At 67.0% G+C, this 57,671-nt stretch carries 41 protein-coding genes and 2 pseudogenes (1 of these 43 running past the window's edge); 16 read left to right on the plus strand and 27 right to left on the minus strand.

Annotated elements, in window-relative coordinates:
- Positions 1–54 precede the first annotated feature (54 nt).
- From ABE522_RS10400 to ABE522_RS10415, 4 genes and pseudogenes are all read right to left on the minus strand, one after another.
- A pseudogene (locus ABE522_RS10400) lies at positions 55–348 on the minus strand (hypothetical protein); the annotation flags it as partial.
- A 246-nt stretch (positions 349–594) separates the two neighbouring features.
- Entirely contained in the window at positions 595–2,370 is a 1,776-nt protein-coding gene (locus tag ABE522_RS10405; RefSeq protein ID WP_346591628.1) for a DUF7844 domain-containing protein, read from the minus strand.
- Positions 2,370–2,684, minus strand: coding sequence for a DUF2388 domain-containing protein (locus ABE522_RS10410; RefSeq protein ID WP_406846336.1), 315 nt, complete (start codon positions 2,682–2,684; stop codon positions 2,370–2,372). The genes ABE522_RS10405 and ABE522_RS10410 overlap by 1 nt, the downstream gene beginning before the upstream one ends.
- Before the next feature lie 61 nt (positions 2,685–2,745).
- On the minus strand, positions 2,746–4,134 hold the full coding sequence (locus ABE522_RS10415; RefSeq protein WP_346591629.1) for an FAD-binding oxidoreductase: 1,389 nt from the start codon (positions 4,132–4,134) through the stop codon (positions 2,746–2,748).
- Positions 4,135–4,306: 172 nt separating this feature from the next.
- Here ABE522_RS10415 and serA point away from each other — a divergent pair, with 172 nt between their 5' ends.
- A complete protein-coding gene (serA, locus tag ABE522_RS10420) occupies positions 4,307–5,551 on the plus strand; it encodes a phosphoglycerate dehydrogenase (protein ID WP_346591630.1) in 1,245 nt (414 codons plus the stop codon).
- An 82-nt stretch (positions 5,552–5,633) separates the two neighbouring features.
- On the opposite strand, the gene ABE522_RS10425 is transcribed toward serA, so the two are convergent.
- Complete coding sequence (locus ABE522_RS10425; RefSeq protein ID WP_346591665.1) at positions 5,634–6,206, minus strand: NUDIX hydrolase; 573 nt, start codon at positions 6,204–6,206, stop codon at positions 5,634–5,636.
- Positions 6,207–6,387: 181 nt separating this feature from the next.
- Here ABE522_RS10425 and ABE522_RS10430 point away from each other — a divergent pair, with 181 nt between their 5' ends.
- The 5 genes from ABE522_RS10430 to mtnC all read left to right on the plus strand — a co-directional run bounded on the left by ABE522_RS10430 (position 6,388) and on the right by mtnC (position 11,606).
- Complete coding sequence (locus ABE522_RS10430; RefSeq protein ID WP_346591631.1) at positions 6,388–7,863, plus strand: amino acid permease; 1,476 nt, start codon at positions 6,388–6,390, stop codon at positions 7,861–7,863.
- 96 nt (positions 7,864–7,959) lie between these two features.
- Positions 7,960–9,384: an amino acid permease gene (locus tag ABE522_RS10435; RefSeq protein WP_346591632.1), complete on the plus strand. Its 1,425-nt coding sequence runs from the start codon at positions 7,960–7,962 to the stop codon at positions 9,382–9,384.
- A 234-nt stretch (positions 9,385–9,618) separates the two neighbouring features.
- The gene (locus ABE522_RS10440) at positions 9,619–10,260 is read left to right on the plus strand and encodes a methylthioribulose 1-phosphate dehydratase (protein ID WP_346591633.1); all 642 of its coding nucleotides are present in this window, start codon (positions 9,619–9,621) and stop codon (positions 10,258–10,260) included.
- A gap of 89 nt (positions 10,261–10,349) precedes the next feature.
- On the plus strand, positions 10,350–10,904 hold the full coding sequence (locus tag ABE522_RS10445; RefSeq protein ID WP_346591634.1) for a 1,2-dihydroxy-3-keto-5-methylthiopentene dioxygenase: 555 nt from the start codon (positions 10,350–10,352) through the stop codon (positions 10,902–10,904).
- Positions 10,905–10,910: 6 nt separating this feature from the next.
- Positions 10,911–11,606: an acireductone synthase gene (gene mtnC, locus ABE522_RS10450; protein WP_346591635.1), complete on the plus strand. Its 696-nt coding sequence runs from the start codon at positions 10,911–10,913 to the stop codon at positions 11,604–11,606.
- A 167-nt stretch (positions 11,607–11,773) separates the two neighbouring features.
- On the opposite strand, the gene ABE522_RS10455 is transcribed toward mtnC, so the two are convergent.
- From ABE522_RS10455 to ABE522_RS10480, 6 genes are all read right to left on the minus strand, one after another.
- Positions 11,774–14,413 (minus strand): beta-mannosidase, encoded by a 2,640-nt coding sequence (locus tag ABE522_RS10455; RefSeq protein WP_346591636.1) that lies wholly within the window; start codon positions 14,411–14,413, stop codon positions 11,774–11,776.
- Between the two features lie 210 nt (positions 14,414–14,623).
- Positions 14,624–15,832, minus strand: a complete 1,209-nt coding sequence (locus tag ABE522_RS10460) for an AGE family epimerase/isomerase (RefSeq protein WP_346591637.1) — start codon at positions 15,830–15,832, stop codon at positions 14,624–14,626.
- Positions 15,832–16,827, minus strand: coding sequence for a carbohydrate kinase family protein (locus ABE522_RS10465; protein WP_346591666.1), 996 nt, complete (start codon positions 16,825–16,827; stop codon positions 15,832–15,834). Before ABE522_RS10465 ends, ABE522_RS10460 begins: the two co-directional genes overlap by 1 nt.
- Positions 16,828–16,832: 5 nt before the next feature.
- The gene (locus ABE522_RS10470; RefSeq protein ID WP_346591638.1) at positions 16,833–18,149 is read right to left on the minus strand and encodes a sugar MFS transporter; all 1,317 of its coding nucleotides are present in this window, start codon (positions 18,147–18,149) and stop codon (positions 16,833–16,835) included.
- A gap of 43 nt (positions 18,150–18,192) precedes the next feature.
- Positions 18,193–19,248: a LacI family DNA-binding transcriptional regulator gene (locus ABE522_RS10475; protein ID WP_346591639.1), complete on the minus strand. Its 1,056-nt coding sequence runs from the start codon at positions 19,246–19,248 to the stop codon at positions 18,193–18,195.
- Between the two features lie 94 nt (positions 19,249–19,342).
- The gene (locus tag ABE522_RS10480) at positions 19,343–21,739 is read right to left on the minus strand and encodes a GH92 family glycosyl hydrolase (RefSeq protein ID WP_346591667.1); all 2,397 of its coding nucleotides are present in this window, start codon (positions 21,737–21,739) and stop codon (positions 19,343–19,345) included.
- Between the two features lie 478 nt (positions 21,740–22,217).
- On the opposite strand from ABE522_RS10480, the gene ABE522_RS10485 reads away from it, so the two are divergent.
- A complete protein-coding gene (locus ABE522_RS10485; protein ID WP_346591640.1) occupies positions 22,218–25,283 on the plus strand; it encodes a TonB-dependent receptor in 3,066 nt (1,021 codons plus the stop codon).
- Between the two features lie 131 nt (positions 25,284–25,414).
- On the opposite strand, the gene ABE522_RS10490 is transcribed toward ABE522_RS10485, so the two are convergent.
- A complete protein-coding gene (locus ABE522_RS10490) occupies positions 25,415–27,007 on the minus strand; it encodes a calcineurin-like phosphoesterase family protein (RefSeq protein WP_346591641.1) in 1,593 nt (530 codons plus the stop codon).
- 106 nt (positions 27,008–27,113) lie between these two features.
- On the minus strand, positions 27,114–29,954 hold the full coding sequence (locus tag ABE522_RS10495; protein WP_346591642.1) for a TonB-dependent receptor: 2,841 nt from the start codon (positions 29,952–29,954) through the stop codon (positions 27,114–27,116).
- 158 nt (positions 29,955–30,112) lie between these two features.
- Between ABE522_RS10495 and ABE522_RS10500 the strand changes: the two genes are divergently transcribed.
- On the plus strand, positions 30,113–30,895 hold the full coding sequence (locus tag ABE522_RS10500) for a DeoR/GlpR family DNA-binding transcription regulator (RefSeq protein WP_346591643.1): 783 nt from the start codon (positions 30,113–30,115) through the stop codon (positions 30,893–30,895).
- Between the two features lie 231 nt (positions 30,896–31,126).
- On the opposite strand, the gene ABE522_RS10505 is transcribed toward ABE522_RS10500, so the two are convergent.
- A complete protein-coding gene (locus tag ABE522_RS10505; RefSeq protein ID WP_346591644.1) occupies positions 31,127–32,101 on the minus strand; it encodes an amidohydrolase family protein in 975 nt (324 codons plus the stop codon).
- Between the two features lie 272 nt (positions 32,102–32,373).
- Between ABE522_RS10505 and ABE522_RS10510 the strand changes: the two genes are divergently transcribed.
- The 5 genes from ABE522_RS10510 to ABE522_RS10530 are packed head-to-tail and all read left to right on the plus strand — an operon-like array spanning position 32,374 to position 38,776.
- Entirely contained in the window at positions 32,374–34,473 is a 2,100-nt protein-coding gene (locus tag ABE522_RS10510) for a glycoside hydrolase family 36 protein (RefSeq protein WP_346591645.1), read from the plus strand.
- Entirely contained in the window at positions 34,470–35,396 is a 927-nt protein-coding gene (locus tag ABE522_RS10515) for a DMT family transporter (protein ID WP_346591646.1), read from the plus strand. The genes ABE522_RS10510 and ABE522_RS10515 overlap by 4 nt, the downstream gene beginning before the upstream one ends.
- Before the next feature lie 11 nt (positions 35,397–35,407).
- Positions 35,408–36,697 carry a D-tagatose-bisphosphate aldolase, class II, non-catalytic subunit gene (locus ABE522_RS10520; RefSeq protein WP_346591647.1) on the plus strand — a complete coding sequence of 430 codons (1,290 nt, stop codon included), beginning with the start codon at positions 35,408–35,410 and terminating at the stop codon, positions 36,695–36,697.
- On the plus strand, positions 36,684–37,844 hold the full coding sequence (locus ABE522_RS10525; RefSeq protein ID WP_346591648.1) for an SIS domain-containing protein: 1,161 nt from the start codon (positions 36,684–36,686) through the stop codon (positions 37,842–37,844). The genes ABE522_RS10520 and ABE522_RS10525 overlap by 14 nt, the downstream gene beginning before the upstream one ends.
- Entirely contained in the window at positions 37,841–38,776 is a 936-nt protein-coding gene (locus ABE522_RS10530; RefSeq protein ID WP_346591649.1) for an N-acetylglucosamine kinase, read from the plus strand. Before ABE522_RS10525 ends, ABE522_RS10530 begins: the two co-directional genes overlap by 4 nt.
- Before the next feature lie 221 nt (positions 38,777–38,997).
- Here ABE522_RS10530 and ABE522_RS10535 read toward each other — a convergent pair whose 3' ends face one another.
- Entirely contained in the window at positions 38,998–39,732 is a 735-nt protein-coding gene (locus tag ABE522_RS10535; RefSeq protein WP_346591650.1) for an SDR family oxidoreductase, read from the minus strand.
- A gap of 107 nt (positions 39,733–39,839) precedes the next feature.
- Between ABE522_RS10535 and ABE522_RS10540 the strand changes: the two genes are divergently transcribed.
- A complete protein-coding gene (locus ABE522_RS10540; protein ID WP_346591651.1) occupies positions 39,840–40,730 on the plus strand; it encodes a LysR family transcriptional regulator in 891 nt (296 codons plus the stop codon).
- Here ABE522_RS10540 and ABE522_RS10545 read toward each other — a convergent pair whose 3' ends face one another.
- Entirely contained in the window at positions 40,731–41,528 is a 798-nt protein-coding gene (locus ABE522_RS10545; RefSeq protein WP_406846337.1) for an AraC family transcriptional regulator, read from the minus strand. It lies immediately after the preceding gene.
- 76 nt (positions 41,529–41,604) lie between these two features.
- Here ABE522_RS10545 and ABE522_RS10550 point away from each other — a divergent pair, with 76 nt between their 5' ends.
- Positions 41,605–42,834: an MFS transporter gene (locus tag ABE522_RS10550; protein ID WP_346591653.1), complete on the plus strand. Its 1,230-nt coding sequence runs from the start codon at positions 41,605–41,607 to the stop codon at positions 42,832–42,834.
- A gap of 306 nt (positions 42,835–43,140) precedes the next feature.
- Here the strand turns inward: ABE522_RS10550 and ABE522_RS10555 are convergent, their stop codons facing one another.
- The 9 genes and pseudogenes from ABE522_RS10555 to ligA form a co-directional block, all read right to left on the minus strand.
- On the minus strand, positions 43,141–43,536 hold the full coding sequence (locus ABE522_RS10555) for a DUF3037 domain-containing protein (protein WP_346591654.1): 396 nt from the start codon (positions 43,534–43,536) through the stop codon (positions 43,141–43,143).
- Entirely contained in the window at positions 43,514–44,290 is a 777-nt protein-coding gene (locus ABE522_RS10560) for a HipA family kinase (RefSeq protein ID WP_346591655.1), read from the minus strand. Before ABE522_RS10560 ends, ABE522_RS10555 begins: the two co-directional genes overlap by 23 nt.
- Positions 44,291–44,423: 133 nt before the next feature.
- Positions 44,424–44,767 (minus strand): annotated as a pseudogene (locus tag ABE522_RS17505) (transposase).
- 161 nt (positions 44,768–44,928) lie between these two features.
- The gene (gene gyrA / locus ABE522_RS10565; RefSeq protein ID WP_346591656.1) at positions 44,929–47,652 is read right to left on the minus strand and encodes a DNA gyrase subunit A; all 2,724 of its coding nucleotides are present in this window, start codon (positions 47,650–47,652) and stop codon (positions 44,929–44,931) included.
- A gap of 225 nt (positions 47,653–47,877) precedes the next feature.
- Positions 47,878–48,939: an S-methyl-5-thioribose-1-phosphate isomerase gene (gene mtnA, locus ABE522_RS10570; RefSeq protein WP_346591657.1), complete on the minus strand. Its 1,062-nt coding sequence runs from the start codon at positions 48,937–48,939 to the stop codon at positions 47,878–47,880.
- A 20-nt stretch (positions 48,940–48,959) separates the two neighbouring features.
- On the minus strand, positions 48,960–49,697 hold the full coding sequence (locus ABE522_RS10575) for a DUF3011 domain-containing protein (RefSeq protein ID WP_406846338.1): 738 nt from the start codon (positions 49,695–49,697) through the stop codon (positions 48,960–48,962).
- Positions 49,698–49,795: 98 nt separating this feature from the next.
- Positions 49,796–50,749 (minus strand): EF-P lysine aminoacylase EpmA, encoded by a 954-nt coding sequence (gene epmA, locus ABE522_RS10580; RefSeq protein WP_346591658.1) that lies wholly within the window; start codon positions 50,747–50,749, stop codon positions 49,796–49,798.
- Positions 50,746–51,228, minus strand: a complete 483-nt coding sequence (locus ABE522_RS10585) for a GNAT family N-acetyltransferase (protein ID WP_346591659.1) — start codon at positions 51,226–51,228, stop codon at positions 50,746–50,748. The genes epmA and ABE522_RS10585 overlap by 4 nt, the downstream gene beginning before the upstream one ends.
- A 52-nt stretch (positions 51,229–51,280) precedes the next feature.
- Positions 51,281–53,773: an NAD-dependent DNA ligase LigA gene (gene ligA, locus ABE522_RS10590; protein WP_346591660.1), complete on the minus strand. Its 2,493-nt coding sequence runs from the start codon at positions 53,771–53,773 to the stop codon at positions 51,281–51,283.
- A gap of 140 nt (positions 53,774–53,913) precedes the next feature.
- On the opposite strand from ligA, the gene ABE522_RS10595 reads away from it, so the two are divergent.
- Positions 53,914–55,035 carry a pyridoxal phosphate-dependent aminotransferase gene (locus tag ABE522_RS10595; RefSeq protein ID WP_346591661.1) on the plus strand — a complete coding sequence of 374 codons (1,122 nt, stop codon included), beginning with the start codon at positions 53,914–53,916 and terminating at the stop codon, positions 55,033–55,035.
- A gap of 51 nt (positions 55,036–55,086) precedes the next feature.
- Here ABE522_RS10595 and zipA read toward each other — a convergent pair whose 3' ends face one another.
- Together zipA and smc are read right to left on the minus strand one after the other, a co-directional pair.
- On the minus strand, positions 55,087–55,824 hold the full coding sequence (zipA, locus tag ABE522_RS10600; RefSeq protein WP_346591662.1) for a cell division protein ZipA: 738 nt from the start codon (positions 55,822–55,824) through the stop codon (positions 55,087–55,089).
- Positions 55,825–55,932: 108 nt separating this feature from the next.
- On the minus strand, positions 55,933–57,671 hold the 3' end of the coding sequence (gene smc, locus ABE522_RS10605) for a chromosome segregation protein SMC (protein ID WP_346591663.1). 1,765 nt of this gene lie beyond the right edge of the window; the window shows 1,739 of its 3,504 coding nt (coding positions 1,766–3,504); the start codon falls outside the window, past its right edge — the gene reads right to left on this strand; the stop codon is at positions 55,933–55,935.

A 57,671-nucleotide genomic window follows, 5' to 3' on the forward strand; every position in this document is an offset into this window, starting at 1 on the left:
ACCCGCAGCCGTGCAGCTTTCGCTCTGGCTGTAGCTCTTGCTGTAGCTCTCAGCTCACTGCGCCGCGCTGAAACTCCCGCAGCCGTGCAGCTGGCGCGTGCCCACGGTCAGCATCGCCTTCGCATCGAAGGCCTTGCCGCTCATGTCGTCCTGGCACGGCACCCGCTGCACGCTCAGCTTGATCGGGGTGCCATCGGCGGCCGCGCCGGCCCAGCCATCCGGGCCCTGCGTGGGGGCAGCCACCTCATACCGTGTCTGGCCGTAATCCACTTCCACGCGCAGCGCCGAAGTCCCCCCTGCGCCGACCTCGGCCACCCACCCCGGCTCGTTGCCGGTCGCGCGGAAGGCGTCGGAGGGACGCTCCGCGGCAGCCGGGCCATCATCCGCAACCGGCGCGGCAGCCGGCCCAGCGGCGGCGCCCTTGCCGCCCGGTACCGGATCCGCCGCAGGCTGGCAGGCGACGGCCAGGGCAATCACCAGCATGGTGGGCAACAGGAAAAAAGATGGACGCATGTGCGCTCCTCTCCGTCATTCAACAGCACACGACGCTAACATCCGCACCGTCAACGCGACGGGAAACGCCGGGCGTGGCGTTCAGGTTCCTGCCGCAGCAGGCGCCGCGGCCTGCACGCGCAGATGCGTGCGGAGGGCCAGCAGGTTGGCATCCAAGGTGTCCAGCTCCTGCCGCTGCTGCGCTGGCAGTTGCGCGCGCATCTGCTGTCGCAACTGCTTCCAGGCCTGCGGTGCCTGCGTCGACGCCACCAGCAGGCGCGGCTGCAACGTGGCGAGTTCATCGGCCTGCGGCAGTCCATACCCCGGGCCACCCAGCAGCGCGCCGGGCTGCAGCCATTGCCCCGCCTGCTCCAGCAACGTCTGCAACTGCCGCGCCCCATCGCTGTCGCGCTCTGCCAGCAGGGCACGCTTCAACGTGTCGCGCGCACGCAGCTCGGCACGTGCGAAGGCGGCCTGCTCCAGCAGCAGCAGCCCGGCGGTGGCACGCAGCCCGCCGCGTTGCAGCCACGGTGCACGTGTCGTGGCATCCAGCTTCAGCCATGCCTTCGCATCACGCGTCGGCAGCAACAGCTCATCGCGCGCCGCAGCGAACAGCAGGTCGTAATGCTGGTCGCTGGATTCGAAGTAGTAGCCCTCGCGGATCGCCGCAGCGCGGTCATCCAGCACGCTTTCATCCAGCCTGCCCAGCCGCGCCAGCCTGCGCCGCAGCCCGCGCGGGCTGATGCGTTCGATGCCGGCCTCCTGCAGCGCAGGCACGCCCGCCTGCAGCAGCTTGGCCGTTTCCACCGCGCAGTTGTTGCCGATGAAGTAGTAGCGACCGTCGTAGCTCCAGTGGACCTGCGCGCTGCGCTCGAGCAGGCCGGCGATCTCCTGCGCGGAAAGCTGCAACGGCAGCGAGGCAAGGCCGCGCAGCTCTACCTTGGTGTACTCATCCACCACCTGCTGCAGTGGCAGCACGAACAGCCGCGACGGATAGCCGCCGGTCAGCCCACGCCAGCTGGACAGTTCGACATCACCCACGAACGCGCGGAAGGACAGCACCCGGTGCTGGTCCAGGTCCAGCCGGCAGGCCGGTCCGGGCACCCTGCCCTCGCGGCAGATCACCAGCCGCAGCATGCTGTGGCCCCAGCGGCTCATCGGTACGTCGCCGCTCTCGGCGAACAGGTAATCCACTGCGTAAACACGCGCCGGATCCAACCGCATCAGTTCAACCAGGCCTTCTTCCGCACCCGCCTGGAGCAGCGGCACGCCGGCATCGCAGTCCGCCTGCCGCGGCGTCGGGCCCAGGGTCGCGGAAAACCAGGCCGCCAGCGCGGGCCGGCGGCAGGCGAAATCCGCGTCAAGCAGCCAGTGTTCCGCATTGACCGCCAGGTATTCGGCGGCACTATGGCGCTCGTAATCGTCGGGGCTGCGGTCGTTGAAACGATTCGGGCTGCGCCCGAGTTTCCAGGGGCGGCGCTGCCATCCGGCAAGTTCGCGGAAGCGCGGCCGGCTTGACCACCCACCCGCTGCTCCGCGATCAGCCACATGCATCAGCTCATGGATCAACGCGAGCTGGAGGGCACGCGCGGTCGCGTCGCCGTCCAGCAGGGAACGCTGCAGCTGGATCTCGCCGGCAAATGCGCGACCGGCAACATGCGCCGGCAACGCATCTGCCCAGCGCACCGGCACCCGCGGCGGAAGCGCCGCGCGCAGCGTGGCGGGCAGGCGCTGGGCCACGCCATCCACGGCCAGTTGGGCGCGGGCGCGTTGGCCGGCGTCCAGCCCGTGCAGGTCAGGTACCAGTTCGAACGCTTGCGTGGCAGGCGCCAGGCACAGCAGCCACCACGCCAACCACGCGCGGCGGCGCATCCGCATCAGCGCGCGAGCAACGCCTGGGCCAGCGCGAGGTCGCTGGCTGCGCGGGCCGCCGCATCCTGCTCACGCAGATGGACCAGCGCCGCCTGCAGGCGGGCGCCACGGATCTGGCCATCGCTGGCAACGAAGGCGGCCGCATCATCGCGCGCAGCCAGGACCACCTTGTCATCGCCGGAGCTGCTGCCCGACGAATTGGACGACGCACCGGAGGCCGAGCCCGCCGAAGTTCCGGCGAAACTGGATGCGCCTGCGGCCAGCGGCAGCACCAGCAGGGACAGCGCGAAAGGAACCAGCAGCGAAGGCAATCGGGTCATCGTCGGTCTACTCGTGAAGGGGTCGTGCAGAGCGTACCCGACCCATCACGCAAACGGCAGCTCAGAGGTCAAAGACCTTGCCGGGATTCAGCCGCGCTTGCGGATCGAACGCGCGCTTGACCGCCTTCATCAAGCCGATTTCGGCCGGTCCGCGGGTGCTGTCCAGGTAGGCCTTCTTGACCAGGCCGATGCCATGTTCGGCGGAAATGCTGCCATCGAAACGTGCCAGCACCCGCGCCAGCAGCCTGGTCACCTGCTCACACTGTTGCAGGAACGCCGCATCGTCGGTGTCATCCGGCTTGAGCACGTTGATGTGCAGGTTGCCATCGCCGATGTGGCCGAACCAGACCACCTCGAACTGCGGGTAGGCCTCGGTGATCAGCGCCTGGGTTTCGGCCAGGAACGCGGGCATCGCCGAGATCCGCACCGACACGTCGTTCTTGTACGGCTTGTAACGCGCGACCGCCTCGGTTATCCCCTCGCGCAGGCGCCACAACTGCGCGGCCTGGGCGTCACTGGCACTGATCACGCCGTCGCTGACCCAGCCGTTGCCCATGCAGTCTTCGAAGGCCGCCATCGCCGCGGCCTCCTGCGCTTCATCACCGACGGCGAATTCGGTCACCACGTAATACGGATGCAGCTCGTCGAACGGTGCCTGCGCACCATGGGCCAGCACGTGCCTGAGCGCCTGTGCGGTGAAGAACTCGAAGGCCTGCAGTTGCAGCCGTGCACGGAACGCGGCGAATACCTGCATCAGCACCTCGAAGCTCGGCACCGCGAGCAGCATCACGTTGCTGGCCGGTGGCGGATCGGTCAGCTTCACCGTGGCTTCCACGATCACCCCCAGCGTGCCCTCCGAGCCGATCAACAGCTGGCGGAAGTCGTAGCCGCTGGAGTTCTTGATCAGTCCCTTGTTGAGTTCCAGCAGCTCGCCGTCGGCGGTGACGACTTTCAGCCCGGCGATCCATTCGCGGGTATTGCCGTAGCGGATCACCCGGATGCCGCCGGCATTGGTGGCGATGTTGCCGCCGATCGAGCAGGACCCGCGCGCAGCGAAATCCACCGGGTAGATCAGCCCGTGCTCCAGCGCCGCGTTGTGCAGCGACTCCAGCGGCATGCCCGCCTGCACCGCCAGGGTCCGGTCCACCGGGTCGTAGGCCAGCGCCTTGTTCATGCGCTCAAGGCTCAGCACCAGTTCCCCGTTGGCCGCCACCGCACCGCCGGACAGCCCGGTTCGTCCGCCCGACGGCACCACCGCCACGCCCTCGGCAGCGCTCCAGCGCATCACCGCCTGCACCTCCTCCACGCTGGACGGCAGCGCGATGGCCAACGGGGCCGGGGCCCAGCGCCGGGTCCAGTCGCGCCCGTAATGCTCCAGGTCGGCCGCATCGGTCTTCAGGCGCAGGTCGGGAACGGCCTGCTGGAGGGAGGCAACGCGGGGATCGGTCATGGCAGTCCAGGCAGACACAGGCAGAACGGGAAAGCGTGCCAGTGGCGCCGCCCAGCGTCCAGCCCCCGGCGGGCGATGGGAATGGCTACGTCTGCAACCAATTCCGCAGTGCACCATGGGTGGCCGCATCTGGCATAGTGATCAGCCCTCGTCCCACTGGCCGTGCCGTCCCATGTCGCCGAAGAAGACCTCCTACCCCAAGCAGGATATCCGCGTGTTGTTGCTGGAAGGGGTCAGCCAGACCGCCGTGGACGTGTTCACCGCGGCGGGGTACAGCCAGATCGAACTGCATTCCAAAGCGCTGCCCGAAGACGAGCTGAAGGCGCGCATCGCCGAAGCCCACATCGTCGGCATCCGCTCGCGCAGCCAGCTGTCGGCCGAGGTACTGGCCGAGGCCAAGCGCGTGATCGCGGTGGGTTGCTTCTGCATCGGCACCAACCAGGTCGACCTGGACGCGGCCGAACTGGCCGGCATCCCGGTGTTCAACGCGCCCTACTCCAACACGCGCAGCGTGGCCGAACTGGTGATCGCCGAAGCCATCATGCTGACCCGCGGCATCCCGCAGAAGAACGCCGAATGCCATCGCGGCGGCTGGTCGAAGTCGGCTGCCGGCAGCCACGAAGTGCGCGGCAAGACGCTGGGCATCATTGGTTACGGACATATCGGCACGCAGGTCGGCGTGCTGGCGGAATCGCTGGGCCTGCAGGTGATCTTCCATGACGTGGAGGCCAAGCTGGCGCTGGGCAACGCGCGCGCCGCGGTCAGCCTGGACGACCTGCTGGAACGCTCGGACATCATCACCCTGCACGTGCCGGAAACGCCCGCCACGCAGTGGATGATCGGTGCGCCGGAGCTGGCGAAGATGCGCCGCGGCGCGCATGTGATCAACGCCGCGCGCGGCACCATCGTCGATATCGCGGCACTGGATGCGGCGTTGACCTCCGGCCACATCGGCGGTGCGGCGCTGGACGTGTTCCCGGTGGAACCCAAGGGCAACGGCGACCTCTTCGAATCCCCGCTGACCGCGCACGACAACGTGATCCTGACCCCGCACGTGGGGGGCAGCACGCTGGAGGCGCAGGACAACATCGGCATCGAAGTGGCGGCCAAGCTGGTCCGCTACAGCGACAACGGCAGCACGCTGACCGCGGTCAACTTCCCGGAAGTCACCCTGCCCGAGCACGACGGCAGCCTGCGCCTGCTGCACATCCACCGCAACGTGCCCGGCGTACTGTCCAAGGTCAACGAGATCTTCTCGCGCCACAACGTCAACATCGACGGCCAGTTCCTGCGCACCGACGCGAAGGTGGGCTACGTGGTGATCGACATCACCGCCAGCGTGGAACAGGCCGCCGCGGTCCGCGATGAACTGGCCGCCATCCCGGGTACCCTGCGCACCCGCGTTCTCTACAGCTGACCAGCGGATCGGTAGCGCCGAGCCATGCTTGGCGGCTCTTTGCAGGCGCAACCGGATAGCGTTCGCCGAGCATGGCTGGGCGCTACCCGCGGCCCAGCCAGCGGCGGGCCATCCGCCGCAGCGATGCATCAGCGTGCGGGTCAGCGGCAATCCCCTCGATGTCGCGCCAGGCCAAGGCCAGCGACTCTTCGCTGATCGCGAACGCTTCCGAGGCGCCCGCGCGGATCACGAAACGCACGTCGTAGTGCCAATGCCCCGGCACGTCGTGACGCGCGGGAATCCAGTGCTTGTCCAGGTCGAAGATCGCCGGATCGTCCAGTGACAGCCCGGACAACCCGGATTCTTCCTCGGCTTCATTGAGGGCCACCCGCCCCAGGTCGCGATCGCCATCAGCGTGGCCCCCGAGCTGCAGCCATCGGTCCAGTTTCCGATGGTGGGTCAGCAGGACGCGCCTGCCATCGGCGCTGACCAGCCACGCGCTACCGGTGAAATGGCCTTCCAGCCGTTCGCGAAGAAACGGATCCAGCGGATCATCGAGAAGTGTGCTGAATTCGTCAGACAAGTCGCCCTGCACAGGCACTTCAAGCGCGTATCGGCGAAGCAGTTGACGCAACGGATCGTCAAGCAGGGCAAGGGTTGCGACAGTTTCCGACATGTCCGCCACGCGTTCAGCAAAAGTATCGGCCATTATCGCCAGAAAATGTTGCACATGCGGCTTGTGCATCACCTTCAGCTTTGGCTAAGGTACAGCGAGCCATTCGCATGGCCTTCATCAACCATACGCGCCGGCGGCAACGCATCGCCGGCCACCCAACGACCACTTAGGGAAGTACCGCATGCTGAAAGCTCTGTTGAGGGTCAAACCGGTTGAGCCAGCCGGACACGTCGACGCTGGCGAACCCATAGAAGGCCGCCTGGACGGCGAAGCCACCCTGAAACGGACGCTCACGGCAAAACACCTGATCCTGCTCGGCATCGGCGCGGTGATCGGCGCGGGCATCTTCGTGATGACCGGCCAGGCAGCAGCGTTCCACGCCGGCCCCGCCGTCACCCTGTCCTTCGTGGCCGCCGGCCTGGCCTGCGCACTGGCCGGCCTGTGCTATGCCGAGTTCGCAGCGATGATGCCGGTCTCCGGCAGTGCCTATTCCTATTCCTATGCCACGCTGGGCGAAGGCATGGCCTGGTTCATCGGCTGGTGCCTGGTGCTGGAGTACCTGTTTGCCTCCGCATCGGTGGCCGTCGCCTGGTCGGCCTATCTGCTGAGCTTCGTCACCACCACGCTGGACATGCCCTTCCCGGCGGCCCTCAGTTCGGCGCCCATCGCCTGGGAAGGCGGCCAGTTCGTCGCCTCGGGGCAGCTGTTCAACCTGCCGGCGGTGTTGATCGTGGCGGTGCTGACCGGCCTGCTGTACGTGGGCATTTCCCAGTCATCCTTCGTCAACGGCATCATCGTCGCGATCAAGGTCAGCGTGATCTGCCTGTTCATCGGCTTTGGCGCCTCGCACATCGACACCGCCAACTGGCAACCCTTCATCCCGGAGAACACCGGCACCTTCGGTGAGTTCGGCTGGAGCGGCGTACTGCGTGCCGGCTCGATCGTGTTCTTCGCCTTCATCGGCTTCGACGCGGTGTCCACCGCCGCCGGCGAAACCAAGGATCCCCAACGCAACATGCCGATCGGCCTGCTCGGCTCGCTGGCCGTCTGCACCATCATCTACGTGATCGTATGCCTGGTGCTGACCGGCCTGCTGCCTTACCAGCAGCTGGGAACCGCCAAGCCGGTCGCCACCGCGCTGGAAGCCTATCCACAGCTGGCATGGCTGAAAACCGCCGTGGAGATCGGCGCCATCGCCGGCCTGTCCTCGGTGATCCTGGTGATGATGATGGGCCAGACCCGCATCGCGTACACGATCTCCCGCGACGGCCTGCTGCCGGGCTTCCTGGGCAAGGTCCATGCACGCTTCAAGACACCGTACGTGGCCACCATCATCGTCGGCGTCATCGCCGCGGCGCTGGCCGGCATGGTGCCGCTGAACGTGCTCGGTGAACTGGTGTCGATGGGGACCCTGCTGGCCTTCGCCACGGTCTGCGTGGGCGTGCTGGTGCTGCGCTACACCCGTCCGGAGCTGGTGCGTCCGTTCCGCGTGCCGATGGCCTGGTTGATCTGCCCGCTGGGTGCGCTGGCGTGCCTGAGCCTGTTCGCCATGGCCTTCCGCGAACACTGGCACCTGTTCGTCGGCTGGACCGTGCTGGGGCTGTTGATCTACTTCGGTTACGGCATGCGCAACAGCAAGCTGGCCAAGTCTTCCTGATGCAGCGACGGGCCGGCTCCATGCCGGCCCGTTCGGTATCATGCCGCACCCTCTGCAGGCCTGCGTGGCCTGCCCGCACCGAAAGAACAACACACCATGCTCAAGCAACTGTGGGCCACCAAGCACCCGCACGCCGCCCACGAAGATGCCAACGGGCTCAGCCTCACCCGTACGCTGGGGCCCTGGGGCCTGACCGCGCTGGGCATCGGCGCGGTGATCGGCGGCGGCATCTTCGTCATCACCGGCCAGGCCGCCGCCAACCACGCCGGGCCGGCGATCATGCTGTCCTTCGTGCTGGCCGCCATCTGCTGCGGTTTCTGTGCGCTGGCCTACGCCGAATTCGCCGCGATGGTGCCGGTTTCCGGCAGTGCCTACAGCTACACCTATGCCACCTTCGGTGAGCTGGCGGCGTGGTTCATCGGCTGGATGCTGGTGCTGGAATACGGTGTGTCCGCCTCGGCGGTGGCGGTCAGCTGGACCGGCTACTTCCTCAGCCTGCTCAGCCATTTCGACATCCACCTGCCCGCTGCGCTGGTCAGCGCGCCACTGGACGGCCAGCTGCGCCCCACCGGGGCGATCGCCAACATCCCCGCTGCGATCCTGGTGCTGCTGCTGACCTGGCTGTGCTACGTCGGCATCCGCAAGTCGTCGGCGATGAACATGGCGATGGTGCTCCTGAAAACCGGCCTGATCGTGCTGGTCATCGCGGTGGGCTGGAAGTACGTGGACCCGGCCAACTGGCAGCCGTTCATCCCTGAAAACACCGGCCCCGGCCAGTTCGGCATGGAAGGCGTGCTGCGCGGTGCGGCGATGGTGTTCTTTGCCTACATCGGCTTCGAAGCGGTGTCGGTGGCGGCCCAGGAATCGCACCGTCCGCAGCGTGACATGCCGATCGGCATGATGCTCTCGCTGGTGATCTGCACCATCCTGTACATCGCCATGGCGGCGGTCATGACCGGCCTGGTGCCGTACACGCTGCTGGGCACCGATGAGCCGGTGGTGACTGCGGTGGCCGCCCACCCCTCGCTTGGATGGCTGCGCGTGGTGGTGGAAATCGGTGCGCTGGTCGGCCTGTCCTCGGTGGTGCTGGTGATGATCATCGGCCAGCCGCGCATCTTCATGATCATGGGCCGTGACGGCCTGTTGCCGCCCCTGTTCACCAAGATCCATCCGACCTACCGCACTCCGCACATCAACACGGTGATCACCGGCATCGGCATCGCCCTGCTGGCCGCGCTGTTCCCGCTGGACGTGCTCGGCGAACTGACCTCGATGGGCACCCTGATCGCCTTCGCCGCAGTGTGCGCCGGCGTGCTGGTGCTGCGCCGCACCCAGCCGGACCTGCCGCGGCCGTTCCGCATACGCGGTGCCTGGCTGGTCTGCAGCCTGGGCGTGCTGAGCTGCATGGCGCTGCTGTCGGCCATGACGTTCCACAACTGGATGCTGATGGGCGTGTGGACGGTGGTCGGTTTCGCGATCTACTTCGGCTACGGCTTCCGCCACAGCCGCCTGCGCCGGTAACAGGCAGCGGGTAGCGCCGAAGGCGGCGGCAGAAGCCGCTGCCAACGTCGCTTGCGACGGCACGCAGGGTGCCGGTCAGGACGACCGGCATAGCCATGCTCGGCGAGCGCAGCGGCAAGCAACAGCGTGACGACCAACGGTCGTCACCACCAATGGCAGGAACTGACGGCCAGCGGCCGTCACTACCCAGGCAGGTACGCGCCCTGCCCGGCGGGACCGGATAGAATGGAGCGCATGAACGCGCCCACTTTTCCGTATGACAGCCAGCGCCTGAGCGAACTGGCGCAGCTGCTGATCGACAACATCCGCGAGCTGGCCCAGGCCGGCTGGACGCCCGCGACCAGCAGCAATTTCTCGCATCGGCTGGACGACCAGCATGCGGCGATCACCGTGTCCGGTCGTGACAAGGGCCGCCTGATCGAAGACGACATCATGGTGGTGGACTTCGACGGCAAGGCCGTCGGCCGCCCGCTGCGCCCGTCCGCCGAAACGCTGCTGCATACCCAGTTGTATCGCCGCTTCCCCGAAGTCGGCTGCGTGCTGCACACCCATTCCCCGGTACAGACCATCGCCTCGCGCCTGTACGCACCGCGGGGTCATATCCGGCTGGAAGGCTACGAGCTGCTGAAGGCGTTCGCCGGCAACAGCACCCATGAGATGGCCATCGACGTGCCGGTGTTCGCCAATACGCAGAACATGGACGTGCTGGCCGCCCAGGTCGACGCGCTGCTGGATACCCAGTGCCTGTGGGGTTACCTGATCGACGGCCACGGCCTGTACGCCTGGGGCCGCGACATGGCCGAAGCGCGCCGCCACCTGGAAGCGTTCGAGTTCCTGTTCCACTGCGAACTGGAACTGCGCCGCCTACAAGGCTGAATCCGGGGCGCTCACATGGCCGATGGGAATCTGACCCCGCCGCCCCACGCTGCTACCCTACCCGTCCCCCCGACGTTCAAGCTGCCGCCATGAGCCGACTGCGCATCTACAACGACACTGCCCCCGACGCCCCGCTGCTGGACTCCCAGGACGGCGCGCTGATCGCTGCCGAACTGCAGAAGATCGGCGTCACCTTCGAGCGCTGGCAGGCCAGCCAGCCGGTCGCCCCGGGCGCCAGCCAGGAAGAGGTGTTCGCCGCTTACCGCACCGACATCGACCGGCTGGTCGCCGAACGCGGCTTCAAGAGCGTGGATGTCGCGTCGATCGCGCCGGACAACCCCAACCGTGCCGAGCTGCGCAAGAAGTTCCTCGATGAACACTTCCACAAGGAAGACGAGGTGCGGTTCTTCGTCGCGGGCTCGGGCCTGTTCACCCTGCACGTGGGCGACAAGGTCTATGAGATCGAGTGCGTCAAGGACGACCTGATCGCCGTGCCGGACAGCGTCAACCACTGGTTCGACATGGGCGACGCGCCGAGCTTCGTGGCGATCCGCTTCTTCACTGAAGCCGATGGCTGGGTCGGTCATTTCACCGGCACCGACATCGCGCAGAAGTTCCCCCGTTACGTCCCTACCCAGGCCTGAAGATCCATGCAGCCGCGCGTCATCCTCACCGATATCGAAGGCACCACCAGCAGCATCTCGTTCGTCAAGAACGTGCTGTTCCCGTATGCACGCCAGGCGCTGCCCGGCTTCATCGCCGCCCATGGCAACGAGCCGCAGGTCCGGCGCTGGCTGGATGCGGTGGCCACCGAGATCGGTGGCGCCTGCCAGGACAGCGTGGTGGCAGAAACGCTGCAGGGCTGGATCGACCAGGATCGCAAGCACACCGCGCTGAAGGCGCTGCAGGGCATGATCTGGGAATCCGGTTACCGCAACGGTGACTACAAGGCCCACTTCTATCCGGAAGTCGCCGCCGTGCTGAAGGGCTGGCACGCCGCCGGGCTGCCGCTGTACGTGTATTCGTCCGGCTCGGTGCCGGCGCAGAAGCAGTTCTTCGGCTTCAGTGAGGCCGGCGACATGACCGCGCTGGTGTCCGGCTGGTTCGACACCGAAATCGGCGGCAAGCGCGAGGCGGACAGCTACCGGCGCATCGTGGCGGCCATCGGCGTGCCGGCCGCTGAGATCGTGTTCCTGTCCGACGTGGTGGAAGAGCTCGACGCCGCGCGCGAAGCCGGCCTGCAGACCCGCCTGCTGGACCGCCTGGACGACTATCCGTTGCCGCGCAGCGGCGAAGCCACCCACGGCCACGAGCGCGTAGAGAATTTCCAGCAGATCATGCTCTGAGGGAGCCGCGCGGTCAGGCCCCGGTAGCGCCGAGCCGTGCTCGGCGGGGCCCTCCCGCGCACGGCCGCAGATCATGCTCTGAGCGAGGTGCGCGGCCAAGCCCTGGTAGCGCCGAGCCGTGCTCGGCGGGGGCCTTCCCGCGCACAGCCGCCGAGCATGGCTCGGCGCTACCGGCTCTCTTCCAGCACGTCGCCCAGGGTCTGTACGCGCAGTGCCGCGCGTAGCGTTTCGGCATCACTGGCCGAGCGCACGCGCAGCACCCGGCGCTCGCCCGGCAGCAGATCCAGCAGGTTGTCTTCCAGCACCGCCTCGTTCGTTCCGAATTCGATCCACGCGGCACGCACCAGTCCCTGCGCCTGCAGCACCACCTCTGTCTGATCACCCTCGCCCCGCAGGCTTGCCTGTAGCTGTCCGGCCTGCAGCGCCTGGTCGCGCGCCTCAACGAAACCGACCACCTGCCGCGACAGCACCTGCTCGCCCTGCAGCAGTTCGACCACGGCAATGGTGCGCGCCGGATCGGCCGCGTCCAGCAGGCGCGCGTCGCTGAAGCGCCCGACCTCGGTCACTGATCCCGGCGCCAGCACCACCGCCTGTTCCTGCGTACCCAGCACGCGCCCCTGCAGGTCCATCACCCGAAGCCGCCAGCGCACCGAGTGAGGCTGCGGGGTGTCGTTGAGCAGGCTCACGCGGGTCACGCCGTCATCGCGCAGCGCCGCCACGGCAAGGTCGGCGAAGAAGCGACGCGCCTGGAAATGCAGCCCCTTCCAGTTGCCGTCGTGGTCCATGCCCGACCAGGACGCGCCGGGCCACACATCGTTGAGCTGCCAGTACAGCGAACCCATGGTGTAGGGACGCGATGCCCGGTGGTGCAGCGCAGCCAGCTGGATCCCTTCGGCCTGCATCACCTGGGACAGGTACAGGAACGCGGGGAAATCGGCCGGATCGCCATAGCCGAGCCGGATGTAATGCAGCAGCCGTTCGTTGCCCAGGCCCGCCATGAACTTCTGGTGCGCCTGGATCACCGGGCTGTCGATGCGCTGTTCGGCACGCGTGGCGAAACGGTCCACCATGGCCTGCGACGGCCAGGACTGCAGGCCATATTCGGACATGAAGCGCGGCGTTTCTTTCAGGTAGGCCCCGACCGGCAGCGCCGGATTGCCCCACACCTGCCAGTAATGCTTGTCACCGCGGGTGGAGTCGTTGGCCTTGTCATCCAGGTCGTTGCTGGGCGAGCTGGACCAGTACGGGACACCCAGGCCCTGTTCGGCCACGACGGCGCGCAGGTCATGCCCGAACAGGTCCACGTAGCCCTGCCACACGCGGGCGGCGAACGCAGGGTCGGCCTTTCCAAGATCGCGGCCATGGCCCCAATCCTTCCACGCCGTTTCTTCTTCGTTGTTGCCACACCACAGCACGATGCTGGGGTGGTGGCGCAGCCGACGCACGTTGTCGCGGGCCTCGGCGACCACGCTCTGCCGGAACGCCGGATCGAACCCCGGCTGCATGCCACCGCCGAACATGAAGTCCTGCCAGACCATCAGCCCGAGCTCGTCGGCCAGCTCGAAGTACGCATCGTCTTCGTAGTAACCGCCGCCCCAGTTGCGCAGCATGTTCATGTTGGCATCGCGTGCGGCGGTGAGGATGGTGCGCAGGCGGGCGGTGTCCACGCGTGCGGGGAACGCATCGAAGGGGATCACGTTGGCGCCCTTGGCGAATACTTCGCGACCATTGATCACGAAGGCGAAGCCCTGGCCACCCTCGGCATCCTTGTCGCGCCGCAGCTCCACGCTGCGCAGGCCGATCCGTCGGCTGGCCTGCAGTGCCGGCTCATCGCCCGCACCCAGCGCGACGTGCACGCTGTAACGGTCCTGCGCGCCCTGCCCGGCCGGCCACCAGCGACGCGGCTGCGGGACCTGCCACGGCACCTGCAGCGTCTGCGTTCCCGCCTTCAGCAGCACATCGCGGACCCTCTGCACCACAGGCTTGCCGTCCGGATCGCGCACCTCCAGCCGCAGGGGCAACGTCGCGTCGACGCCGGCATGTTCGACCTCGACCAGGGCGGTCAACGCGGCGAGGTTCGCATCCAGCGCTTCGGTGCGTACGGCCAGGTCGGCCACCCGTTGTGCGCCCCACGCCTCCAGCCGTACGGGCCTCCACACGCCCGCGGTGACATAGCGCGGCCCCCAGTCCCAACCGAAATGGTAGGCCGGCTTGCGCACGAAGTTGCCGACCATCGCATCGCGCGGCTCGTCGCCATAAGGCGACGGATAGTTGCCGGCGATCCTGTGCGGCATCGCCTGCACGGCCGGCAGCAACCGGGTGATCGGCGAACGGAAGACGATGCGCAGCACGTTGCCCCGCGACTGCAGGCGACCGTCGACGCGCGCCTTCCACGTCCGGTGCGCGTTGTCCGCGCGCAGCAACGGCTGGCCGTTGAGTTCCACCTCGGCGAAGGTATCGAGCCCTTCGAACACCAGCTCGGCGTGCGGCCGCGCCAACGTCGCCGGATCCACATCGAAGCCAGCGCGATACTCCCAATCCGCCAGCCCGATCCACTGCAGCTGCGCTTCCGGCGCACCGACATACGGATCGCGGATCAAGCCGGCGGCCAACAGATCGGTATGCACACTGCCCGGCACCTGCGCTGCGCCCCAGCCCGCCGCTTCCGGATGCGCCGCCACCTGCGCCCCACCCGGCAGCAGCCGGAACTCCCAGCGCGCCTGCAGCACACCAGCCTGCGCCAGCACCGGCAACAGACACGCCAGCACGACCGCACCGAACTGCACCCCTGCTTTCCAGATCCGCATCCGAACACCCCGTCGCAACAATGATCCCGCCTCGAAAACCCCACACCGAACGTGTCCGGCTCTGAACCCGCCGCGCACGCGGGAACCCGGCTGAGCGGCGGCGGGGAGGCCTGCGCAGGACCGTTGGAGCCCCGGACGGGCGGAAACGAGCCTACAGGGACGTACTTGCGGCGTGTCCTGCGCAGGCCTCCCCGCCGCCGCTACCCGAAATCAAACAGGCGCCGCAGCTCCGGCTCCGGAACGCACCACGTTCAACACCTCATGGCACGCGCCCATGGTGTGGTAATCCACCTTGCCGGCCGGGCTCTTCTCATCGCTGTACTTGCGGTTGTCCGCATCCAGGATGCGGAACCACGCACCGTACTCATGGTCCACGAAATGCTCCCACGCATATGCCCACAAACGGTCGTACCACTCCCAGTACACCGCATCACCCGTCCGCTGTGCCAGCACCGCCGCGGTCGCCAGCGACTCCGCCTGCACCCAGAAATACTTGTCGTCGTCGCAGACGCTGCCATCCGGCGCGAAACCGTAGTACAGCCCACCGCGCTGCGCATCCCAGCTGCGCTCCACCGCCACGTCGAACAGATGGCGCGCCGTCGGCACCAGCCAGTCTGCCTGCACATGGCGGTCCAGGATCAGCAGCAGCTTGGCCCACTCGGTCTGATGGCCCGGCTGGAACCCCCACGGACGGAACAGGTGCTTGGGATCATCCAGGTTGTACTTCCAGTCGATGTTCCACTCGCTGTCGTAGTGCTCCCACACCAGCCCGTCTGCCTTGGCGGCCTGGCGCCGGGTCATGATGTCGGCCAGCTGCAGCGCGCGATCCAGGTAGCGCTGCTCGCCACTGCTCTCGAACGCGGCCAGCATCGCCTCGCACATGTGCATGTTGGCGTTCTGCCCGCGGTAACCGCTGAAATTCCACTGCGCATCGGCTTCGTCACGGTACAGACCGTGTGCCGGCTCATGGAAGCGCGTTTCCAGCAGCTGCCAGGTCTCCTCCATCCAGCCGCGTGCTTCTTCGATGCCGGCCTTCAGCGCGCAGCTGTATGCCAGCAGCACGAAGGCGACGCCGTAGCAGTGGTTGGTAGCGTCTTCCACCACGCCATCGCGCAGTGTCCACGCATAGCCGCCGGTGGCGGGGTTGCGATGCACCTCACGCAGGTAGCGCACGCCATGCTTGACCCCCTCCAGGTACGCCGCATCGCCGAACTCGCGGTAGGCCATGGCGTAGTCGAAGACGAAACGCGTGCTGCTCACCAGATGGCGATGCGTTGCGTCATAGACGCTGCCGTCGTCACGGAAGTAATGGAAGAAGCCACCCTGCGGATCGATGCAACGCGGATGGTAGAACGCCATCGTATGGGCGATGTGGCCGCGCAGGAAAGCCGGCGACCGGAAGTCCGGAGTCTGGGTCATCAGTGCGATTCCTCGGTTTGCAGCAGCAGTTCGTTGACTTCATCGCGCGAGGGCATGGCCGCGAAGGCGCCCTTGCGGGTCACCGCCAGCGCGCCCACCGCAGCGCCGAAGCGCAGCACCCCGCGCATGGCGGCTTCATCGCTGCAGAACGCCGGCAGGCTGGCGGCATCCACCCCGCGCTCCACCAGCGCGGTCAGCAGCCCGCCGACGAAGGCATCACCGGCCGCGGTGCTGTCCACCGTGGCGACGCGGAAGCTGGTGGCCTGGCCGCGTGCGCTGCGCGTGTACCAGCGCAGTGCGGCAGCCCCATCGGTGACCACCACCCAGCGCGCCTGCGCGGCGAACAGCCGTTGCAGGACCTGTTCTGCCCCGCCCTCGCCCAGCGGCGCGGCCAGGAAGTCGAGCTCCTCGCGCGACAGCTTGACCACGTCGGCCAGCGCCAGGGCCTGCCACAGCGTCGGCAGCGGATCGGCCTCGGCCGGCCACAGGGCCGGGCGCAGGTTGAGGTCCAGGCTGACCAGTGCACCGGCCGCGCGCGCACGCTGCATGCCCTCGAACGTCGCCTCGGCGATGGCCGCTTCGGTCAGGCTGTTGGAACAGACGTGGAAGCAGCGTGCCTGCGCGAAGCAGGCCGCCTGGAAATGCTCGGCGCGGAACAGCAGGTCCGCCGCCGGCGGCCGGTAGAAGCTGAAACTGCGCTCGCCCTGCGGATCCAGCGCCACGAACGCCAGCGCCGTCTTCGCCGCTTCGGTGCGCGCGATGTAGTCGATGCCCACGCCATGCTGCTGCAGGCTGTCGGCGAGGAAATCACCGAACATGTCCCGGCCCAGCATCCCCACGAACTGGGTGTCCACGCCCAGCCGCGCCGCGGCAACCGCGACGTTGGCGGGCGCGCCACCGGCGTACTGCAGGAACGCGCGCGGCTCGGCCGGCGACGCCGGTGGCTGCGCTAGTAGATCGATCAAAATCTCACCGAAACAGACAATGGTGCCCATCTGCATCAGCCTCCGCGGGTCGTGGCAGCCGGCAGGCGGGCGCCGACCAGGCCAAAGAAGATGACGTAGCCGTAGCACAGCAGCGGCAGGATGAAGCTCGGCTGCAGCCCGATGTGGTCGGCCAGCACGCCCTGCAGGTACGGCACCAGCGCGCCACCGACGATGGCCATGATCAGCAGGCTGGAGGCCTTGTTGGTCAGCGGACCCAGGCGTTCAATGCCGAGCGCGAATATGGTCGGGAACATGATGGAGTTGAACAGGCCGATGGCCACCACCGAGTACAGCGCGACCTGGCCCGAACTGGCCATCGTGGCGCCCAGCAGCAGCACGTTGATACCGGCGAACAGGGCCAGCATGTGCCGCGGCGAATAGCGGGTCAGCAGCGCCGAACCGGCGAAGCGACCGATCATCGCCATCGTCCAGTAGGCGGACACGTAATGCGTGGCCTGCTGTTCGGTGAAGCCACCGATGGTGGGCATCGACAGGTAGTTGACCAGGAAGCTGCCGATGGAGACTTCGGCACCCACGTAGAAGAAGATGCCCAGCACCGCGAACAGCAGGTGGCGGTGGCGCAGGGCCGCGCCGTAGCTCTGCTGCGGGCCATCATCGACCTTCTCGGTGCTCTCGCTCAGCGTCGGCAGGCGGAACAGGTAAACGAACAGCGCCAGCAGCGCCAGGGCGATCGCCAGGCCGATGTAGGGGCCCTGCACCGACTGCGCCTCGGCTGCACGGTAGGCGGCCTGTTCGGCCACCGACAGCGCATTGATCTCATCGGCACTCTTGACCGTGTTGCCGAGGATCAACAGTCCGCCGAAGATCGGCGCGATCGCCGTACCCAGCGAGTTCAGTGCCTGGGCGAGGGTCAAGCGGCTGGAACTGGTTTCCACCGGACCCAGCAGCGCCACGTACGGGTTGGCGGCCACCTGCAGCACGGTGATGCCGGTGGCCAGCACGAACAGCGCGCCAAGGAACGCGCTGTACTCGCGCAGCTCGGCGGCGGGCCAGAAGCCCAGCGCGCCGACGCCGGCAATCAACAGGCCGGCCACGATGCCTTTCTTGTACCCCAGGTGCGCCACCAGCCGGCCGGCCGGCAGGGACATCAGGAAGTACGCACCGAAGAAGGTGAACTGCACGAGCATGGCACGCGCGTAGTTCAGTTCGAACACCGCCTTCAGGTGCGGGATGAGGATGTCATTGAGGCAGGTCAGGAAGCCCCACATGAAGAAGATGGTGGTGGCCACGCCCAGCGCCATGCGGGTGTTGACCGGTGGTGCGCCTTGCCCGGGCGTGGTGTTCAAACGGGGCGTTGAGGAAATCGGCATGCGGGTTCGCGCCTCGGTGCGCGTAGATGGAATGTGGAGGGATTCAGGTCGGACGTGCCGCGCTGCTTTCGCGGATGCGCAGCTGCACGGGGGCGACGGTGCGCGCGGGGGGCGCATCGGGGGACTGTACGCGTTGCAGCAGCAGCTCGGCGGCTTGCCGCCCGCGCGCGCGCGGATCGACGGTCAGGGTGGTCAACGGTGGCACCGCCACCGAGGCTTCGGGGATGTCATCGAACCCGGTCACGGCGAAGTCGCCTCCCGGGCGTATACCGCGGGAGGTCAGGCCCAGCATCAGGCCCAGCGCCACGGTGTCGTTGTAACAGACCGCGGCACTCGGTCGAAGGCCATCGACGAACAGCTCGTCGACCCGCCGCGCCGCTTCAAGCCGGTTCGGCGCCGATTCGATCAACCACTGCGGGGTGATCGGCAGGCCGGCCTCGGCCAGCGCCTGCTGGTAGCCGGCACGGCGCTGCTCGCAGGAACTGGAATCGGCGTGGCCGCCGAAGAACGCGATGTCCTGGTGGCCGCGCTCGATCAGGTGCCGGGTCGCCAGGTACGCGCCCTGCTGGTTGTCCAGCGCGAGGAAATCCCAGTCCGCGCCCACCAGCGCACGGTTGAACAGCAGCACGTTGGCGGTGGGTCCAAGCGCCTGGCGCACCTGCGCCGTATCGCTGCCCTCGGCCGGCGAAAGGATCAGGCCGGCCGGGGTGTGCTCCATCAGCGTACCCAGCACCGCCTGCTGCCGCTGTGGCGACTCACCGGTGCTGCCGAGCAGGGTCACGTAGCCCTGCTCGCCCAGTGCTTCGTCCACGCCTGCGGCGAACTCGGCGAAGAACGGGTTGGACAGGTCGTTGATCACCAGGGCCACGCTGGACGAGGTCCGCCGCCGCAGGTTGGCCGCCGCCCGGTTGTAGACGTAGCGCTGCCGACGCAGCTCGGCCTCCACCTTGGCGCGCGTATCCACGTTCACCAGCGGGCTGCCGCGCAGCACCAGCGACACGGTCGCCCGTGACACGCCGATGGCCTGGGCGATGTCGGTCACCGTGACGGCACGCTCTCCGCCTTTACGCGGGGGCTTTGTGCTGCTGGACTCATTCATCCCGGAATGGACCCTCGGATCGGATAGGTAGCTGAATCATAACGGGCGCGGCGCACCCTGCCACGGGCGTGCGCAGCGAAGGGCTCGCAACGCTTCATTCCAGCACGCTGCCCGGGGCGGCGCAGTACGACACGGGCAGGTCGCGGGTAGCCGTGCCCCAGCCCTGCCGTGGCGCCTGCGCGCCCAGCGTCCACTGGATGTCGGCGCCGCCGCGCAGGGTTTCCCAGTCCAGCCATACGGCCGACTGCGGCCTGCCATCGACTTCCACGCCCTGCACGTACTGCAGCGTGCGACCGTCCGCGCCAGGGGCACGCAGGGTCAGCTGGCGACCATTGCCCAGCGCGACATCCACCTTGGCGAAACGCGGCGCGTGCAGCAGGAACTCACCACTGCCCGGCACCGCCGGGTACAGGCCCAGCGCACTGAACAGGTACCAGGCCGACATCGTGCCCAGGTCGTCGTTGCCGGTGACCCCGTTGGGCGCGTTGGTGAACAACTGCTGCGCTGCGCGGACCACGGTGGCGGTCTTCCAGGGCTGGCCGATCAGCGTATACATCCACGGCGCATGCAGGTCCGGTTCGTTGTTGGGGTTGTAGCGGTACTGGTTGTAATAGCTGTACGGGCCCACCACCCATTCCTTGCGCGCGGCCTGCAGCGGATCGGCCAGCAGCGCGTCCATCGCGAAGAACGCATCCAGGCGCTTGCCGGCCTGCTCGCGGCCCTGCATCGCCTCCACCAGGCCCGGCACGTCCTGCTGCGCCAGCCACTGGTACTGCCACGCGGTGCCTTCATGGAAGCCATGGTGCGAGCGCGGGCTGTAGTGGCCGTCGGACGGCGCATACCACTGGCCACCGTCGGTGCGCGGACGCGGGAAGCCGGTGAAGCCTGTCTCGTCATCACGCACCGACACATCCCACACGTTGCGCCAGTTGCGCCCACGGGCACGCAGGGTCGCCGCATCGGCGGCGTGGCCCAGGCCATCGGCCATCTGCGCCAGCGCGCAGTCGGCCAGGGCGTATTCAAGCGTCGCCGAACCGCCATGGTGCGGGTCCACGTCCATGCCCTTGGACGGGAACGCGCGGTCGTACACCACGTAGCCCTTGTCCAGGTAGGACGGGTTACCCGAGCGGCCGGCCGCACGCGAGTTCAACGGCGGCACGTCGAAGGCATTGCGACGCAATGCCGACCAGGCTTCCTGCTCGCGGCCTTCCAGCGCGCCGAAGCGCCACAGGTCGGCCATGAACGGCGTGACCGGATCGCCGGTCATGATGTTGGTTTCGAAGTTGGCATAGCCCCAGCGCGGCAGCCAGCCGCCCTGCGCATCAATGGCCAGCAGGGTGCGGCCGATATCGCGCGCCACCTGCGGACGGGTCAGCGCCAGCCATTGGTTCTGCGCGCGATAGGTATCCCACAGCGAGAAATACTCGTAGTACGTCCAGCCGTCGGCGCGATGGATCGCATCATCGTAGCCACGGTAGCGGCCGTCGGCATCGCTGCCGGTCAGCGGTTGCAGAAGCGCGTGGTACAGCGCGGTGTACAGCACCGTGCGGTCGTCCTTGCTGCCCCCATCAAGCTTCACCGTCGACAGTTCCTCGCGCCACGCGTCCTGCGCCAGGCGGCGCATGCCATCGAAGCCGAGCAGCTTGCCGCCCCGCATGCCATCGCTGCGCAGGTTGCTGCGCGCACCCTCGGCGTCCACGTGCGAGATCGCACTGACCGCGGTGACGGCGCGGCCCTGCGCCATGTCGAAGGTGAGCCAGGCCCCGTTCGGCTTGGCCTCGCCTTCCATGCTGTGGCGCGCGCCGGGCAGGCCGCGCTCTTCGCCCCACACGCCGTGCGCAGTGAACGGACGGTCGAACTCGATCCGGAACCACGTCGTGTACTGATGGCCACCGCAGAAACTTTTGGTCACCAGCTTGCCTTCCACCACGCGGTCGCCCACTACGTCGATCACGCTGCCGATCACCGAATGGCGCTCGTTGGCCTGGCCGACATTCACCAGCACGTGGCCTTCCTTCTGTCCGGCGGCGAAGGTGTAGCGTTCGGCGGCGGCGCGGGTACGCGCGGTGGCTTCGGCATCGATGCCGCCGTAGCCAGTCAAGCGGACGCGGTAGTAGCCGGCCTGGCCGACTTCACCGGCATGCTCATACGTGGACGCATACGCCTTGTGGTCGAAAGCCTTGGGGTTGGACGTATCGAAATCGCCGCCTGCCCCGATGGTGCCGGTGACCGGCAGCACCGAGACCTGCCCGCCCTGCTCCCAGCAGCCCGCACCGGACAGGAATGAATGGCCGAAGCCACGGATTTTCTCATCGTCGTAGCGCCAGCCGGCGTAATGGCTGCCGATCGGGCTGACCTGGATCAGGCCGAACGGCGCCGAGGCGCCCGGGAACGTATTGCCGTCATCCTTGCTGCCGATGAAAGTGTTCACCTCGCGCTCCAGCGCGGCCGGTGCGGCCTGCAGGGCAGGCGCGGCGGACAAGGCGAACACGCACGCCAACGATGCAAAAGGCGTGAGGGCACGCAGGGGGAAACGACGTTGGAAGGTCACGTTCACTGGCTCCTTGGCGGCATTGGCAGGTCGGGATCCGAGCCGGCACTGCTGGGTCGCAGGACGCGGGCTCGAGGCCTGTTCGGTCGATTTAGATCGATTGAAGTAAACATGAACGTCCGCAGCTGCGCATCCTGCAGCGCAACATGGAAGACCGTCTGACGGGGCCTGGTCGGACTGCAAACGTTTTCATATTGCGCAGCAGCATGCCAGTTGAGTCAGGCCGTGTTAAAAAATGCGCGGCAATCGTTTAGATCGATCCAACTTCAAACGGTCACGATTGCCGGGTTCGGAATCCGACAGCAACGCCGCCAGGCGCCCTGTCTCTCCTGCCCCACGCTTGCGGTCTCGGGTCTGCACATAAGATCGATTCAAGTATTTCGTATCAGCCAACGGTTCGATCCAGGAGAGGGAGAGAATGAATTACATGTCACACAAGCACGGTTGCCACACCTTGTCGGCCGCGATCGCATTCGCCCTGGCGGCCACGGCGGCGCCGGCGTTTGCCCAGGATGCAGCGCCATCCCCGCCCGCCGCATCGCCCAGCGCCACCACGCTGGACAGCGTCAACGTCACCGGCTACCGCTACGCCATCGAAAAGAGCCTGCAGCAGAAGCGTGATGCCAATGCCGTGGTGGAAGTCATCACCGCCGAGGACGTCGGCAAGTTCCCCGACAAGAACGTCGCCGATGCCCTGCAGCGCGTGCCCGGCGTGGTCATCAGCCGCGATGGCGGCGAAGGCAAGAATGTCAGCGTGCGCGGCCTTGACGCCGACCTCACCCTGACCCAGTTGAACGGCAACTACATCGCCACCTCGGAAACCAACAACGAGGCCTCGCGTTCGTTCAACTACACCCTGCTGCCGTCGAACATGCTGGAGAGCGCGGAGCTGTTCAAGTCGCCCGAAGCGCGCATCGACGAAGGCGGCATCGGCGGCACGGTGATCCTGCACACCCGGCGTCCGCTGGACATGGAGGCCAACTCGGGCTTCGTCAACATCGAAGGCGTGACCTCCGATACCAGCGACACCGTGGATCCGAACCTGTCGGCGATGTATGCCTGGCACAGCAAGGACGAACGCTTCGGCGTGCTGATCGGGGCGACCAAGCAGAAGCGCACCAACCGCAGCATGGAAGTCACCGTCGACGACTACCAGTGGTACGGCGCGGGCACCGAAGCAAAGGATGCCTACGGCAACACGCTGCCGCAGGATGGCATCCATTACTGGTGGGGCGAATCCGGCTTCAACAACCAGACCGGCGGCAACTACAGCGAATTCTTCATGCCGACGTCGGTCAATTTCGGCGTGCGCGAAGAAGAGCGCGAGCGCACCGGTGGCCAGTTCACCTTCCAGTTCAAGCCGGTCGACAACCTGACCATCACCGCCAACTACTTCCGCTTCGAGCTGTCCGGCGACTACACGCTGAACCAGTCCAAGATCCCCGAGTGGAACATCGCCCGCTACAACGGCGACGGCAACTGGGCCGGCGGACGCCTGCTCAACGGCATGGACTTCGATTCCAGCGGCAGCATCGTCACCGGCGCACAGTTCGAGAAGCTGCCGGGCAAGGCGTACTACTGCAGCGAGGCCCAGGCCGCGGCCGCCGGCATGGCCCCGGGTGGCTGGGGTCCGGATGACTGCACCATCCCCACGCCGCAGCTGAGCGGTGCCTACAGCCGCGAGAAGGCCCTGTCGCAGACCGGCGACCTGACCGTGGACTGGGAAATCAGCCCGCTGTCGAAGGTCACCTTCAAGGGCGGACGCACCTGGTCCGAAGGCGGACCGTCGATGAACTTCCGCATGTCGGCCAAGCCGCGCCGCCAGGTCGACGGTGCGTGGCAGTCCGGCAACAGCTACAGCGCCTACGACCTGACCGGCACCCCGTCGGCCACGTTCTCACCGGACCTGCAAGAGCAGCTGATGGCCGGCATCGCCGAGATCGACACCGGCTCGACCGATTCGTCGTGGCGCGAGACCAGCATCGAGCAGAACTACTTCCAGGCCGACTTCACCCGCTTGTTCGAAAGCGGCTTCATCGATTCGTTCCAGTTCGGCGTGAAGTACCGTGACGGCAAGGTCCACCGCAACACCGGCAACACGTACTGGGCCTGCCAGGGCGCGGACCCGAACGACTACGAGGCCCGTTACCAGGCCGGCAACTGCGCCGACCCGGAGAAGAGCGTGGCGCAGCCGGGCTTCTTCCTGTCCAGCCCGATCGACGACATCGCCGGCGGTTTCAATGCCAACGTGATGCCCGGCATCGACTACCCGGCGTACCTGGCCTACCTCAACGAACGCTACGGCGGCATGCAGAAGCGGATCGAACCGGACTTCGTCTACGACGTCAACGAGAAGATCTATTCGACCTACTTCCAGGCCAACTTCCGCACCGAACGCGTGCGCGGCAACCTGGGCGTGCGGCTGGTCCAGACCAGGCAGCACGCGGCTTCCAGCGATTCCGTCGAACGCTTCATGGACTACTTCGTCGACGGTGCCGACGGCAATCCGCTGGCCTGCCCGACCGGCACGCCGCCGGCCGGCACGGTCTGCGAATCCGGCTTCGTGCGCCGCGACGTGCGCGAGAAGACCTACGAACAGTCCTCGCTGGACAAGACCTACACCGACGTCCTGCCCAGCTTCAACATCGCCTGGGACATCACCGAGAACCTGGTGCTGCGCGGCGCGGCGTCCAAGGTCATCGCGCGTCCCGGTTACACCAGCATCGCCTACCCGGGCGGCCTGGATTACATCAGCGAGGAATACAGCAACGACCGTCGCGTGGCCGGTGGCACCACCACCCCGGGCTGGTACGGGTCGGGCAGCAACAAGCAGCTGGAGCCGTTCGAGGCCCTGCAGTACGACCTCGGCCTGGAGTACTACTTCAAGCCGGGCGCGGTCGCCGGCGTGGCCCTGTTCCGCAAGGACGTGGACAACTTCACCGTGCCGGTGGTGACCGACCAGCAGATGGACGTGGGCGGCGAGATGGTGACCGTGCAGAACTACTCCACCGAGGCCAACGGGCGTGACGGCGTGTCGCAGGGCGTGGAAGTCTACGGCCAGTACACCTTCGACATGGGCTTCGGCGTGCAGGCCAACTACACCTACAACGACACCAACCTGGCGTCGATCGTGCTTGACGGCGAAACCATCGGCGCTTCGCCGCTGGTCGGCAGCGCGAAGAACCAGGCCAACGTGACCGTGTTCTACGAGAACGACAAGTTCCTGGCGCGTGCCTCGTACAACCGTCGTGGTGAAGTGGTCGGCGGGCTCAACAACGGCATGACCGTGTTCACCGAGCCCTATGACCAGCTGGACCTCAACGCAGCCTACAACCTGACCGAAGCGCTGACCCTGACCGCTTCGGTGCTCAATGCCACCAAGTCCGAACAGCGCATGCACCTGGGGGGCGACACCAAGGCCCGCCTGATCTCCAACATCTACAGTGGCCGCCAGCTGTACTTCGGCCTGAACTACAAGTTCTGATGTGAAAAAACCCGCCTCGCGGCGGGGTCGTTTCTCTCCGCGGCAGCCGCGCCTTGATGGGTGGCTGCCGTTTTCTTTCTGCTGCCCGCTGCGCTCGCCGACCATGGGTCGGCGCTCCCCTCTCCTGCTGCTCAGGGCTGGGCCGCCTGCAGCGCGTAACGGGTGCTCGCGGTGAATACCGAACCATCCGGCTGGGTCGCGCGCACGTCCACCTTGTGCTCGCCCACGGCCAGGTCGGTGGCCAGCGCACCACGCCACAAGTGCGGCGACGGGGTGGCTTCCGGCGAACGGTCATACCCCCGCAGCGCCGGGGCCAGGTCGTCGGCCACGTTTTCCGCCAGCAGCCGTGGATCGCCCTGGCGTACCTGCTTCATCGGCTGCCAGGGGCCGCCGTCGATGCGGAACTCCACGCGCGTGGCATCCTCGCCCATGTACACATTGGCGAACACGCCCCATGCCGGGTAGGCCCCCTGTCGCAGCACCTTCGGTGCATGCAGGCCGATCTGTTCGGTCTCCGGCGCACCGGCCACGCGGTACTGCAGGCGATAGCTGCCGTTTCCAGCCACGTCCAGCAGCGCGTAACCTTTGGGCGTGCCATCACTCATGGTGCTGTCCGGCACCCCGTGGCGGTCCTCGACCCCCGACCAGAACGCGCCGCAGTTGGCGCCGACGTTGTACTCGTGCAGCGGCTTGTCGCCGTGCCAGCCATCGGCCGCGCCATGGTGGTAGTGCTGCTGGGTATGGCTGTGGCCGCTCAGCACCAGCACGTTGCTGAAGGGCTTGAGCATCTCGAACAGACGCTGGCGGTCGGCATGGCGGAAGGTTTCGCGACCCGGTGCGGCGTCGAACAGCGGGATGTGCATGCCGAGTACCAGCAGGCGGTCGCGGGGCAAGCCCCTGAGGTAGTCGCCGAGGAAGGCGAACTGGTCCTCGCGCAGCCCGCCGACATACTTCGGCCGTGCCGCCGGGTCGTAGACCACGTCGTCCAGGAACACGAAGCTGGCGCCGCCCTCTTCCACCGCATAGGTGTCCGGGCCGTACACCGCACGCCAGCTGTCCAGCGAGTGCGCGTCGTCGCCGGCATCGAAATCCAGGTCGTGGTTGCCCGGCACGTGGAACCACGGTACGCCGAGCTGGGCGGTCACCGCGTTGATCGCCGGATACAGCGACAGATCATCATTGACGATGTCGCCGAGCGTGGTGCCGAGGCGCGCCCTGGTCCTGCCCACCAAGGGGCTGACGATGGACTGCTCGTAGTAACCGATGTCGCCCCGCGTGGCGGTCTGCGGGTCGGTGAACACCAGCATCTGGAAGCCACGACGGTTGTCGTGCTTTTCAGGGGCAAGCGCGAAATCGTAGGCAGTGGCCGGCGTGGTGGTCGGCGCGATCCCGCGGTACCTCAACGCCGGCGAACCCTGCGGCACATGGTGGCGCCAGAACGCGGGCAATCCATCAGCACCGACCGGAATGCGGTAGCCGTCGGGCTTGACGATGAACACCGTATCGCCGGCCTCGACCGGCAGCCGATAGGTTCCGTCGGCACGGGTACGCACGATGCTGCGGCCGTTGGAGACCTGCACCCCGCCCATGCCCGGATCGGTCGCACCGCGCCCGGGCTTGCCGTCACGTTCCTGGTAGACCCTTCCGCTGACAGTGACCGTGTCGGCCCACGCGGGCGCGCTGGCGAAAAGCAGGCAACACAGCCCTGCGGCAGGCAGTTTCATGATCGGGGGCCCCGTGGCAAAGACGGGATAGTGTACTGGCCGATGATGACCATCTGCCCAGCGTTGCGCATGGCGTGCCGGCCGACCAGCCGGCACGCCATCGGGATCAGAAGCGCGCGCTGAAGCCGAGCGTGAACGAACGGCCGTAGCGGTAGTAGCCCTGCGACAGCAGCGGGTTGCCGTTGATGCTGTAGGTCTGCGCTTCGTCCAGCAGGTTCTGGCCCTGCAGGCTGACGCTGAACATGTCGTTGATCTCGTAGGAGATGCTGGCGGTGAGCCAGGTGATCTCGTCGGCCTGTTCGTTGTAGCCCGCGCCCAGCACGTTGGTGGCGGTCACGAAACCATCGCTGTAGTCGGCGGTGGTGCTGATCGACCAGGGGCCCTTCTCGTACATCAGGCCCAGCGAGTAGACCGACGGGGCGATGCCTTCCAGCGGACGCTCTTCGCCTTCGACGAAGCTCTTGGACCAGTTGCGGGTGTACTGGGCGCGGAAACCCAGGCCGTTCTCCCAGAAATGCTGCAGGCCCGCTTCCAGGCCGTGCACCTTGGCGTAGTCGCCGTTGATCGGGCGCATCACGTTGAACAGATAGCCCGGCACGCCGATGTCCTGGCCCGGCTCCCAGCTGGTGGTGATCTGGTTGGAGATGCGCTTGTAGAACACCGCCATGTTGGCGATGGATTGTTCAGCGAAGTACCACTCCAGCGACACGTCACCCTGCTTGGCGGTATACGGCTTGAGGTCGACGTTGCCACCGTAGATCTGGGTGAACTCACCCCAGGACACGCTGGCGGTGGTGTTGGTCGGGGCCAGCTTGTCCACCGGCGGGCGAGCCATGGTCTTGGCCGCACCCAGCCGCAGCAGCAGCTCATCGGTGAAGCGCCAGGTGAAGTTGCCCGACGGCAGGATGTAGCGGTAGCTGCCGTCCTGCTGCACCGGGGTCGGGTCGGCATAGCGCGCGGTGTAGTTGAAGGCGCCGTTCTCGGTGATGCTGATGATCTTCGCATCCCAGGCTTCGGCGCGGGTCTGGGTGCTGACCACGCGCACGCCCACGTCCGCGCTCCAGCGATCGCCGGACAGGTCGGCCTGCACGTAGAACGCGTTGGTTTTTTCCTCCACCCGGTAGCTTTCCAGCGGGTTCCACTGCGGCGCGGCGTTGGCGAAATCGTAGACCGTGCCATCCGGGCGCGGGTTGCCGTTGTAGGCCTCCAGGCTGCCCAGGTAATTGGGCACGTCAAAGCCCAGGAAGCTGCGCGGGAAACGGGAACCGACCTTGTTCATGAAGTTCGGCAGCGACAGGGTGCGATCCAGCACGCCGCCGCCCAGGTCGCCGACGTTGATCGCGTTGTCCACCGAGTAGTAGTCGGCACCGCCGTTGAGGGTGTTGTTGACCAGGTCACGGCGCTTGCTGCGTTCGGTGCGGGTCATGCCGAAGTTCAGGCTGTCGATGCCCCACTCGCCCACGTACAGCTTGCCGCCGACGGTGCCGCCGGTGATCTCATCCTTGATGTTGTCGCCGCGCAGTTCCATGTAGTGCGTGTTGAAGTCGCTGTCGTTGAACTGGCCGTTGGCCAGGCCGGTGGACAGGTCACGACCATCATCGAAGGTAGTGGTGACATTCGGCACCGCGTCGCGGGTCAGGTCGATGCGGGTCACGTTCGGCTGGTTCATGCGCAGCACCACGTAGGTGTCCTGCCCGCCGGACTTGCGCTCGGAGGTGGAGCGGTACACATCGCCGGTCATGGTCAGGCTGTCATTGACCTTCCAGCTGCCGTTGATGCCGAACAGGTCGGTGTCCACCACGCGGTGTTCGGTCTGGTTGAGCAGCTCCGGGTTCATCCGCTGCTCCGGATCCGGGTTGTCCATGGTGAAGCCGGTGACGATGCCGTTCTGCACGTTGATGTCCGACCAGCGACCGGGCGCGAACAGCGGATAGAACGACTGCTGGTAGGACACCTGCGGCGAATCCAGCCGCGTCTTCAGGCCGTCCACCACGATCCGCACGTCATCGTTGGGACGCCATTCGAACTTGCCGGAAAACGCCTTGCGCTTCTTGTCTTCCTGCACCGTACCGACCCGGAACTGGCCCGGCGCGATCAGCCCGTATTCTTCAGGGTCCAGTTCGCCGTTGCCGTTCGGGTCGATGTTGCCACCCCAGGCATTGCCCCCCCAGCTGGGGTCGGCCGGGTCCGGGTTGCGGGTCCAGCCGCCGTCGTTGCCGGCGATATCGGTGCGGTCCTTGCGCTCGGCGTACACCGCGCCGATCAGCAGGCCCATGGTGTCATCGGCGAAGGTGTTGCTGTAGGTCGCGGAGAACTTGCGGCCGTTCAACTCGGACATCTGGTTGTGGTCGCCCTCGGCACGCACGATGGCGTGCTGGCCCTTGTTGTCGAACGGGCTGGCCGAACGCAGGTTGATCAGGCCGCCGATCGCCCCTTCGGTCAACGCGGCCTGCGCGCCCTTGACCACGTCGGCACCGCTGATCACATCGGAAGGCAGCACGTCGTAGGCGAAATCGCGACCGGCACCGTCGGTTGCCAGGATACGGTTGTTGAACGTGGTCAGGGTGTACTCCGGGCCCAGCCCGCGCACGCTGACTTTCTGGCCTTCACCCCCGGCGGTGCGGGTGATCGACACGCCGGTGATGTGGCTGAGTGAATCGGCTACGTTGTCGTCCGGAAAGCGGCCCAGCTCGAGCGCGCTGATCGAATCCTGCACCGTGGACGCATCGCGCTTGAGCTCGGTGGAGCGCGCCAGCGCCGCGCGTACGCCACTGACCTGGACGGTCTGCAGGTCGATCGGGTCGTCGTCGGCCGCCGCGCGGGTCTGCCCTGCCGGGGTGCTGGCGGCGGGCTCGGTTGCCTGCTGCGACCACGCGGTGGCGGGCAGCAGCAGGGCAAGGGCAATTCCATGGTAAAGACAGTGGCGATGCGGGCGGACGGCGTTCACGGGCTCTCTCTCCTGAGGCATGAAGCATAGGACGGCGGGCTGTGGGGGCCTGGCTGGTGAAACAACGAAACCGAGCGTATATGAGGTTTCGTTTTGCATCAATAGCGAAATGTAACGAAAACCGCCATACTCTGGAACGTTTGAAAGGAGCTTTCTGCATGGTCGCCACCCGGGACACCAGCCATCGCCGTCAACAGATCAGTGAACTGGTACGCCAGCACGGCAGCGTGCAGGTGTCCTCGCTGGCCCAGCAGTTCGGCGTCAGCCTGCAGACCGTGCGCAAGGACCTGCGCTACCTGTCCGAACGCGGGGTGATGGCGCGCGCCTACGGCGGCGGCATCGACAGTGGCGCGGTGGGTCCGGCGCCGGCGGCAGAACCCCATTACGAAGCCAAGCGCACCGCCTACCTGGACGAAAAACGCCGGATCGGGGTGCGCGCAGCGGCGATGGTGCAGCCAGGCGACACCATCGCCATCGATTCGGGCACCACCTCGATGCAGCTGGCCGAGGCGCTTCCGGACATCGACCTGACCGTGGTGACCAACGATTTCGGCGTGCTGACCGTGCTCAGCCCGAAGACCCGGATCAACCTGGTGATGCTGGGCGGCGAGCTGCGCCGCAAGAACATGGCCTTCTACGGTGGGCTGACGGTGGAGGCGTTGGATGCGCTGCATGTGGACCTGCTGTTCCTGGGCGTGGATGGCTTCGACCTGGAGCGCGGCATCACCACGCATTACGAACCCGAAGCGATGCTCAACCGCAAGATGGTGGAAGCCGCGCGTGCGGTGGTGGCGATCACCGACAGCTCCAAGTTCGGCAAGGTCTGCCTGCACCGGATCATCCCGGTATCCGGGCTGGACGCGCTGATCACCGACACCGGCGCGCCCGGCGAGGTCGCCGACGCCTGCCGTGCGCTGGGCGTGGACCTGCAACTGGCCTGATCGTCGCCTTCGGTAGTGACGGCCGCTGGCCGTCATGCTTCTGCTTCCCGCTGCGCTCGCCGAGCATGGCTCGGCGCTACCGGACTTCGGTAGTGACGGCCGCTGACTTTCCGCTGTCGGTGGGTGACGACCGTTGGTCGTCACGCTTCTGCTGTTGGTGGGTGACGACCGTTGGTCGTCACGCTTCTGCTTCCCGCTGCGCTCGCCGAGCATGGCTCGGCGCTACCGGACTTACAGCTTGAACTCGCGCGCCGCGTTGCCGTAGTACAGCTTGTCGATCACCGCGCGCGGCAGCGCAAGCCCTGCCACGTCCGCCTCAAGCACCTCGATCCGCTGGCTTTCGCCGGTCGCCAGGTAGCGCCAGTCCGACTGCCATACCGCGTGCGTTTCCGCCTTGAACTGCGCCGCATCCGCGCCGGGGGACTGGGTCAGGTCGGTGCCGTACAGCAGCCGGTCCTGGTAGCGGATGAAGAAATCGCGCACCTTCGTGCGATCAGCGTTGGACTGGTACTGCACCTGGCTCATGCGCGCGGCCAGGTCCACCGTGGCCTGCGGGAAACGATCGAGGAAGGCTGCCAGCACGTCGACGTCGTACTCCAGGCTGGCCATGTGTGCACCGACCACGCGCAGCTGCGGATGGGCGGCGACGAAGCGGTCGCGCACCGCCATCAGCTCGGCGTGCGAAGGCTGCTCGGGGTGCAGGAACATGTGGTACTGCGGATGCTTGGCGAAGTACTCGCGATCATTGTTGGTGGTCATCTTGTCCAGCGGCAGCCAGCAGTTGTACGGCTCGCCCTGGTGCGCGATCAGCGGCACGTCCAGCGCGCGCACGTGCTCGGCCACCGGGGAAAGGGACGGATCATCCAGCATGATCGCCCTGCCCTGCGCATCCTTTTCCACCATGCCGATGTTCTTCCACACCTTCACCGCACGCGCGCCCTCGGCCACGTCACGGTCCAGCGCGGCGTTGACCTGGCCGGCCCAGCCTTCACTGCCGTAGCCCTTCATCGAAAAAGTGGTCGCCCAATGGAAGTGCCCGGGATCCTGCCGTGCCTGCGCTACAGCGATCGCGCGCTGGTCCTGCAGGGTGGGGAAGTCGGGGTAATCCACATTGATGGAGAGCAGCCCGAAGTTGTCCGCGCGCGCCTGCTCCAGCAGCGCTGTACCACGGTCGTTGGCATGCACGTGCGCGTCGAATTTGCGCACCGTGGAAAAGTCCGCCATCGCATAGGACGGCCCGCCCCGCCCCTCTGTCGTTGCTGTCGCAATCGGCTCTTCTGGCGGTGTTTTCTCTGGCGTACAGCCCGCCAGTACGACCATTCCGACCACCGCACACCCGGTCCAGCTACGCAGGTTCCACCGCATGACGCCCTCGCTTATACATAACGAAACTTGATAGAACCATATCGCAACAAAACGCTTGCATCAATTTGATGTGCGTGCGCAGAATGCTAGCCATCTCCACCGGGTTGACGCTTATGCCACCGATCGGACGCCGTACCGCCTTGAAGCTGATTGCCGGAAGCGTGGCAGGCAGCATGGCCTGGAGTGCCGCCCCCTGGGTGCGCGCTGCCACCGCTGCACCCGCCCCCGATGGCCGCGCAGGTGATGCCGTGCTCTCCATTGGCTTCGACAAACGCATGCATACGCGTGTCTGGCGCCGCGGTAAACCGCTCACCGGTTGGCAGCCCAGCGAAGCCCTGCTGCTGGCCAGCGGGGATATCACCGACTTTGCGCTGGTCGAGCAGACCGCGCATGTGCTGGATGACCCCCGCCACGGCGCCGGCAGGCAGGTGGTGTTCACCGGTCGCTCGCGCGCGGCGGGTGTGGAGAAACAAGTCTCTGTCAGCAGCTTCGACGCCCAGCCCGGACTGGCGCTGCTGCAGGTGCGCTACCGCAACCTCGGCGATGCGCCGCTTGAAGTGACTGGCTGGCGCAGCAGCGCTTACCAGATGGACGACGCGCCCGGTGGCTTCTGGAGTTTTTCCGGCGCCACCCACACCGATCGCCGCGACTGGGTACAGCCACTGGCGGCCGACTTCGACCAGCGCAACACGCTGGCGATGGATTCATCGGATTACGGCGGCGGCACGCCGGTGGCCAACATCTGGCGTCGCGATGGTGGCCTGGCCGTGGGCCACGTCGAACCGGTGCCGCGCCCACTGGACATGCCGGTCAAGCGCACCGCAAAGGGCGCGTCCATCGCAATCGAATCCCCCAAGGCGCTGACCCTCGCGCCCGGGCAGGAACTGGTCACCGAACGCACCCTGCTGGCCGTGCACGAAGGCGATTTCTACGCGCCACTGCAGCAGTACCAGGTGTTCATGCGCGGCGAAGGCATCGAAGGCCCGCGTCCACCGGATTCGGCGTTCGCTCCTATCTGGTGCGCGTGGGGCTATGAACGCGATTTCCGCGTCGAGCAGATCTACGCCACCCTGCCCAAGGCCAAGGAGCTGGGCTTTGAATGGGCCGTGCTGGACGATGGCTGGCAGACCAACGAAGGCGACTGGAAGATCGACCGGCGCAAGTTCCCGCGCGGCGATGCGGACATGCGCGCGTTCACCGCCGAAGTCCGCCGGCACGGCATGCGGCCCCGGCTGTGGCTGGCGCCGCTCGCCGCCGACCCCGGCAGTGACGTGCTGCACGACCACGTGGACATGCTGCTGCTGGACAAGGAAGGCGCATTCCAGACCGTGACCTGGTGGAACGCGCTCACACAGTGTCCGGCCTACCAGCCCACCATCGATTTCTACGTCGACCTGGTCAAGAAAGCCATCGGCGACTGGGGCTTCGAGGGCATCAAGCTCGACGGCCAGCACCTCAATGCCGTGGCACCCTGCCACAACCCCGCGCACAAACATGCCAGCCCGGACGACTCGGTCACCGGACTGGCCACGTTCTGGAATGCGATCTACCGCGCCGCGCATGATGCCAATCCCGATGCGGTGGTGGAATTGTGCCCATGCGGCACCGCCTTCGCCTTCCACAACCTGCCGGCCACCGACCAGTTCCCCTCTTCGGACCCGCTGTCATCGTGGCAGGTCCGCAGCAAGGGCAAGTCCATCAAGGCGTTGATCGGCGAGCGCAGCAGCTACGCCGGCGACCACGTGGAGCTGTCCGACAACCGCGATGATTTCGCGTCCAGCGTGGGCATCGGCGCAGTGATTTCCAGCAAGTTCACCTGGCCCAAGGATACCGATCGTCCTTCGGTACCGCTGCCGCCGGGCGGCTTCGTGCTGACCGACGAACGCGAAGCGCTGTGGCGTCGCTGGGTAGGCCTGTACAACACGCACATGCTGCCCAAGGGCGAGTATCTCGGCACCCTGTATGACATCGGCTTCGACAAGCCCGAAGCCCACGCCATCCGCAAGGACGGCGCGCAGTACTACACCTTCTATGCCCCGCGCTGGGACGGCAAGGTGGAACTGCGTGGCCTGCCCGCCGGTCGCTGGCAGGTCCGCGACCTGTTCAACGAGACCGACCTGGGCGTGGTCGATGGCGGTGCGGTGGCCACCCTGCCCGCCCGCTTCGAACGCTTCCTGTTCCTGCAGGCCACCCCGGCCGGGAGTGCGGCATGAGTGCCGACGCCGTGTCCGTGTCCGTGACCCCGCGGCGCCGCCCGTGGCTCGGCTATGCGCTGGCCACTGTCGCGTTGTGGGGCGTATGGGGCGCGCTGTCCCCGTTGTCGGCCGCGCATGGCTTTCCGGACACGCTGGTGTACTGCGTGTGGGCGCTGACCATGCTGCCGCCGGCGCTGTACATCCTGTGGCGCGGCGGCTGGCAGCTGGAGCGTTCGCCGCGCGCCATCGGCTATGGCCTGATCATCGGCCTGCTCGGCGCGGGCGGACAGATGCTGCTGTTCCACACCCTGACCATCGGCCCGGCGTACTTCGTGTTCCCGGTGATCTCACTGTCGCCGGTGGTGACCATCGCCCTGTCCTTCCTGTTGCTGCGCGAACGCACCGGCTGGCAGGGCACGCTGGGCATCGTGCTGGCGCTGGTCGCGCTGCCGCTGCTGGATTTCTCTTTCGGCAGCGGTGAAGCCGGCCTGGGCTGGTTCGTGCAGTCACTGCTGATCATGCTGGCCTGGGGCCTGCAGGCCTACTTCATGAAGCTGGCCAACGACAGCGTGCGCGCCGAAAGCATCTTCGCCTACATGACCGTTGGCGCACTGCTGCTGGCACCGGTGGCGCTGGCGATGACCGACTTCAGCCAACCGATCAACTGGGGCCTGGACGGCCCGTGGATGACCGCCGGCATCCAGATCCTCAACGCGGTCGGCGCGCTCACCCTGGTGTATGCGTTCCGCCACGGCAAGGCGATGGTGGTGGCGCCGCTGAGCAATGCCGGCGCGCCGCTGGTCACCGCCGTGCTGTCGCTGCTGTTCGCCAGCGTGGTGCCCGGTCCGTTGAAGACCGTCGGCCTGGTGCTGGCATTGGTCGCCTCGCTGCTGCTGGTGCTCGAACCCGAGCGCGAACCGGCACAACGCCCTCTTTCCTGAAGGACTCCCCCATGCACGCACTGCTCGACCTGGTCGCGCGGCACCGGCAGGGCCACGCCATCGGCGTGACCTCGATCTGCTCGGCCCATCCCCTCGTCATCGAAGCCAGCCTGCGCCACGCGCAGCGCAGCGGCCAGGCGCTGCTGCTGTTCGAAGCGACCTGCAACCAGGTCAACCAGGAGGGCGGTTATACCGGGATGCGCCCGGCCGACTTCGTGCGCTTCGTCTACGGCATCGCCGCGCAGGTGGGTTTCGATGTCGAGCGGCTGATCCTCGGCGGTGACCACCTGGGGCCCAACCCATGGACCGCGCTGGATGCCGCCACGGCGATGGACAAGGCCGAGGTGATGGTGGCCGAGTACGTGACCGCCGGCTTCCGCAAGATCCACCTGGATTGTTCGATGGCCTGCAAGGGCGATCCGGAGCCGCTGCCCGAAGCGGAAATCGTGCGCCGCGCGGTGCGCCTGTGCCGCGCGGCCGAAGACGCGTGGGCCAGCGCAGGCGGCGAGGCCCCCGTGTATGTGATCGGTACCGAGGTGCCGGTTCCGGGCGGCGCGACCGAGGCCATCGACGGGCTCGCCCTGACCACCCCGGCCGCCGCGCTGACCACCGTCGAGGCGCACCGGGTCGCCTTCGCCGAAGCCGGACTGGACGCCGCCTGGCAGCGCGTGCTGGCCTCGGTGGTGCAGCCGGGCGTGGAGTTCGACCACCACGATGTCATCGACTACGACAGCGACAAGGCGCAGCCGCTCAGCCACTCGGTCACCACCGTGCCGCGGCTGGTGTTCGAAGCGCATTCGACCGACTACCAGACCCGCGATGCGCTGACCGCGCTGGTGCGCGACCATTTCGCGATCCTGAAGGTCGGCCCGGGCCTGACCTTCGCCCTGCGCGAAGCGCTGTGGGCACTGGATGCGATCGAAGGCGAGTGGATCGAGGATGGCAAGCGCGCGCGCCTGCGCGAAGTCACCCTGCGCCGCATGCAGGAGGCGCCGGGCTACTGGCAGCGCTACTACCACGGCGCCGGACGTGCGCTGTCCACCGACCTGCAGTACAGCCTCAGCGACCGCATCCGCTACTACTGGCCGGACTCCGCCATTGAAGCTGCGCGCGTGCAGCTGTTCGACAACCTGCGTGCCGATCCGCCGCCGCTTCCGCTCATCAGCCAATACCTCCCCCATGCCCTGCACGCAGTGCGCAATGGAACTGCTACGTTCGATCCGCAGTCCCTGGCCATGGCCCACATCAGCGCTGTCCTCGATGACTACCACCATGCATGCCAAGACCATGACCTCTCCTGACATCCTCGGATTCCCCGAACCGCTGCTGGAGGCGAAGGGCGCGCTGTGGACGGCGCGCGAGATCGCCCAGCAGCCGGCCATGCTGCAGGCGACCCACGCGCTGGTGGCGTCGCTGGCCGACCCGCTGCGCGGCTTCGTCGCCACGCTGGTCGACAATCCCGCCGCGCGCGTGATCCTGACCGGTGCCGGCACCTCGGCGTATATCGGCCAATGCCTCGCACCCCTGCTGGACCGCCAGCTGGCCGCACGCGTGGACGCGGTGCCCACCACCGATATCGTCTGCGCGCCGCAGCTGTACCTGGATCCGGGCCAACCGCTGCTGCTGGTGTCCTTCGGCCGCTCCGGAAACAGTCCGGAAAGCCTGGCCGCGGTGGAACTGGCCGAATCGCTGGTGAGCGACATCCGCCACCTGGTGGTGACCTGCAACCCGGCCGGTGCGCTGGCCCGCATCCCGGTCGCGCAGGCGATGACCCTGCTGCTGCCCGAGCAGACCCACGACACCAGCTTCGCCATGACCTCCAGCTTCAGCTGCATGATGTATGCAACCCTTGCCGCGCTGTCGCCGGCTGCGGCGCTGGATGGTCGCATCGGAGCGATTTCCAGCGCCACCGACGGCGTGATCCGAGGCGCGATGCCGCTGCTGCAGGAACTCGCCGCAGCCCGCCACGACCGCGTGGTCTATCTCGGCAGCGGACTGCTGCAGGGACTGGCGCGCGAAGCCACGTTGAAGCTGGGCGAGCTGACCAATGGCGCGGTGGTGACCTGCTTCGATTCCCCACTGGGCTTCCGCCACGGCCCGAAGACCTTCGTCACCGACAACACGCTGGTGATCGTGTTCGTCTCCAACGACCCGTATACCCGCCGCTACGACCACGACCTGATCGACGAACTGCGCCGGGATGGCTGCGCGGCGCGGGTGGTCGAAATCAGCGCCCAGCCGCGCGCCGGAGCGCTCGAGCACACCCTGGCCGTGCACGGACTGGAACGTGCCGAAGACGTGGACCTGCTGTGGCCGTATGTCGCCGCCGCACAGCTCTACGCGCTGCTGCATTCACTGGAGCGCGGCGTGACGCCGGATAATCCGAACCCGGCCGGCATCGTCAACCGCGTGGTACAGGGCGTGCAGCTGTACGCGCTGGACGCATGACCGCCGCGCTCTACCTGGGCGTGGACGGTGGCGGTACCAAGACCCGGTTCGCGCTGATCGATGATTCGGCCACGCTGCTGGCCGAAGCCCAGCTGGGCACCACCTACCATCCGCAGGTGGGACTGGACGGCGTGCGCGCGATCCTCGGTGCGGGCATCGAGGCGGTGCTGGCGCAGGTGCAGGCCCGCAGCAGTGACATCGGCCAAGCCTTCTTCGGTCTGCCGGCCTACGGCGAAGACAGCCGCGCCACCGCCCTGCTTCAGGCGATTCCCGGACAGGTGCTGGGGCACGCGCGCTATGCCTGCGACAACGACATGGTCTGCGGCTGGGCCGGCTCGCTGGCCTGTGCCGATGGCATCAACATCATCGCCGGCACCGGCTCCATGGGCTATGGGCGCCGCGGCGCCGCATCGGCACGCGCGGGAGGCTGGGGCGAAGCGTTTTCCGATGAAGGGTCGGCGTACTGGATTGCCGTGCAGGGCCTGAACGCGTTCTCGCGGATGAGTGATGGACGGCTGCCGCGCGGCCCGTTGCACGCGATCCTGCGCGAACACTTCAAACTGGGCGAGCACGACCTGGACATCTGCGCGCATGTGTACGGTGAAGGCCATGGCTCGCGCGGTGAACTGGCGCAGCTGTCGCCGCTGGTATCGCAGGCCGCGTTGGCCGGCGATGCGGTGGCGGCATCGATCTTCGAGCGTGCCGGGCATGAACTGGCGGCCATCGGCGAGGCGTTGCGGGTCACCCTGCGCTTCCAGCCTGGCGAACCGGTGCCGCTGTCGTGGTCCGGCGGTGCGTTCAGTGCCGGTGACGCGTTGATGCGCCCCTTCGCCGCCGCGCTGCACGCGGCCAGCCCGGACTTCGTGCTGCGCGCCCCCCTGCATGCGCCGCATTACGGCGCGGCGTTGTACGCGCGCCTGCTGGCGCGTTGACGCCGCAACCGGATCGGCATGACGGCCGGCGGCCGTCACTACCTGACCGCGCGCCCTGGTAGCGCCGAGCCATGCTCGGCGAGCGCAGCGGAAAGCCGGGAGCGTGACGACCAACGGTCGTCACCCACCGAAGGTCGTCACCCCCCGAAGGTCGTCACCCCCCGACGGCCGGAGCTGACGGCCCGCAGCCGTCACTCCCGATCACTGCCCCCGCGTCGGGCTCAGTACGGGCTGGCGGTGGGCCGGATGACGATCTCGCTGGTATCCACGTCGGCCGGCTGCGCGATGGCGAAGGCAATCGCACGTGCCACCGCCTCCGCCGGAATGGCGGTGGCGCGGAAGCTGCGCATTTCTTCGCGCCCCTGCGCATCGGAGATGCTTTCGGCCAGTTCGGAGGTGGTAACGCCCGGGCTGATCGTGGTCACCCGGATCGCAGGACTCTCCTGGCGCAGGCCCTCGGAGATCGCCCAGACCGCGTATTTGGTAGCGCAGTAAACCGCTGCGGTGGGTGACACCGCATGTGCGCCGATCGAGGCGATGTTGATCACCTGGCCGTGACCCTGCGCCTGCATCTGCGGCAGCACGGCGGCGATACCGTGCAGCACGCCACGGATATTGACGTCGATCATCCGGTCCCACTCGTCCACCTTCAACGCGGCCAACGGTGACAGCGGCATCACGCCCGCATTGTTGATGATCACATCGACCCGTCCGTACGTTGCCACGGTATCGGCGACCACCTGCTCGACCTGGTCGCGCACGCGGACATCCAGCGCGTGCGCGACCGCCGTGCCGCCCTCGGCCTGGATGTCGGCCACCAGCTGCCGCAGGCGATCGATCCGGCGTGCGCCCAGCACCACGGTGGCGCCGCTGCGCGCCAGCAGGCGGGCGGTGGCTTCGCCGATACCGCTGCTGGCACCGGTGATCATGATGATCTTGTCCTGGATGAGGTTCATGGCAGGCTCCTGGAAGCTGTCTTTTCGAAGGAGCTGCCAGCCTACGAAGGCCTGGACGTCCACGGTATTCCCTGTCCGCTGGACAGAATGGTTAGTATCGGTAACCAATGGACACCGATCTCAACCTCCTGCGCCTGTTCCTGGCCGTCGCCGAAGGCCACAACTTCCGCGTGGCGGCCGATCGCCTGGGGGTGACCCGGTCTGCGGTAAGCCAAGGCATCCGACGCCTGGAAGACAGCCTGGGCATCGCGCTGGTGCAGCGCTCGACCCGCAGCGTGCGACTGACCGAAGCCGGTGAACAGCTGCACCGGCAGATTGCCGGCCCGCTGAGCGTGGTCGCCACGGCCATCGAAGACACCGCCAGCGACGGCCAGCCCCGCGGCCTGCTGCGAGTGGCAGTGACCTCCATCGCCGAACGCTTCCTCTCCGGGCCGCTGATTGCCGACTTCCTGCGTCGGTATCCCGGCATCACCCTGGATGTCACGGTGACCGATGACGAGTCGGACATCGTGGCGGCCGGCTTCGACGCCGGCGTGCGGCTGGGAGAGGTGATCGAACAGGACATGGTGGCCATACCGCTCACCGGACCGCAGCGCGAAGTGGTGGTGGCAACACCGGCCTACCTGGCCGAGCATGGCATGCCGGCCCACCCGCGCGAGCTTGCCGCGCACCGCTGCATCGGCTGGCGCCCCTCGCCGGAGGTGGCACCCTACCGCTGGGAATTCGTTGAAGACGGCCGCGGGTTCGACGTGACCGTGGCACCGCAGCTGACCACCAATGACATGCTGCTGATGGTGCGTTCGGCGGTGGCCGGCGGCGGCATCACCTTCGGCATGCAGGAGACCTTCGCGCCCTACCTGGCGCGTGGCGAACTGGTCACGATGCTGGACGACTACCTGCCACCGTTTCCGGGCTTTTTCCTGTATTTCCCGAATCGGCACAACCAACCGGCCAAGCTGCGCGCATTGATCGAACACGTGCGCGCGCACGCGCCCTGATCAACGGAAGAACTGGCTCGGACTGAGCCCGAAGCGCTTCTTGAACATGCTGGAAAACGCGCTCGGGCTGTCATAACCGAGGGCCAGCGCCACGTCGATGACCTTGTGCCCCTGTGCCAGTTGTTCCAGTGCATGCAGCAGGCGGGTCTGCTGCCGCCACTGGCCGAAGGTCATGCCCAGTTCGCGCGCGCACAGGCGCTGGAGGGTCTTGACGTCCACCTGCAGCCGGGTGGCCCAGTCGTGCAGGGTCGAGCCATCGTGTGGGCGCCGCTGCCATTGCCGTGCGATCCGTCGCAGTCGCGTGTCGCTGGGGTCGGGCAAGTGCAGCGGCAACACCGGCAGCGCCTGCAGTTCATCCAGGATGAGGTGCATCAGCCGGCCATCGCGCGATCGCGGATCGTAGGGCTGGGGCACCTCGACCGCGGCGTGGATCAGCGCAGCCAACAACGGTGTGATGGACACGGTGGAAGCCTCGCTGGGCGCGGTTGGCATCGCCTGTGGCGCGATGTACAGGCTGCGCATGCGCACGCTGCCCAGGCAGTCCACGCGGTGGCCCATGCCGGCCGGCATCCAGATCGCGCGCGTGCTCGGCACCACCCAGCGCCCGCTGCCGGCGTGCACCACCAGCACGCCGCTTTCGGCGTAGACCAGCTGGTGGCGGTCGGGGTGGTGATGCAGCGGGATGACGGTATCGGTCGGGTAGTCGCGCGCGCGGCAGAACACTGCCGTGGTGGGGCTGGCCGGCAACGGTCGCCCACGACCAACAGGCACTGGCATGTCCTTTTCTCGATGATGCATGACCATATCGCGCGGGATGGACTCTGCGTGCGACTTTACCATGCGCCTCTCTTCGGCCACCGCTGTGCGAATCCCCATGTCCAGCACCACTCCTGAGCTGTCCCCCACCGCCGCTGCGGCGCGCCGCCCGCTGGTCGGCGGCGTGCTTGCCGCGATCACCGGCTCCCACCTGGTCAATGACATGATGCAGTCGCTGATCCTGGCGCTGTATCCGATCCTGAAAGGCCAGTTCCAGCTCAGCTTCACCCAGATCGGGCTGATCACACTGACCTACCAGCTCACCGCTTCGCTGTTCCAGCCGCTGATCGGCCTGCGCACCGATCGCCGCCCTGCCCCCTATTCGCTGCCCTTCGGCATGGGCTCCACGCTGTGCGGCCTGCTGCTGCTGGCCTACGCACCCAGCTTCGGCCTGGTGCTGATGGCAGCGTTGCTGGTGGGCATCGGGTCGGCGATCTTCCACCCGGAATCCTCGCGCATCGCGCGGCTGGCATCAGGTGGGCGGCATGGCCTTTCGCAGTCGGTGTTCCAGGTGGGTGGCAACACCGGCACCGCGATCGGTCCGCTGCTGGCTGCAGCGGTGATCGTGCCCAACGGGCGCACCAGCGTGGCTTGGTTTGCCAGTGCCGCACTGATCGGCATCGCCCTGCTGACCTATGTCAGCCGCTGGTACCAGGCGCACCTGGCCAGCGTGCCGGCCTCCACGGCGTCGCCTGCGCCGGTGCGCCCGGCAAAGGCATCGGCGGGCAACGGGGCGGCGCCCATGAAAGTGGGTTGGATCATCGGGGTGCTGCTGGTGCTGATCTTCAGCAAGTACTTCTACATCGCCGGGCTGAGCAGCTACTACACCTTCTTCCTGATCCAGAAGTTCGGCGTGTCGGTGCAGAGCGCGCAGATGCACCTGTTCGCCTTCCTGCTCGCCTCCGCAGCGGGCACCTTGATCGGCGGACCGGTCGGCGACCGCATCGGCCGCAAGCCGGTCATCTGGGCGTCGATCCTGGGCGTGGCACCGTTTGCGCTGGCCCTGCCCTACGTGGACCTGGCCTGGACCGGGGTGCTGGCGGTGATCATCGGCTTCGTGCTGTCCTCCGCGTTCTCGGCCATCCTGGTGTACGCGCAGGAACTGATGCCGCACCGCATCGGCACGGTGTCCGGGCTGTTCTTCGGCTTCGCCTTCGGCATGGGCGGACTGGGTGCGGCCGTACTGGGGGTGTTGGCCGACCACAGCGGTATCGTGCAGGTCTACCAGCTGATCTCGTTCCTGCCGCTGCTGGGCATCGTGGCGGCCCTGCTGCCGAACCGGCGGTAACGCCGACCCATGGTCGGCGAGCGCAGCGGGCCGTGCACGGACGGATTCCGCCGAGCACGGCTCGGCGCTACCACCGGGGCCCCGATGGCACCGACCCATGGTCGGCGAGCGCCGCGGGCCGTGCACGGATGGATTCCGCCGAGCACGGCTCGGCGCTACCACGCACGATCACGGTAGCGCCGACCCATGGTCGGCGAGCGCAGCGGGCCGCGCACGGAAGGATTCCGCCGAGCACGGCTCGGCGCTACCACACACGATCACGGTAACGCCGACCCATGGTCGGCGAGCGCAGCGGGCCGTGCGGACTCACCCCTTCGGCACGCGCACCATCTTCGTCAGCAGGTGCTCCACCACGCCCGCCGGGTCGGCCGTGCGGCCGACATGCGTGCTCGACATCTGCACCACCGAGCTGCGCTTGGCGGTCAGGAAGTGGAAGCGCGCACGCGCCGGCAACTGCGCGATCGGGCCGGCGCCGGCTTCCCCGCGGCAGATCGCCACGATGGCATCCAGCCAGGGCCGCAATGCCTCCAGGTCCAGGCTGGGAGCAAAGGCGTTCAGGCGCGCCGGATCGATCTCGATCGCGGCCTCCAGGTGTCTGGCGCCCGGACAGGACACGATGACCCCGACGTTGATGAACTCTTCGCGCTCGACCCGGGGAACGACCCGGATCACCGCGTAATCATACGTATGCAGCGTGGGCACGGACGGCCTCCTGGACGAAGGCCGCGCGCACGCGCAGGCGATGGATGAAGTAGTCGACGTAAGCCTGGCGGTAGGCGGCCGGCGTATCGAACGCAGGCTCGCCGACCAGCCAGGCGTCCGGCACCAGGCCGACGATGCGTTCGATCTCATGGTCCGGCAGGCGTGCTGCCAGTTCGTCGTCGACCTCGGCGATCCGGCTGGCGAACGGCAGCAGCACGTGGTCGCGGATCAGCACGAACGGCTTCTCGCAGGCCTGTCCCGCCGTCGCCCAATCGTGGTGGAAGTACATCGCCGCACCGTGGTCGATCAGGTACAGCTTGCGGTGCCACACCATCAGGTTCGGGTTGCGCGCCGTGCGGTCCACGTTGCTGGCCAGCGCATCGAACCAGACGATCCGCGAGGCCAGCTCCGCATCCACCGGCATCGCCGCCGGGTCGTAGTTGATCGCACCGGGCAGGTAATCACTGCCCAGGTTGAGGCCTTCGCTGGCGCGGATCAGCTCCTGGATTTCCGGATCGGGCTCGGTGCGGGCGAACTCGGCATCCAGTTCGACGAACACGATCTCCGGCAGCGGAAGCTGCAGCGTGCGCGCCATCTCCCCGGCGATCAGCTCGGCGATCAGCGCCTTCGGCCCCTGGCCCGCACCCCGGAACTTGAGCACGACCATGCCGTCATCGTCGGTTTCGACGATCGCCGGCAACGACCCGCCTTCGCGGAGCGGAGTGACATAACGCAGAGCGTGCACGGTACGCACAGGGAATTCCTTCAACAGCGGACCGCAAGATTACCGCGTCGCGGAGCGCTGCGCGTGCACTGGCTTCATGCCCGGCACCGGTCCTGTAGGCGTCGAGCTTGCTCGATCGCGGGGATGTCGAGCAAGCTCGACACTACGACAGCGGCCACCGGCACCAGGCCCAAGGATATTCACCGATCCGTTCAGCCAATCCCGCCCGGACCGGGTTGGCCATGACATACAGGGCCTGCGCCCGGACTGCACGCAGCGAGACAGCGTTCCCTCTTTCAGCTGCATCACCCAATGCAGATGGTCTGGCATGACCACTCGAGCGAATGAGCGCGTCAGGCCGGACCGATCGCTTCGCTCAAGCTGTTCCATCATCAGCGCGGCCAGCGTGGGATCAACGAAGCAAGGCGACCGTTGTGCCGTGACAGTGGTGATGGAGTAGGAAGTCCCCGTAAGCGAAACCCGGCCGATGCGAAGCTGACTGGACATGGCTCCAGCATGCGTGGCGAAAGCCATGGCCAGGTACCGGAGGGCGCGCACCGCAGTGTGGGGAAATACCGCAGTGTCGAGCAAGCTCGACACTTTTGATCCTGCGTAACGAAAAACGCCGGCACAGCGCCGGCGTCTTCCGTTGACCAGCAACAGCGCGATCAGTCCTGCGACGGCGTCTCGTCCGTTGCAGTCGGGGCAGCAGCCGCCGGATCGATCGCCGCAGCGTCGACCACCACGTCCTGCTCCTCATCGGCTTCGATGAAGGCATCCATCCGCTCCACCGCCTGCAGCTTCTCTTCCTTGGACAGGCGGATCAGGGTGACGCCCTGGGTGTTGCGGCCGACCCGGCTGATTTCCGAACCCCGGGTGCGCACCAGGGTGCCGCCGTCGGAGATCAGCAGCACTTCGTCGGCCGGTCCCATCAGCACCGCAGCGACCAGCTTGCCGTTGCGTTCGGTGGTCTGGATGCCGATTACGCCCTGCGTGCCACGTCCCTTGCGCGGGTACTCCGGCAGCGGGGTGCGCTTGCCGTAGCCGTTCTCGGTCGCGGTCAGGATGAACTTCATGCCCGCCTCGTCACCGACCTCGACCACGGCATCGCCGTTGTCCACGATGGTGTCGTCGGCGCTCGTATCGTCCTCGTTCTCGTCCTCGATCCCGCCGGCACTTTCGGCGACGATCAGGCTGACCACTTCTTCGCCCTTGGCCATCTTGATGCCGCGCACGCCGGTGGCGGTACGGCCCATCGAACGGACCTTGTCTTCGCCGAAGCGCACGGTCTTGCCGTTGGAGGCGAACAGCAGGATGTCCTGCGCCCCGTCGGTCAGGCCGACGCCCACCAGGGCATCGCCGTCGTCCAGGTTGATGGCGATCTTGCCACGCGCAAGGCGGAAGGCGAACTCACCCAGCGGGGTCTTCTTGACCGTGCCGTTGCGGGTAGCGAAGAACACGAACTGTCCTTCGGCATACTCGCGCACCGGCAGCACCGCCTGCACCCGCTCGCCCGGTTCCAGCGGAATCCAGTTGATGATCGGGCGCCCGCGCGCATTGGAACCGGCTTCGGGCAACTGGTGCACCGGCAGCCAGAACACCTTGCCGGCGCTGGTGAAGGTCAGCAGCGTGTCATGCGTGTTGACCAGCCACAGCTGCTCGATGAAATCCTCTTCCTTGGTCGAGGCCGCGCTGCGGCCACGACCCCCACGACGCTGCGCGCGGTACGCACTGACCGGCTGGCGCTTGGCGTAGCCGGAATGCGACAGGGTGACCACCACGTCTTCCGGGGCGATCAGGTCGAGGATGTCCAGGTCTTCTTCGCTGTGGCGGATTTCGGTACGACGTGCGTCGCCGAATTCCTCGCGGACGTTGATCAGCTCCTCGCGGATCACTTCGAGCAGGCGGTCCGGGTTTTCCAGGATGTGGATCAGCCCGGCGATGACTTCCAGCAGCTGCTTGTATTCGTCGGTCAGCCTGTCCTGCTCCAGCCCGGTCAGGCGGTGCAGGCGCATTTCCAGGATCTGCGTGGCCTGCACTTCGGTCAGCTGGTAGCCGCCTTCGATCAGGCCCACGCCCTTGGGCAGGTCTTCCGGACGCGACGCTTCGGCACCGGCGGCGCCGAGCAGCGAACCGACCAGGCCCGGATCCCACACGCGCGTCAGCATGCGCTCGCGGGCTTCGTTCGGGTTGGCCGAGCTCTTGATCAGCTCGATCATCTCGTCGATGTTGGCCAGCGCGACGGTCAGGCCTTCCAGCACGTGGGCACGGGCGCGCGCCTTGCGCAGCTCGAACACGGTGCGGCGGGTGACCACTTCGCGACGGTGGCGGACGAACGCCTCCAGCATCTGCTTGAGGTTCAGCAGCTGCGGGCGGCCGTCGACCAGCGCCACCATGTTGATGCCGAACACCGACTCCATCTGGGTCTGCTGGTAGAGGTTGTTGAGGACAACTTCCGCCGACTCGCCGCGCTTGATTTCGATGTAGATGCGCATGCCGTCCTTGTCGGACTCATCGCGCAGTTCGCTGATGCCTTCGAGTTTCTTTTCCTTGACCAGTTCGGCGATCTTCTCGATCAGACGCGCCTTGTTCACCTGGTACGGAATTTCGGTGACGATGATCGACTCGCGGCCGTTGTCGGCCACTTCCACCTCCGCCTTGGCACGGATGCGCACGCGGCCACGGCCGGTGCGGTAGCCGGCGATGATGCCGGCGGTGCCGTTGATGATGCCCGCGGTGGGGAAGTCAGGACCCGGGATGTACTCCATCAGGCCATCGACATCGATCTGCGGGTTGTCGATCAGGGCGATGCAGGCGTTGATCGATTCGGTCAGGTTGTGCGGCGGGATGTTGGTCGCCATGCCCACCGCGATGCCGGCCGAACCGTTGACCAGCAGGTTCGGGAACCGGGTCGGCATGACCGTCGGCTCGCTTTCCTTTTCGTCGTAGTTCAGCTGGAAATCGACGGTTTCCTTGTCGATGTCGGCCATCAGCTCATGCGCGAGGCGCGACATGCGCGCTTCGGTGTAACGCATGGCCGCGGCGGAGTCGCCATCGACGGAACCGAAGTTACCCTGGCCATCGACCAGCATGTAGCGCAGCGCGAACGGCTGCGCCAGGCGGACCAGGGTGTCATACACCGACTGGTCGCCATGCGGGTGGTACTTGCCGATGACGTCGCCGACGATACGCGCCGACTTGAAATAAGGCTTGTTGGCATGTGCGTTGAGCTCGCTCATCGCGAACAGCACACGGCGATGCACAGGCTTGAGGCCGTCGCGCGCATCAGGCAACGCGCGTCCCACGATCACGCTCATCGCGTAATCGAGGTAACTCTTGCGCATCTCGTCTTCCAGGTTGACCTGGATGATTTCCTTGGCGGATTCTGCCATTCGGGTTCCGTTGTCTGGTAGCGGTCCAGTCCGTCGCGCCATCCCCTTTCGGGGCGGCAGCGGCGGAATCTCGATTAACTGACCGAGTCTACCACAACGGCGGAATTTTCGCCCCTGTTCAGCGGGTTTTTACCGGAAGAAATCAGCAACTTAGGCGGCCGTTGGCTGCCTGTTCGTCGATTGCCCCGGTCGGCTCGCAGATCCGCTTCGCCGCCCCGCCCGGGATCAGCCGAAGGCGGCGCGCATGCTGGCCGCGGTGGGCGCCAGGATGACCCCGCGCTCGGTCACGATGGCGTCGATCAGCTCCCCCGGCGTCACGTCGAACACCGGGTTCCAGGCGGCGATGCCGTCGGCCACGGTGCGGCTGCCACCGACCCCGTACAACTCGCCGGGATCACGCTGTTCGATCTCGATCTCGCTGCCATCGGCGGTGTCCATGTCCACGGTCGAGGACGGCGCCACGACCATGAACTTCACCCCATGGTGGCGGGCGGCGATGGCCAGCTGGTAGGTGCCGATCTTGTTGGCGGTGTCCCCGTTGGCGCAGATGCGGTCGGCGCCGACGACCACCCACTGCACCGCACCGGTCTTCATCAGGTGCGAGGCGGCCGAATCGGCGATCAGGGTGGCATCGATGCCGTCCTGCTGCAGCTCCCACACGGTCAGGCGCGCGCCCTGCAGCCACGGCCGGGTCTCCCCGGCGAAAACCTTGGCGATGCGCTGCTGGGCCATGCCGGCGCGGATCACGCCCAGTGCGGTGCCGAAGCCGGCGGTGGCCAGTGACCCGGTGTTGCAGTGGGTCAGCACGCCGCTGCCGGCGTCGATCAGGCCGGCCCCCAGTGCGCCCATGTGGCGGTTGGCCGCCAGGTCTTCGGTGGCGATGGCTTCGGCCTCGCGTTCCAGCACCTGCTGCCAGTCATTGCCTGCCGCGCCCAGCACCCGACGCATGCGCGCCAGCGCCCAGGCCAGGTTCACCGCCGTCGGCCGGGAGGCGTTCAGGCGCTGCAGCGCGGGTTCCAGCTTCTGCAGGGCCTGCGGGCCGTCGTCGGCCTGCACGTCACGGGCGGCCAGCACCACGCCCCAGGCGGCGGCGATGCCGATGGCCGGCGCGCCGCGCACGGTCAGCGCGTGGATGGCGGCGGCCACCTCGTCACTGGTGGTGCAGGCCACGTGCTCCACCACGAAGGGCAGCTTGCGCTGGTCCAGCAGTTGCAGGGCATCGCCGGTCCACAGGATCGGGCGGATGTGGTCGTAGCGGGCGTAGTCGATGTCGGTGGGCGCGTTCATGCGCCCATTGTAATGCGCGCTCAGTTCACCGAGAACTCGGCGCGGCAGCCGTCGTCCACCCAGATCCCGCGCTTGTCCCAGCCCCAGTTGCGCCCTTCTTCGCAGGCGCGCCCGGACAGCTGCTTGAGCAGGTTGACGCCGGAAGTGATGGAGGCCCCGCAGAAACGCCGACGCCGATCCTTGGATTCACAGGTGAGCCGGCGCGGTGCATCGACGAAGCCACTGCCGTCCGCCGCGCCGATCTCGAAATCGCCCTCGCAGCCGCGCGTGGTCCAGATTTCGTTGCGCCGGTAGCCCCAGCTGTGGCCTTCGCGGCAGGGCATGCGTGAATTCTGCCGCAGCAGGCGCACGGGGGCACCTTCCAGGCGCACCGGACAGCTCTGCGGGCGGCCGTTGGATTCGCAACGCACCACGCGCCTGACCACCTTGGCCGGCACGCCCGGCGCGCCCGGTGCTGCAGCGCTGGCGCCACCGCGTGCGCGGAATTCAGCACGGCACCCCAGGGTGACCCACACGCCGGAGCGGTCGGTGCCCCACTCGCTGCCCCGCACGCAGGCGTTGTCGGACAGTTGGCGCACCAGCTCCACACCGCCTTCCACGTCCATATCGCAGTGGACCCATCCCAGGTCGCGCGACTGGCAACGCACCACCTCGCCTGCATAACCGCCCTGCCCCTGCGCCGCTGCCGGTGGCAGCAGCGCGGTCCAGAGCAGCAGTGCGCCCAACCCGGCCCCCGTGCTTGCCAACAACTTGTTCAACGACCATCCGCCCTGTAATCGCGATTCGCTGCCACCATGCGGCAACCGGCGTGATAAGAGCATCATCGCGATCGACCCGCAAGCGCTGGTTGCGTCGTTCAGGCACGGCTGAAATCAAAGGCAAGCACGTCGGCAATGCGCGACGTGCGCGCCATCGCCATCAGCAGCCGGTCCACGCCCACCGCGACGCCGGCACAGGCGGGCATCGCCGGCAACGCCGCCAGCAGCGCTTCGTCCAGCGGCGGCAGCACATCCCCACGTGCCTGCCGGCGCGCATGGTCAGCTTCGAAGCGTGCGCGCTGCTCCTGCGCATCGCCGAGTTCGTGGTAGCCATTGGCCAGCTCGACCGGCCCCAGGTACAGCTCGAAGCGCTCCGCGCGCGGCGGCGTATCGTCGCGGATCCGCGCCAATGCCGCCTGCGAGGCCGGCCAGTCATGTACCACGGTCATCACTGTGTCATCGAGGTGCGGCTGGATGCAGTGGGTCATCAACAGGTCCAGCCAGTCATCCCGCCCCAGGCCCGCGGCATCGATCTGGATGCCGGCCAGTGGCAGCCGCAGTTCGGCGATGCTCGCCTCGAACGGATCCACGCCGACCCGCTGCAGGTACAGCGTGCGGTAGTCGATCACCTGCAGGGTCGCCACCCGCCCCACCAGCGCCAGCGCCTGCTGCACCAGGGCGGCGGTTTCGTCGATAAGCCGGTGATGGTCCCAGCCCAGCCGGTACCACTCCAGCATGGTGAACTCCGGGTTGTGGCGCCCGCCGGCTTCGCCGTTGCGGAACACCCGGCCAAGTTCGTAGCAATCGCCTACGCCGGCAGCCAGCAGTCGCTTGAGCGGGAATTCCGGCGAGGTGCGCAGCCAGCGACGACGCGCACCGGCATCGCGATGGCCGCTGAAATCGGTATGGAAACTGTCGATGTTCGGCTCGGTATTGCCTGCCGCCGACAGGATCGGGGTCTCCACTTCCAGCACCTCGCGCTGGGCGAAGAAGCGCCGCACCATCGCGTTGAGCGCGGCGCGCTGGCGCAGCGCCTGCAGCAGCGCGCTCACAGCAGGCCGTCGCGCGGATGGTCCAGCGGCAGCGTCATCAGGTCGCGGGTATCGTCGATGTAGCCGGTGGCAGTGTACAGCCGGCGTGCCAGCTCGTTGTGGCGGTTCACTTCAAGCCGCAGGCGTTCAACGCCGCGTGCGCGTGCGCGCTGCTCGACGATCGCCAGCGCCTGCCGGCCACGGCCGCGGCCGCGCACGCCCGGCGCAAGATACAGCTCGTCCAGCAGCGCGAAATGCCCGCCCTGCTCCAGGCTGAAGCCCATCGCGATGACCACGTAACCGCCTACCGCGCCGGCCTCGTCGAGCAGCATGAGCACCTCGCCGTTGCGCGGGTCGGCCAGCAGCGCACCCACGCCACGGCGGACCCGCGCCTCGTCGAACGCGATCTGGTCTTCGATGTAGAACGCACGCATCAGCGCGATCAGCTGCGCCTCGTCGGCGCGGGTGGCCATGCGGAAATCCAGCGGTGCGGTCTGCATGCAACTCTCCTTCAAAGGGTACCGCCGGGCGGGTACCCGGCTTTGATACGTTTCATTCGTGGGCGGCGAGGAAAGCCAGCAGCTGGTCTTCGTCCCACACCGGCACGCCGAGCGACTGGGCCTTGTCCAGCTTGGAACCGGCTTCGGTGCCGGCGACCACGAAGCTGGTCTTCTTCGACACGCTGCCGGCCACCTTCGCGCCCAGCGCTTCCAGACGCTCCTTGGCCGCATCGCGGGTGAGCGCGGACAGCGTGCCGGTCAGCACCGCGGTCTGGCCCTCCAGCGGCCCGACGGGCTGCCCGGCCTGCTGCGGCGCGCGCTGCAGGATCTCCTTCATCTTCGCTTCTGCCTGCAGCAGCAGCTCGCCGTGGCCTTCGCTATCCAGCCACGCCGCCAGGCCGCGCGCGGTGTCGTCAGGCAGCCCGGCATTGACGAACTGGCCGTGTTCGGCATCCAGTATCGACTGCGCACTGCTCAGTGCGGCGGCAAGCTTTTCCGCACGCAGGCGGGTGATGCCGGGTATCTCGGCCTCCACCAGCAGCTGTGCAAGATCCAGTCCTTCGCGCAGTTTGCCGCTGGGCGGATGCTCATCGGTGATGCGTACCTGGCCGAGCTGCAGCAGATCGTCGATGGCCTGCTGGTTGCCCTGCTGTTCGAAGAAATGACCCAGCGATCGTGCCACTTCACCGCCGATGTCCGGTACCCGCTTGAACAGCGGCCACGGCAGGTGGCGGATCAGTTCCAGCTCGCCGAACCACTGCGCCAGCGCTTTCGCCGTGCTTTCGCCGACATGCTCGATGCCGAGCGCGAACAACAGCCGCTCCAGCGTCGCGTCGCGGCTGGCCTCGATGGCGGCAACCAGGTTGTCGGCCCAGCGGGTGGCGATCTTCTTCGTGTTCCAGCTGAACGTGATCGGCTGGGCCAGCGCCTGCGCACGCCAGCCCGCATCGCCGGCATCCAGCTTCAGCACGCCATTGAGCACTGCGCCACTGCCATCGGGCGGCAGGTGCGGGGTGAAGCTGGCGGCCAGCGCGGAAGGATCCTCGGCATCCAGCACCAGCTTCAACTGCAGCAGGGTGTCACGGGTCAGCCGGTACAGGTCGGCCACGCCGCGCACGATGCCCGCGTCCACCAGGGTTTCGATGTACTTTCCGCCCAGGCCGTCGATGTCCATTGCACGACGCGAAGCGAAATGGCTGATCGCTTCCTTGCGCTGCGCCGGGCAGCTCAGCTCGCCGGAACAGCGCCAGGCGATCGCGCCCTCTTCCTGCACGATTTCCGCCCCGCAGACCGGGCAGTGGGTCGGCATCTTCCATGGCGTGGTGCCGGCAGGACGGCGGTCGGCGATCACGCTGACCACCTCCGGAATCACGTCGCCGGCGCGCCGCACGATCACGCTGTCGCCCACGCGCACGTCCAGCCGCGCGATCTGGTCGGCGTTGTGCAGGGTGGCGTTGGAGACGATCACCCCGGCCACCGCGACCGGGGCCAGCCGCGCCACCGGGGTGGCCGCGCCGGTTCGCCCGATCTGGATCTCGATCGCCTCCACCGTGGTGCTCTGTTCCTGCGCGGGGAACTTGTGCGCGATCGCCCAGCGCGGCGCCCGCGCAACGAAGCCCATCGCCTGTTGGTCATCGAAATCGTCCAACTTGTAGACAACACCGTCAATATCGAAATCCAACGAGTCGCGGATTTGCTGCACATGTTCATAGTGTCCGAGCAGCTCACGAATACCCGAAACCCGGACCGCCAGATCCGAGACCTGAAATCCGTATCTCTTAAGTAGCATCAACGAATCATGGTGCGAAGACGCAATACGAGAATCTTCACCTTCAAAAAAATCAGGCTCAACCTCTACAACACCTAACCCGTATGCGAAAAACGCCAACGGCCTATCAGCAGTGATTCGCGAATCAAGCTGCCGCACAGATCCCGCAGCACCGTTCCTGGGATTTGCCAACACTTTCCCATCGCTGCTTCTCGCTTTCGCGTTGTATGCCAAGAACTTCTTTCTGGGCATGTAAACCTCTCCACGCACCTCGAGCACCGCAGGCACATGACGGGTCCCAAGTCGCAACGGCACATCGGGAATAGTCCGGATGTTAGATGTAACGTCCTCGCCGACCATGCCATCACCACGAGTCACAGCTTGGACAAGCTCACCCAATTCGTATCGCAGGCTCATTGCTAAGCCATCGATCTTAGGCTCGGCTGAAAACGCGGCGTTGCTACGCCCGAGCCGGCGCTCAATTCTCCTGAAAAAGTCGATTACTTCCTGATCGCTAAAAGCATTGTCGAGAGATAGCATCGGTATCTCATGCATCACCTTGCGAAAGGAACGTTTGATGTCTCCACCTACCTTATGGGTCGGAGAGCCGGAAACAATTAAATCTGGATGGTCAGATTCGAGGCGAGTCAGCTCACGCACCAACGCGTCATAGTCCGCGTCGCTCATCAACGACACGTCGTGTCCGTGGTACGCGTCTGACGCTCGTCCAATGATCTGACGTAGTTCTGCAGCGCGCTTCGCGGGAGACGACTTCATATGCTCATGCTTTTTAGGTGACCGCTGAATTCTAGCGCGTTAAGTCGTTCCGTCGGCGTGTTCTGCCCGGCCAGCTGAACCCTTGCAGCACGCCGCGGCCGGCGCTAGCGTGCGATGACCTCCCCTGCCGGATGACCTGCGTGCCTCTCCCCACTTCCCGACGGCGCTTCCTGCAGCTGGCTGGCGGCAGCCTGGCCCTGGCTGGCAGCCCGCTTGGCGCCGTCGCCAGCAAACCGCGGCCGCTGGCCGCGTTTCCGACCAGCAACGATCCCGCACCGATCCTGCTCAACTTCAACGAATGTCCGTACGGCCCGTCGCCGGCGGCGCAGCAGGCGGCCCGCGACAGCGTGGCCGCCAGCGGTCGCTATCAGTTCGCCCTTGCCGGTGAGCTGCGCGATACGTTCGCGCACGGCGAGCGCATCGATCCGGCGCTGGTGCGGCTGTATCCCGGCTCCAGTGAACCGTTGAACCGCGCCGCCCTGCTCTGGACCGGCCCGGAGGCCGCCCTGGTCACCGCCGATCCCACCTTCGAGACATTGGGCGAGATGGCTGCCGCACGCGGCGCGGCCGTGCACCGCATCGCACTGCGCGAGGATGGCGCGCATGACGTACGGGCGATGGTGGAGGCTGCCGCGCGGCAACCGACCGGCTTGATCTATGTCTGCAACCCGAACAATCCCACCGGCTCGATCACCCCGCGCGCGGACCTGGAGTGGCTGCTGGAAAACAAGCCGGCCGCCACCCGGGTGCTACTGGACGAGGCCTATCTGCAGTACAGCGAGCAGGCCTCATTGGCCGGCGAGGTCGGCAAGCGCGATGACCTGATCGTGCTGCGCACGTTCTCCAAGCTGTATGGCATGGCCGGGCTGCGGCTGGGCGTGGCGATCGCCCCACCGGGGCGGTTGGCGGAACTGGCGACGCTGGGCGACAACCCGCTGCCGGTGCCCGCCTTGGCGGCTGGCCTGGCCAGCCTGCGCGACCCGCTGCTGGTGGCGCAGCGGCGGCTGCAGAATGCGCAGGTACGGCAGGCGACCATCGCCTGGCTGGGCAAGCGCGGCTTCGCCAGCCTGCCTTCGGAAGCCAACTGTTTCATGGTCGACGTCGGGCGCGACGGCGCGGGCCTGGTCGCCGCGATGAAGGCGCAAGGGGTGGTGATCGGCCGCAGCTGGCCGGTCTGGCCGCAGCGGGTGCGCATCACCGTGGGCACCGACCAGGACATGGCAGCCTTCCGCGAAGCCTTCAGCAAGGTCACCGGAGGGTAAATGCGTGCCGGAAACATGGGCAGCGGCGCGATGCGCGGCTGCCCATGCCGTTTACCAGCGTGGCGTCTTGGTCAGCGGTGGCGCCTGGTGCTGGCGATCATAGGCGCGCAGGTCGTCGCGGATGTGCGCGATACGCTGGCGACCCAGCGCGTTGCGGCTGTCGTCCAGTACCACCGCATCCAGCAGCTCGGCCATGCGCTGCACGGTCGGCAGCATTTTCTCCCAGGAGTCGAGCGCCGTCAGCGGCGCCGGCAGGGTCAGGAAGAACGCGATCGCTGGCGTTTCCATCTCGCGGATGGTGCCCATGTCGAAACTGCCCGGCTTCATGATGCTGGCCATCGAGAAGATCGGGCCGCGCTCCGGGTGGCCTTCCACCAGCCGGTGGAACACGTTCATGTGACCAAACACCAGGCCGGTCTTTTCCGCAGCGACCACGATGTCTTCGCCACGCAGCTGCTCGCCGGCGCGCGCGGCAACGAACAGTGAAACGATCTTGTCGAAGTCCTGGCTGGCGCGCTTGCCGAGGTCACTGTTGGCGTTGGCTTCGGCGTCCGCCAGGCCCAGTTCGGCCTGCGCGCCGTCAACGGCGGGGTCGCCTGGCTCACCGCGGGACGCATCGTCGCCGCCGCCCAGCACGGGTTCGCGGCGCTGGGCGCCATCGGCGCCGGGATCACCTTCGACGCGGCGTCCCTGGGTCTTCTTCTTCGGCCGGCCGAACAGCAGGATCGCAGCGATCAACAGCAGGCCGGCGGTAAGGATGCCGATGCGCAGCAGTGCGGTGTCGGACATTCGGTTGGGTCTCCGGCTAAATACGTTCAGACAAGAATGGCACGATGCAGGTCTTCTTGCACCGGGGGTGGCGCGAATAATGCACCAGTCCCCCGTGCACGCGGCGTATCAGGCCGCCCCGGCCAGCCGCGCCGCCTCTTCCAGGTCGACGCTGACCAGGCGGCTGACGCCGGGTTCGCGCATGGTGACGCCGGACAGCTGATGCGCCGCCTCCATCGTCGCCTTGTTGTGGCTGACGAACAGGAACTGCACCTTCTCGCTCATCTCCCTGACCATGTTGGCCAGGCGGCCGACGTTGGCTTCGTCCAGCGGCGCGTCCACCTCGTCGAGCAGGCAGAACGGGGCCGGATTGAGCTGGAAGATCGCGAATACGAGCGCCACCGCGGTCATCGCCTTTTCACCGCCGGACAGCAGGGAAATGCTGGAAACGCGCTTGCCCGGCGGCCGCGCCATGATGGTCACGCCGGTGTCCAGCAGGTCCTCGCCGGTCAGTTCCAGGTAGGCATGGCCACCGCCGAACAGACGCGGGTACAGCGCCTGCACGCCGGCGTTGACCCGGTCGAAGGTGTCCTTGAAGCGGCCGCGGGTCTCGCGGTCGATCTTGCGGATCGCATCTTCCAGCGTCTCCAGCGCGGTATTCAGGTCCAGGTTCTGCGCGTCCAGGTATTCCGAGCGCTGCGAAGCTTCGCCATATTCCTGGATCGCCGCCAGGTTGACCGGTTCCAGCCGGCGCATGCGCGCATCGATCTGCTGCACGGTCTGCTCCCAGTCGGCCAGGCGGGCGTCCTCGGGCAGCGTTGCGATGACCTCCGGCAGCACGAAGCCGGCCTTCTCCACCGCCGCCTGCAGCTGCTCGGCATTGAGTACCAGCGCCTGCTGGTCAAGCCGGCGCTGCGAAATGCGTTCGCGCTGTGCCAGCGCCTGCTCGTCACGCTTGTGCCGGGTCTGCTCCAGCTCGCGCAGCTCCACGTCGATACCATCCAGCAGCGAGCGCGCCTGCGACAGCATGCCATCGGCGCGGACGCGCTCTTCCAGCGCATGCTGGTGTTCGGCCTGCAGCGATTCCACCGGGGTATCGCCTTCGTCCAGTTGTGCGTGCAGCTCGCCGAGGCGCGAATCCAGCTGGCCGCGCTGGTTGCTCATGCGTTCCAGCGCCTGGCTCAGCGACGCCACCTGGGCGCGCTGCGATTCCAGCGTCAGCGCCAGCGAGTGGGCGGCTTCGCGCACACTGCGGGCCGCATCACGGGCGCGGTCACGGGCCTCGGTCAACTGCCGGCGTTCGTTCTCCAGCGCCTGCCGGGTCGACTCCAGGTCGCCCATGCTGCTGACCGCGTCATCCAGCCGGCCGCGCGCCTCGCGCACCTGCTCGCGGTTGAGCTCCAGGGTCTCCATCAGCTGGACCAGCTCGCCTTCGATGCGGTCGATGCGCGTGCGCGCCGATTCCAGCTTGCCCTGCTGCCCCTGCAGCTGGCCGGCCAGCTCGGACACGCCGCGGTGCGCCTGGTACACGGCGCGCTGCACGTCTTCGCGCTGCTGTTCGGCGGCAAGCAGCTGGTCACGGAATCCACCCAGCAACTGCTCCAGTTCGGCTTCGCGCTGCTGCAGCTGTTCGATCTGTTCGCGCAGCGTGTTGATTTCGCGCTCGCGCAGCAGGGCGCCCTGCTTGGCCGCGCCCGAGCGCGATACCCGCACCCAGCCCGCACCCAGCCGCTCGCCGCCGCGGGTGATCACCGAGTCGCCGTCACCCAGCGTAGCCTGTAGCGCGCGAGCCTGCTCCAGGTCTTCGGCAGCATGCAGGCGGGCCAGCAGGCGACGGATGGCCGCCGGCCCCTGCACCTTCGCTGCGA

Origin of the sequence: Stenotrophomonas lacuserhaii, from assembly GCF_039674585.1 — a bacterium.
Taxonomy (GTDB): Bacteria; Pseudomonadota; Gammaproteobacteria; order Xanthomonadales; family Xanthomonadaceae; genus Stenotrophomonas; species Stenotrophomonas pennii_A.

Bases quoted from the DNA above. Each gene is read 5' to 3' on its own strand.
- ABE522_RS10485 (WP_346591640.1), top strand. From the start codon at position 22,218: ATGAATTACATGTCACACAAGCACGGTTGCCACACCTTGTCGGCCGCG.
- serA (WP_346591630.1), top strand. From the start codon at position 4,307: ATGTCGCCGAAGAAGACCTCCTACCCCAAGCAGGATATCCGCGTGTTG.
- ABE522_RS10490 (WP_346591641.1), bottom strand. From the start codon at position 27,007: ATGAAACTGCCTGCCGCAGGGCTGTGTTGCCTGCTTTTCGCCAGCGCG.
- gyrA (WP_346591656.1), bottom strand. From the start codon at position 47,652: ATGGCAGAATCCGCCAAGGAAATCATCCAGGTCAACCTGGAAGACGAG.
- ABE522_RS10445 (WP_346591634.1), top strand. From the start codon at position 10,350: ATGAGCCGACTGCGCATCTACAACGACACTGCCCCCGACGCCCCGCTG.
- ABE522_RS10525 (WP_346591648.1), top strand. From the start codon at position 36,684: ATGACCTCTCCTGACATCCTCGGATTCCCCGAACCGCTGCTGGAGGCG.
- ABE522_RS10415 (WP_346591629.1), bottom strand. From the start codon at position 4,134: ATGACCGATCCCCGCGTTGCCTCCCTCCAGCAGGCCGTTCCCGACCTG.
- ABE522_RS10435 (WP_346591632.1), top strand. From the start codon at position 7,960: ATGCTCAAGCAACTGTGGGCCACCAAGCACCCGCACGCCGCCCACGAA.
- ABE522_RS10530 (WP_346591649.1), top strand. From the start codon at position 37,841: ATGACCGCCGCGCTCTACCTGGGCGTGGACGGTGGCGGTACCAAGACC.
- ABE522_RS10440 (WP_346591633.1), top strand. From the start codon at position 9,619: ATGAACGCGCCCACTTTTCCGTATGACAGCCAGCGCCTGAGCGAACTG.
- mtnC (WP_346591635.1), top strand. From the start codon at position 10,911: ATGCAGCCGCGCGTCATCCTCACCGATATCGAAGGCACCACCAGCAGC.
- ABE522_RS10425 (WP_346591665.1), bottom strand. From the start codon at position 6,206: ATGTCGGAAACTGTCGCAACCCTTGCCCTGCTTGACGATCCGTTGCGT.
- ABE522_RS10520 (WP_346591647.1), top strand. From the start codon at position 35,408: ATGCACGCACTGCTCGACCTGGTCGCGCGGCACCGGCAGGGCCACGCC.
- ABE522_RS10540 (WP_346591651.1), top strand. From the start codon at position 39,840: ATGGACACCGATCTCAACCTCCTGCGCCTGTTCCTGGCCGTCGCCGAA.
- ABE522_RS10550 (WP_346591653.1), top strand. From the start codon at position 41,605: ATGTCCAGCACCACTCCTGAGCTGTCCCCCACCGCCGCTGCGGCGCGC.
- ABE522_RS10475 (WP_346591639.1), bottom strand. From the start codon at position 19,248: ATGAATGAGTCCAGCAGCACAAAGCCCCCGCGTAAAGGCGGAGAGCGT.
- ABE522_RS10460 (WP_346591637.1), bottom strand. From the start codon at position 15,832: ATGACCCAGACTCCGGACTTCCGGTCGCCGGCTTTCCTGCGCGGCCAC.
- zipA (WP_346591662.1), bottom strand. From the start codon at position 55,824: ATGTCCGACACCGCACTGCTGCGCATCGGCATCCTTACCGCCGGCCTG.
- ABE522_RS10470 (WP_346591638.1), bottom strand. From the start codon at position 18,149: ATGCCGATTTCCTCAACGCCCCGTTTGAACACCACGCCCGGGCAAGGC.
- ABE522_RS10405 (WP_346591628.1), bottom strand. From the start codon at position 2,370: ATGCGGATGCGCCGCCGCGCGTGGTTGGCGTGGTGGCTGCTGTGCCTG.
- ABE522_RS10585 (WP_346591659.1), bottom strand. From the start codon at position 51,228: ATGCAGACCGCACCGCTGGATTTCCGCATGGCCACCCGCGCCGACGAG.
- ABE522_RS10410 (WP_406846336.1), bottom strand. From the start codon at position 2,684: ATGACCCGATTGCCTTCGCTGCTGGTTCCTTTCGCGCTGTCCCTGCTG.
- ABE522_RS10500 (WP_346591643.1), top strand. From the start codon at position 30,113: ATGGTCGCCACCCGGGACACCAGCCATCGCCGTCAACAGATCAGTGAA.
- ABE522_RS10515 (WP_346591646.1), top strand. From the start codon at position 34,470: ATGAGTGCCGACGCCGTGTCCGTGTCCGTGACCCCGCGGCGCCGCCCG.
- ABE522_RS10455 (WP_346591636.1), bottom strand. From the start codon at position 14,413: ATGCGGATCTGGAAAGCAGGGGTGCAGTTCGGTGCGGTCGTGCTGGCG.
- mtnA (WP_346591657.1), bottom strand. From the start codon at position 48,939: ATGAACGCGCCCACCGACATCGACTACGCCCGCTACGACCACATCCGC.
- ligA (WP_346591660.1), bottom strand. From the start codon at position 53,773: ATGAAGTCGTCTCCCGCGAAGCGCGCTGCAGAACTACGTCAGATCATT.
- ABE522_RS10535 (WP_346591650.1), bottom strand. From the start codon at position 39,732: ATGAACCTCATCCAGGACAAGATCATCATGATCACCGGTGCCAGCAGC.
- ABE522_RS10545 (WP_406846337.1), bottom strand. From the start codon at position 41,528: ATGCATCATCGAGAAAAGGACATGCCAGTGCCTGTTGGTCGTGGGCGA.
- ABE522_RS10430 (WP_346591631.1), top strand. From the start codon at position 6,388: ATGCTGAAAGCTCTGTTGAGGGTCAAACCGGTTGAGCCAGCCGGACAC.
- ABE522_RS10510 (WP_346591645.1), top strand. From the start codon at position 32,374: ATGCCACCGATCGGACGCCGTACCGCCTTGAAGCTGATTGCCGGAAGC.
- ABE522_RS10465 (WP_346591666.1), bottom strand. From the start codon at position 16,827: ATGGGCACCATTGTCTGTTTCGGTGAGATTTTGATCGATCTACTAGCG.